This window comes from Caldicellulosiruptor kronotskyensis 2002, from assembly GCF_000166775.1.
GTDB classification, from domain to species: Bacteria; Bacillota; Thermoanaerobacteria; order Caldicellulosiruptorales; family Caldicellulosiruptoraceae; genus Caldicellulosiruptor; species Caldicellulosiruptor kronotskyensis.
This window is the reverse complement of record NC_014720.1, coordinates 1,633,874-1,691,544: the sequence shown is the minus strand read 5'-3', so window position 1 is coordinate 1,691,544 and position 57,671 is coordinate 1,633,874. Positions and strand designations below refer to the sequence as shown.

General features: G+C 34.8%; 61 protein-coding genes (1 of these 61 cut by a window edge). 59 read left to right on the top strand and 2 right to left on the bottom strand.

Annotated features, from left to right (window positions below):
• Positions 1 to 50 precede the first annotated feature (50 nt).
• The 50 genes from CALKRO_RS07695 (at position 51) to CALKRO_RS07450 (ending at position 46,379) form a co-directional block, all read left to right on the top strand.
• Entirely contained in the window at positions 51 to 476 is a 426-nt protein-coding gene (locus CALKRO_RS07695) for a hypothetical protein (RefSeq protein WP_013430476.1), read from the top strand.
• A 31-nt stretch (positions 477 to 507) separates the two neighbouring features.
• Positions 508 to 2,376, top strand: coding sequence for a DUF4914 family protein (locus tag CALKRO_RS07690; protein ID WP_013430475.1), 1,869 nt, complete (start codon positions 508 to 510; stop codon positions 2,374 to 2,376).
• A gap of 48 nt (positions 2,377 to 2,424) precedes the next feature.
• Entirely contained in the window at positions 2,425 to 3,636 is a 1,212-nt protein-coding gene (locus CALKRO_RS07685) for a 5-(carboxyamino)imidazole ribonucleotide synthase (RefSeq protein WP_013430474.1), read from the top strand.
• A 5-nt stretch (positions 3,637 to 3,641) separates the two neighbouring features.
• Complete coding sequence (gene purE / locus CALKRO_RS07680; protein ID WP_013430473.1) at positions 3,642 to 4,169, top strand: 5-(carboxyamino)imidazole ribonucleotide mutase; 528 nt, start codon at positions 3,642 to 3,644, stop codon at positions 4,167 to 4,169.
• A complete protein-coding gene (locus CALKRO_RS07675) occupies positions 4,166 to 5,392 on the top strand; it encodes an L-lactate MFS transporter (protein ID WP_013430472.1) in 1,227 nt (408 codons plus the stop codon). The genes purE and CALKRO_RS07675 overlap by 4 nt, the downstream gene beginning before the upstream one ends.
• Positions 5,393 to 5,808: 416 nt before the next feature.
• Complete coding sequence (locus CALKRO_RS07670; protein WP_013430471.1) at positions 5,809 to 6,837, top strand: aliphatic sulfonate ABC transporter substrate-binding protein; 1,029 nt, start codon at positions 5,809 to 5,811, stop codon at positions 6,835 to 6,837.
• 2 nt (positions 6,838 to 6,839) lie between these two features.
• Entirely contained in the window at positions 6,840 to 7,679 is an 840-nt protein-coding gene (locus CALKRO_RS07665) for an ABC transporter ATP-binding protein (protein ID WP_013430470.1), read from the top strand.
• The gene (locus CALKRO_RS07660) at positions 7,669 to 8,385 is read left to right on the top strand and encodes an ABC transporter permease (protein ID WP_041741647.1); all 717 of its coding nucleotides are present in this window, start codon (positions 7,669 to 7,671) and stop codon (positions 8,383 to 8,385) included. Before CALKRO_RS07665 ends, CALKRO_RS07660 begins: the two co-directional genes overlap by 11 nt.
• 26 nt (positions 8,386 to 8,411) lie before the next feature.
• The gene (thiS, locus tag CALKRO_RS07655; RefSeq protein WP_013430468.1) at positions 8,412 to 8,621 is read left to right on the top strand and encodes a sulfur carrier protein ThiS; all 210 of its coding nucleotides are present in this window, start codon (positions 8,412 to 8,414) and stop codon (positions 8,619 to 8,621) included.
• The gene (locus tag CALKRO_RS07650; RefSeq protein WP_013430467.1) at positions 8,618 to 9,430 is read left to right on the top strand and encodes a HesA/MoeB/ThiF family protein; all 813 of its coding nucleotides are present in this window, start codon (positions 8,618 to 8,620) and stop codon (positions 9,428 to 9,430) included. The genes thiS and CALKRO_RS07650 overlap by 4 nt, the downstream gene beginning before the upstream one ends.
• 50 nt (positions 9,431 to 9,480) lie before the next feature.
• On the top strand, positions 9,481 to 9,891 hold the full coding sequence (locus tag CALKRO_RS07645) for a M67 family metallopeptidase (protein WP_013430466.1): 411 nt from the start codon (positions 9,481 to 9,483) through the stop codon (positions 9,889 to 9,891).
• A 22-nt stretch (positions 9,892 to 9,913) separates the two neighbouring features.
• Entirely contained in the window at positions 9,914 to 10,804 is an 891-nt protein-coding gene (locus CALKRO_RS07640) for a 4Fe-4S binding protein (protein WP_013430465.1), read from the top strand.
• Positions 10,797 to 11,042, top strand: a complete 246-nt coding sequence (locus CALKRO_RS07635; protein ID WP_013430464.1) for a sulfurtransferase TusA family protein — start codon at positions 10,797 to 10,799, stop codon at positions 11,040 to 11,042. The genes CALKRO_RS07640 and CALKRO_RS07635 overlap by 8 nt, the downstream gene beginning before the upstream one ends.
• Positions 11,042 to 12,271 carry an O-acetylhomoserine aminocarboxypropyltransferase/cysteine synthase family protein gene (locus CALKRO_RS07630; protein ID WP_013430463.1) on the top strand — a complete coding sequence of 410 codons (1,230 nt, stop codon included), beginning with the start codon at positions 11,042 to 11,044 and terminating at the stop codon, positions 12,269 to 12,271. The genes CALKRO_RS07635 and CALKRO_RS07630 overlap by 1 nt, the downstream gene beginning before the upstream one ends.
• A gap of 42 nt (positions 12,272 to 12,313) precedes the next feature.
• Positions 12,314 to 14,005, top strand: a complete 1,692-nt coding sequence (locus tag CALKRO_RS07625) for an adenylyl-sulfate reductase subunit alpha (RefSeq protein ID WP_013430462.1) — start codon at positions 12,314 to 12,316, stop codon at positions 14,003 to 14,005.
• The gene (locus tag CALKRO_RS07620; protein ID WP_013430461.1) at positions 13,989 to 14,306 is read left to right on the top strand and encodes a 4Fe-4S dicluster domain-containing protein; all 318 of its coding nucleotides are present in this window, start codon (positions 13,989 to 13,991) and stop codon (positions 14,304 to 14,306) included. Before CALKRO_RS07625 ends, CALKRO_RS07620 begins: the two co-directional genes overlap by 17 nt.
• Positions 14,307 to 14,320: 14 nt before the next feature.
• Positions 14,321 to 15,121 carry a sulfate adenylyltransferase subunit CysD gene (gene cysD, locus CALKRO_RS07615; protein WP_013430460.1) on the top strand — a complete coding sequence of 267 codons (801 nt, stop codon included), beginning with the start codon at positions 14,321 to 14,323 and terminating at the stop codon, positions 15,119 to 15,121.
• Positions 15,122 to 15,149: 28 nt separating this feature from the next.
• The gene (locus CALKRO_RS07610) at positions 15,150 to 16,844 is read left to right on the top strand and encodes a sulfate adenylyltransferase subunit 1 (RefSeq protein WP_013430459.1); all 1,695 of its coding nucleotides are present in this window, start codon (positions 15,150 to 15,152) and stop codon (positions 16,842 to 16,844) included.
• 224 nt (positions 16,845 to 17,068) lie between these two features.
• Complete coding sequence (gene hemA, locus CALKRO_RS07605; RefSeq protein ID WP_013430458.1) at positions 17,069 to 18,253, top strand: glutamyl-tRNA reductase; 1,185 nt, start codon at positions 17,069 to 17,071, stop codon at positions 18,251 to 18,253.
• Complete coding sequence (locus CALKRO_RS07600) at positions 18,217 to 18,891, top strand: NAD(P)-dependent oxidoreductase (RefSeq protein ID WP_013430457.1); 675 nt, start codon at positions 18,217 to 18,219, stop codon at positions 18,889 to 18,891. The genes hemA and CALKRO_RS07600 overlap by 37 nt, the downstream gene beginning before the upstream one ends.
• Entirely contained in the window at positions 18,888 to 19,760 is an 873-nt protein-coding gene (gene hemC / locus CALKRO_RS07595; protein WP_013430456.1) for a hydroxymethylbilane synthase, read from the top strand. Before CALKRO_RS07600 ends, hemC begins: the two co-directional genes overlap by 4 nt.
• Positions 19,761 to 19,809: 49 nt before the next feature.
• Positions 19,810 to 21,285 (top strand): uroporphyrinogen-III C-methyltransferase, encoded by a 1,476-nt coding sequence (cobA, locus tag CALKRO_RS07590; protein WP_013430455.1) that lies wholly within the window; start codon positions 19,810 to 19,812, stop codon positions 21,283 to 21,285.
• Positions 21,275 to 22,252 (top strand): porphobilinogen synthase, encoded by a 978-nt coding sequence (gene hemB / locus CALKRO_RS07585; protein ID WP_013430454.1) that lies wholly within the window; start codon positions 21,275 to 21,277, stop codon positions 22,250 to 22,252. The genes cobA and hemB overlap by 11 nt, the downstream gene beginning before the upstream one ends.
• Before the next feature lie 2 nt (positions 22,253 to 22,254).
• Positions 22,255 to 23,535: a glutamate-1-semialdehyde 2,1-aminomutase gene (gene hemL / locus CALKRO_RS07580; RefSeq protein ID WP_013430453.1), complete on the top strand. Its 1,281-nt coding sequence runs from the start codon at positions 22,255 to 22,257 to the stop codon at positions 23,533 to 23,535.
• Positions 23,536 to 23,667: 132 nt separating this feature from the next.
• Positions 23,668 to 24,498, top strand: coding sequence for an ATP-dependent sacrificial sulfur transferase LarE (gene larE / locus CALKRO_RS07575; RefSeq protein ID WP_013430452.1), 831 nt, complete (start codon positions 23,668 to 23,670; stop codon positions 24,496 to 24,498).
• Between the two features lie 261 nt (positions 24,499 to 24,759).
• Complete coding sequence (infC, locus tag CALKRO_RS07570) at positions 24,760 to 25,260, top strand: translation initiation factor IF-3 (protein ID WP_013430451.1); 501 nt, start codon at positions 24,760 to 24,762, stop codon at positions 25,258 to 25,260.
• Between the two features lie 27 nt (positions 25,261 to 25,287).
• Positions 25,288 to 25,485 carry a 50S ribosomal protein L35 gene (rpmI, locus tag CALKRO_RS07565; RefSeq protein ID WP_013430450.1) on the top strand — a complete coding sequence of 66 codons (198 nt, stop codon included), beginning with the start codon at positions 25,288 to 25,290 and terminating at the stop codon, positions 25,483 to 25,485.
• 32 nt (positions 25,486 to 25,517) lie between these two features.
• On the top strand, positions 25,518 to 25,877 hold the full coding sequence (gene rplT / locus CALKRO_RS07560; protein WP_013430449.1) for a 50S ribosomal protein L20: 360 nt from the start codon (positions 25,518 to 25,520) through the stop codon (positions 25,875 to 25,877).
• A gap of 44 nt (positions 25,878 to 25,921) precedes the next feature.
• Complete coding sequence (locus tag CALKRO_RS07555) at positions 25,922 to 26,734, top strand: TrmH family RNA methyltransferase (protein WP_013430448.1); 813 nt, start codon at positions 25,922 to 25,924, stop codon at positions 26,732 to 26,734.
• A 71-nt stretch (positions 26,735 to 26,805) separates the two neighbouring features.
• Positions 26,806 to 27,060, top strand: a complete 255-nt coding sequence (locus CALKRO_RS07550; protein ID WP_013403403.1) for an IreB family regulatory phosphoprotein — start codon at positions 26,806 to 26,808, stop codon at positions 27,058 to 27,060.
• On the top strand, positions 27,008 to 28,516 hold the full coding sequence (locus CALKRO_RS07545; protein ID WP_013430447.1) for a hypothetical protein: 1,509 nt from the start codon (positions 27,008 to 27,010) through the stop codon (positions 28,514 to 28,516). The genes CALKRO_RS07550 and CALKRO_RS07545 overlap by 53 nt, the downstream gene beginning before the upstream one ends.
• Positions 28,503 to 29,450, top strand: a complete 948-nt coding sequence (locus CALKRO_RS07540; RefSeq protein WP_013430446.1) for an aldo/keto reductase — start codon at positions 28,503 to 28,505, stop codon at positions 29,448 to 29,450. The genes CALKRO_RS07545 and CALKRO_RS07540 overlap by 14 nt, the downstream gene beginning before the upstream one ends.
• Positions 29,451 to 29,483: 33 nt before the next feature.
• Entirely contained in the window at positions 29,484 to 29,900 is a 417-nt protein-coding gene (gene ruvX / locus CALKRO_RS07535; RefSeq protein WP_013430445.1) for a Holliday junction resolvase RuvX, read from the top strand.
• An 83-nt stretch (positions 29,901 to 29,983) separates the two neighbouring features.
• Positions 29,984 to 30,895, top strand: a complete 912-nt coding sequence (gene nadA / locus CALKRO_RS07530) for a quinolinate synthase NadA (protein ID WP_013430444.1) — start codon at positions 29,984 to 29,986, stop codon at positions 30,893 to 30,895.
• A 23-nt stretch (positions 30,896 to 30,918) separates the two neighbouring features.
• Positions 30,919 to 32,535, top strand: coding sequence for an L-aspartate oxidase (gene nadB, locus CALKRO_RS07525; protein WP_013430443.1), 1,617 nt, complete (start codon positions 30,919 to 30,921; stop codon positions 32,533 to 32,535).
• Positions 32,536 to 33,372 (top strand): carboxylating nicotinate-nucleotide diphosphorylase, encoded by an 837-nt coding sequence (gene nadC, locus CALKRO_RS07520; RefSeq protein ID WP_013430442.1) that lies wholly within the window; start codon positions 32,536 to 32,538, stop codon positions 33,370 to 33,372.
• A 21-nt stretch (positions 33,373 to 33,393) separates the two neighbouring features.
• Positions 33,394 to 35,325, top strand: a complete 1,932-nt coding sequence (locus CALKRO_RS07515) for a molybdopterin-dependent oxidoreductase (protein WP_013430441.1) — start codon at positions 33,394 to 33,396, stop codon at positions 35,323 to 35,325.
• Entirely contained in the window at positions 35,322 to 35,918 is a 597-nt protein-coding gene (locus CALKRO_RS07510; protein ID WP_013430440.1) for a molybdenum cofactor guanylyltransferase, read from the top strand. Before CALKRO_RS07515 ends, CALKRO_RS07510 begins: the two co-directional genes overlap by 4 nt.
• Positions 35,881 to 36,477: an NUDIX hydrolase gene (locus CALKRO_RS07505; protein ID WP_013430439.1), complete on the top strand. Its 597-nt coding sequence runs from the start codon at positions 35,881 to 35,883 to the stop codon at positions 36,475 to 36,477. The genes CALKRO_RS07510 and CALKRO_RS07505 overlap by 38 nt, the downstream gene beginning before the upstream one ends.
• A 21-nt stretch (positions 36,478 to 36,498) precedes the next feature.
• Positions 36,499 to 37,668, top strand: coding sequence for a class I SAM-dependent rRNA methyltransferase (locus CALKRO_RS07500; RefSeq protein WP_013430438.1), 1,170 nt, complete (start codon positions 36,499 to 36,501; stop codon positions 37,666 to 37,668).
• A gap of 25 nt (positions 37,669 to 37,693) precedes the next feature.
• On the top strand, positions 37,694 to 39,061 hold the full coding sequence (locus CALKRO_RS07495) for an RsmB/NOP family class I SAM-dependent RNA methyltransferase (RefSeq protein WP_013430437.1): 1,368 nt from the start codon (positions 37,694 to 37,696) through the stop codon (positions 39,059 to 39,061).
• Between the two features lie 2 nt (positions 39,062 to 39,063).
• Positions 39,064 to 39,765, top strand: coding sequence for a pseudouridine synthase (locus CALKRO_RS07490; RefSeq protein WP_013430436.1), 702 nt, complete (start codon positions 39,064 to 39,066; stop codon positions 39,763 to 39,765).
• A gap of 24 nt (positions 39,766 to 39,789) precedes the next feature.
• Positions 39,790 to 40,374, top strand: a complete 585-nt coding sequence (locus tag CALKRO_RS07485; RefSeq protein ID WP_013430435.1) for an ECF transporter S component — start codon at positions 39,790 to 39,792, stop codon at positions 40,372 to 40,374.
• Between the two features lie 12 nt (positions 40,375 to 40,386).
• Positions 40,387 to 40,737: an Asp23/Gls24 family envelope stress response protein gene (locus CALKRO_RS07480; protein ID WP_013430434.1), complete on the top strand. Its 351-nt coding sequence runs from the start codon at positions 40,387 to 40,389 to the stop codon at positions 40,735 to 40,737.
• 21 nt (positions 40,738 to 40,758) lie between these two features.
• Positions 40,759 to 42,399 (top strand): DAK2 domain-containing protein, encoded by a 1,641-nt coding sequence (locus CALKRO_RS07475; RefSeq protein WP_013430433.1) that lies wholly within the window; start codon positions 40,759 to 40,761, stop codon positions 42,397 to 42,399.
• A gap of 7 nt (positions 42,400 to 42,406) precedes the next feature.
• A complete protein-coding gene (recG, locus tag CALKRO_RS07470) occupies positions 42,407 to 44,446 on the top strand; it encodes an ATP-dependent DNA helicase RecG (protein ID WP_013430432.1) in 2,040 nt (679 codons plus the stop codon).
• Positions 44,447 to 44,542: 96 nt separating this feature from the next.
• Positions 44,543 to 44,740, top strand: a complete 198-nt coding sequence (locus CALKRO_RS07465) for an alpha/beta-type small acid-soluble spore protein (protein ID WP_013290621.1) — start codon at positions 44,543 to 44,545, stop codon at positions 44,738 to 44,740.
• 123 nt (positions 44,741 to 44,863) lie between these two features.
• On the top strand, positions 44,864 to 45,418 hold the full coding sequence (gene rsmD / locus CALKRO_RS07460; RefSeq protein WP_013430431.1) for a 16S rRNA (guanine(966)-N(2))-methyltransferase RsmD: 555 nt from the start codon (positions 44,864 to 44,866) through the stop codon (positions 45,416 to 45,418).
• Complete coding sequence (gene coaD / locus CALKRO_RS07455; protein WP_013430430.1) at positions 45,415 to 45,921, top strand: pantetheine-phosphate adenylyltransferase; 507 nt, start codon at positions 45,415 to 45,417, stop codon at positions 45,919 to 45,921. The genes rsmD and coaD overlap by 4 nt, the downstream gene beginning before the upstream one ends.
• Positions 45,921 to 46,379 (top strand): ATPase, encoded by a 459-nt coding sequence (locus CALKRO_RS07450; protein ID WP_013430429.1) that lies wholly within the window; start codon positions 45,921 to 45,923, stop codon positions 46,377 to 46,379. Before coaD ends, CALKRO_RS07450 begins: the two co-directional genes overlap by 1 nt.
• Here CALKRO_RS07450 and CALKRO_RS07445 read toward each other — a convergent pair.
• Positions 46,374 to 47,351, bottom strand: coding sequence for a nucleoside recognition protein (locus CALKRO_RS07445; RefSeq protein WP_013430428.1), 978 nt, complete (start codon positions 47,349 to 47,351; stop codon positions 46,374 to 46,376). The two genes, CALKRO_RS07450 and CALKRO_RS07445, sit on opposite strands and share 6 nt — an antisense overlap.
• A 67-nt stretch (positions 47,352 to 47,418) precedes the next feature.
• Here CALKRO_RS07445 and CALKRO_RS07440 point away from each other — a divergent pair, with 67 nt between their 5' ends.
• Positions 47,419 to 48,177 (top strand): patatin-like phospholipase family protein, encoded by a 759-nt coding sequence (locus CALKRO_RS07440; RefSeq protein ID WP_013430427.1) that lies wholly within the window; start codon positions 47,419 to 47,421, stop codon positions 48,175 to 48,177.
• Here the strand turns inward: CALKRO_RS07440 and CALKRO_RS07435 are convergent.
• Positions 48,166 to 49,368 carry a nucleotidyltransferase gene (locus tag CALKRO_RS07435; protein WP_013430426.1) on the bottom strand — a complete coding sequence of 401 codons (1,203 nt, stop codon included), beginning with the start codon at positions 49,366 to 49,368 and terminating at the stop codon, positions 48,166 to 48,168. The two genes, CALKRO_RS07440 and CALKRO_RS07435, sit on opposite strands and share 12 nt — an antisense overlap.
• Before the next feature lie 189 nt (positions 49,369 to 49,557).
• Between CALKRO_RS07435 and CALKRO_RS07430 the strand changes: the two genes are divergently transcribed.
• The 8 genes in view from CALKRO_RS07430 to CALKRO_RS07395 are tightly spaced (at most 43 nt apart) and all read left to right on the top strand, a layout consistent with a single transcriptional unit that may run on beyond the window.
• Positions 49,558 to 50,703 (top strand): acyl-CoA dehydrogenase family protein, encoded by a 1,146-nt coding sequence (locus CALKRO_RS07430; RefSeq protein ID WP_013430425.1) that lies wholly within the window; start codon positions 49,558 to 49,560, stop codon positions 50,701 to 50,703.
• A gap of 33 nt (positions 50,704 to 50,736) precedes the next feature.
• A complete protein-coding gene (locus CALKRO_RS07425) occupies positions 50,737 to 51,525 on the top strand; it encodes an electron transfer flavoprotein subunit beta/FixA family protein (protein ID WP_013430424.1) in 789 nt (262 codons plus the stop codon).
• Positions 51,526 to 51,561: 36 nt separating this feature from the next.
• The gene (locus CALKRO_RS07420; RefSeq protein ID WP_013430423.1) at positions 51,562 to 52,566 is read left to right on the top strand and encodes an electron transfer flavoprotein subunit alpha/FixB family protein; all 1,005 of its coding nucleotides are present in this window, start codon (positions 51,562 to 51,564) and stop codon (positions 52,564 to 52,566) included.
• Between the two features lie 32 nt (positions 52,567 to 52,598).
• On the top strand, positions 52,599 to 53,486 hold the full coding sequence (locus CALKRO_RS07415) for a ComEC/Rec2 family competence protein (RefSeq protein ID WP_013430422.1): 888 nt from the start codon (positions 52,599 to 52,601) through the stop codon (positions 53,484 to 53,486).
• A gap of 18 nt (positions 53,487 to 53,504) precedes the next feature.
• Positions 53,505 to 54,290 (top strand): LPS biosynthesis protein, encoded by a 786-nt coding sequence (locus tag CALKRO_RS07410; RefSeq protein ID WP_013430421.1) that lies wholly within the window; start codon positions 53,505 to 53,507, stop codon positions 54,288 to 54,290.
• 43 nt (positions 54,291 to 54,333) lie between these two features.
• Positions 54,334 to 55,443, top strand: a complete 1,110-nt coding sequence (locus CALKRO_RS07405; protein ID WP_013430420.1) for a DegT/DnrJ/EryC1/StrS family aminotransferase — start codon at positions 54,334 to 54,336, stop codon at positions 55,441 to 55,443.
• Positions 55,443 to 56,756: a nucleotide sugar dehydrogenase gene (locus CALKRO_RS07400; RefSeq protein ID WP_013430419.1), complete on the top strand. Its 1,314-nt coding sequence runs from the start codon at positions 55,443 to 55,445 to the stop codon at positions 56,754 to 56,756. The genes CALKRO_RS07405 and CALKRO_RS07400 overlap by 1 nt, the downstream gene beginning before the upstream one ends.
• 27 nt (positions 56,757 to 56,783) lie before the next feature.
• On the top strand, positions 56,784 to 57,671 hold the 5' portion of the coding sequence (locus CALKRO_RS07395; RefSeq protein WP_013430418.1) for a Gfo/Idh/MocA family protein. It continues 237 nt past the right edge of the window; 888 of the gene's 1,125 nt are visible here — the first part of the coding sequence; its start codon is at positions 56,784 to 56,786; its stop codon lies off the right edge, out of view.

Genomic DNA, 57,671 nt, shown 5'->3' with positions numbered 1-57,671 from the left:
TTTTTGATGCCCTGCAGAGGTGATAAATACAAATTAAGGAGGTATTTGTATTGTTTGCTGAAATTTATGAGGCAAACCTCCACAAGACTCAGGACTTAGCGTCAAAACTGTTTACAAGAAAAACATTTTTTATACTCATAGAGAAATTTTTTAAAGAATACTGTGAGACAAATCCATTTTTAACAGGCTTCTTTTATAAGTATTTTTGGGACGGAAGTTACATTGACCTGTGGGCCTTGCCACTTGTTTTGTTGGATGTATTTCGCCTAAACACCAAAACCCTTAACTTTTATATAAGGAAAGATAAAAATTTTCTCAAAGACTTAAAAATTGTGGTGCAATGTTTGGAGTATTATGTTGTGGAGTTTTTTAGAGAAAATGGAGAGTATTTCAGGCAAGACAAAGAGGTAATTGAAAACTACAGATATCTTTTAAAACTTTTGATTGAGAAGATTGAGTTTATTGAGAGTAACTGAAAAATTTTCTTGATAGGGGGTATATATTGCGATGATCAAGCTTCTAAACTTAAAGGTAAAAGATGAAGTGTATGAAATTTTAAGCAGCTGCAAGGGAATAATTATGCCAGAAAAGAGACTTGATTTTATAGATTTATCCCTTGGTGGAAAAGATAATATGGTGTTTGAGGTGAAATATGAGGTAGAAGGTAAGGGTGAAGTAGTTGAGGCCATAGTTACAAGATGCAAAAATGGCATTGTTGTAAATTATCCTGATGTGTACATGAGAAGAAGAGACCCAGATAGTTTAATTATTGGTGATGATGGGGAAACTGACAAACAACGATATAAAGACATTTATGGAGACAATTTTGAAACAGTGAGGAAAGAAACATTTGAATGGCTTAAAAAACAAGAATTAGTAGTATATGGATTTTATGCTGGAGGAAAGGAACATGGATATCCTGCTCTTGTAATAGCTCCGCTCAATGCTGCATTTTTTGGATTTGCGCTTGCTGATATCCAGGGATTTATTCCAAAAAGCGAATTTGAAAAGATCGATGTTTTTGAACCAAAAGCAGTGATATATGTAGCTCCACCATTTAGACACACACATTTTAACGGAAAACAAGTGGTTGTGCACAATAGGTTGAATGGCGTCCATGAAATATTTTCATATAACTTGTACCCAGGACCAAGTGCTAAAAAGGGAGTATATGGTGTGCTTTTGAACATCGGTGAAATGGAAGGCTGGGTTGCTGCACATGCTTCGACAGTCAGGATTGTTACGCCATATGACAACGTGATAACAATCATGCACGAGGGAGCAAGTGGTGGCGGAAAGAGTGAAATGTGCCAGCAGATGCATAGAGAAAAAGACAATAGAGTTTTGCTTGGAGAAAATATTATAACCAAAGAAAGAATTTACCTTGAGATAAAAGAATCTTGCGAGATACATCCCGTGACAGACGATATAGCACTTGTTCATCCCAGCCTTCAAAAGGGTTCAAAAATGGTTGTAAAAGACGCAGAACAAGGTTGGTTTGTAAGACTTGATAATATTCCACATTACGGTACAGACCCACAGCTTGAAAGGCTTTGCATTCATCCACCCGAGCCGTTAATATTCTTAAATTTAGAGGGTGTGCCTGGTTCAACCTGTCTTATATGGGAACACACAATGGATGAGCCAGGAAAACCTTGCCCTAATCCAAGGGTTATTTTGCCTCGCAGGTTTATTCCGAACATTGTGGATGAGCCTGTTGAGGTTGACATACGAAGCTTTGGAGTGAGAACACCACCTTGCACTAAACAAAAGCCGACTTACGGTATTATAGGGATGTTTCACCTTTTACCACCTGCATTGGCATGGCTGTGGAGGCTTGTTAGCCCCCGCGGCCATGCAAATCCAAGCATAACACAGGCAGAAGCATTGAGTTCTGAAGGAGTTGGTTCTTACTGGCCATTTGCGACAGGACTTATGGTAAAGCAAGCAAATCTTTTGCTTGAACAGATTTTACAGTTTACAAAAACTCAGTATATTCTCATTCCAAACCAGCACATAGGTGCATACAAGGTTGGTTTTATGCCACAATGGATAACAAGAGAGTATTTAGCTAAAAGAGGCAATGTAAAATTAAGACCTGACCAGCTAAAGCCTGCAAAGTTGCCGCTTTTGGGATGGGCACTTGAATACATGAAAGTTGAAGGAACTTATATACCAAAGTTTTTACTCCAGGTTGACCTTCAGCAAGAGGTTGGAGAAGAAGGTTATATGGAGGGTGCAAAGATTTTGACAGAGTTTTTCAAAAAAGAGATTATAAAATTCAAAACATTGGATTTACATCCCCTTGGAAGAAGAATTATAGAATGCTGCTTGGATGATGGAAGCCTGGATGACTATGTATCTTTGATAAAATAGACAAAACAATGCCTCCCTGCAAAAAATATTTTGTAGGGAGGTCATTTATTGTTTTTTGAAGAGTTTGTGGTAAACTATATTTGGAAAGGAGAGATGAAAAGAGAGATGCATCGTAGCACTTTTAGTTTTCCCATAAAGAAAATTGGAATTATTGGTGGCGGACAGCTGGGTAAGATGCTTGCGCAAAAGGCAAAACAGATGGGCTTTTATGTCATCTCTTTAGATCCCAGCCCTGAGTGTCCTGCAGCTTCGGTTTCTGATGAGCTGATTGTAAGTGATTTTTACAACCCTGAAAAGTTAAAAGAACTTGTTGAAAAAAGCGATATCACCACTTATGAGATAGAACATATCAACACAGCAGTGTTAAAAGATCTTTATGATAAGGGATACCACATTTACCCATCGCCTTATTGTTTGGAAGTCATTCAAGACAAATACAAACAAAAGCAAATGTTCAAAAGTGCAAACCTTCCCGTACCAAGGTTTGAAAAGGTAACTCATTTGGATGTATCTTTTTTTGAGAAGTTTGGTTTTCCGTGTGTCCAAAAGGCTTCAAAAGGCGGCTATGATGGAAGAGGAGTTGTTGTAATAAATGACAAAGAGGATTTAAATAAAGTACTTGAGACAGAATCTTTTGTAGAGGAGTTAGTTGACATAAAAAAGGAATTGGCAGTGATGGTTGCCAGGAACAAAAGAGGAGATGTGAAAAGCTATCCTGTAGTTGAGATGATTTTTGAACAGTCAGCAAACATTCTTGATTTTTTAGTTGCACCGGCAAGGATTGACGAAAAGATAGCGCAAAGAGCAAAAGAAGTAGCAATCAAAGTGGTTGAAGTGCTGGATGGTGTTGGTGTGTTTGGAGTTGAGTTGTTTTTGACAAAGGATGACGAAATTTTGATAAATGAAGTTGCTCCAAGACCACATAACTCTGGACATTATACAATAGAAGCATGCGTGACAAGTCAGTTTGAACAGCATATAAGAGCAATCTGTGACCTGCCGCTTGGGTCTACAAAGCAACTTTCACCGGCTGTCATGATAAACCTCTTGGGCGAAAAAGATTATAAAGGAAGACCAAAGATAGAGGGCTTGGCAGAAAGTTTGTCTATAGAAGGAGTTTCGTTTCATTTCTATGGTAAGAAGATGACAGCACCTTTTAGAAAAATGGGGCATGTGACAATACTTGATGACGACTTGGAAGTAGCAATTGAAAAAGCAAAGAGAGTTAAAGAAGTGCTCAAAATTAAAGCGGAGGTGTAATTTTAATGAAAAAACCACTTGTTGGAATTATTATGGGGAGCGATTCTGACCTTCCTGTGATGAAAGAGGCAGCAAAAGTTCTTGAAAATTTTGAAATAGAGTATGAGATAACAATTGTTTCTGCTCACAGAACTCCTGAGAGGATGTTCAAATATGCAAAAGAGGCAGAAGTACGGGGTATAGAAGTTATTATTGCTGGGGCTGGCGGCGCTGCACACCTACCTGGCATGGTTGCTTCAATTTCATCTTTGCCGGTTATTGGCGTTCCAGTAAAAACTTCTTCTTTAAATGGTCTGGATTCTCTTTTGTCGATTGTGCAGATGCCGGCAGGAGTGCCTGTTGCCACTGTTGCAATTAATAATGCTAAAAATGCCGGAATTTTAGCAGTTCAAATCCTGAGTATAAAGTATCCCCATATCAGACAAAAGGTAATTGAATATAAAGAAAAAATGAGATCAGAAGTAGAAGAAAAAGCTAAAAACTTAGAAGGCGTTGGGTATGAAGAATATCTTAAAAGGAGGCAGGAGGGATGATAAAAAATCATCCTGAAAATTATGTAGCCAACAAAAGACGTTATATTTACATATTGTTAGGACTCATTATTAATTTATGCCTTGGTTCTGTATACTCATGGAGTGTGTTTAGAAAACCGCTAGAGCAATTATTTAAACTAAGTGCAACTGAAAGTAGTTTGCCATACATGTTTTTTCTTGTATTCTATGCTATTTTGATGCCACTTGCTGGAAGGTTTTTAGATAAGTTTGGACCAAGGATGGTATCAATAGTTGGAGGAATTTTGGTTAGTATTGGTTGGATTTTGGCAGGTTTTTCTAATGGTTTGATAAATCTGATTCTGGGATATGGAATTATTGCTGGAACTGGCGTGGGAATTGTGTATGGAGTGCCAATTGCAGTTTCGGCGAAGTGGTTTGAAGACAAAAGGGGATTTGCAGTGGGATTGACTGTCTTAGGATTTGGAATGTCACCTCTTATTACAGCGCCTATTGCAAGAAAACTTATAGAAGTATATGGCCCTCAATTAACATTTAGAATTTTAGGAGTAGTTTTTTTGGTTGTAATTATTTTGTTATCAATACCCTTAAAGTTTCCAGCTAAAAAAGAAAAAAGTGAAGTAGAATTTAAGAACAAAAAAGATGAGATTTCTTACTCTACCTCTGAGATGGTAAAAACAAAAACCTTCTGGGCTCTTTGGTTCTGTTTTGTTATAGGGACACTGAGCGGACTGATGGCGATTGGAATATCAAGTCCTGTTGGGCAGGAGATAATAAAGTTATCAGCTGAAACTGCTGCTTTGTCAGTTTCTATATTTGCTATATTTAACGGGATTGGTCGGCCATTTTTTGGATGGCTTGTTGATAAAATTACACCGAGGTTTGCGGCAATATTTAATTTTTCTTTAATGTTTTTGGCCTCGATGGGTATGCTTTTTGCAAAAGAAAAAATGACTCTTTTATATATGATAACTTTTAGTTTGTTGTGGTTGAGCTTAGGTGGATGGCTCTCAATCGCACCAACTGCAACTGCAAAGTTTTTTGGAACAATTCACTATAGTAAAAATTATGGTATTCTATTTACAGGATACGGGGTAGGAGCTGTTTTAGGAAATTTAATGTCTGGAAAAATAAGAGATATTTTTGGGAGTTATATATTTAATTTCTATATAACAGCCATATTATCAATAATTGGAATCATAATTATTCTTTTTTACTTAAAACCAACCAGAAAATATGAATAAAAAATCCATCCTCATTGAGCTAAAATTTCAATCACAAGAAGAAAAGCACCGCAATGAGGATGGTAAACAACAAAATTGAAAAAGTTAGGCAATTTTTATTCTTGAAACAAGTTTAATACCTGCAACAGTCATAGCAGTTGCCAGCAACAAAATTATTGCTATAAGCATATTTTTTATTTTGTTGTAATTAAGTAGTTATGAATATTCTGTTCACCATTTAAAAAAAACATTAAAAAAAACTATTGACATAAAAATTACCATGTATTATAATTTTAATAACCAAGTATACAGATAGAAATTTATAAGTTTAAAGCTGAAAATTTACCTCTGCTCTTTAGCTTTTTGAGCAGAGGTAAAAAAATAACCCGAATTCATAGTATTTCGATATTAATAGTTAATATTAGGGAGGTACATAAATGGAAATAAAAAGATATTATAAAGTAATTGCCTTCTTTATATTGCCAATTGCTTTGTTATTTCTCCTTTCAGGATGCTATGCAAGAAAAAAAGACAAAAATCTAAAGGTAAGAATTGCATTTTTCCCGAACATAACTCATGCCCAAGCATTGGTAGGGAAAGAGCTTGGTATTTTCCAAAAGAGAATAGGCAAGGATGTAAAAGTTGAATATAAGGTTTTCAATGCAGGTCCGGCCGAGATAGAAGCGTTTTTAGCAGATGAGGTTGACATAGGCTATATTGGACCTATACCAGCGATAAATGGATTTGCAAAGACAAATGGAGAAATAAAGATTATTGCAGGAGCTACAAACGGAGGAATGATGCTGATTTCAGGGCAGGATTTGAATATAAAGAATTTAGATGACTTAAAAGGCAAGAAAATTGCAGTTCCTCAATATGGGAATACCCAAGATATTGTATTAAGGTTTTTGCTAAGCAAAGCTGGGCTAAAAGATACTACCAAAGGTGGAGATGTTGAGATTATTCAAGCTGAAAATCCAGACATTAAAACTTTGCTTGATAGAAACCAGATAGATGCTGCGTTGGTTCCTGAGCCTTGGGGAACAAGGTTGAAAAAAGAAGTAAATAGCAATGTTGTGCTTGACAGTAGCCAAATAAGGCAATACATAGATATTCCTACAACAGTAATTATTACTACCACAAAGTTTTTAAAAGATCATTCTGATATTGTAGAAAAATTTCTCATAGCGCATCTTGAGGTAACAGACTTTATTGAAAAAAATCCTGAAAAATCATATGAAATAATAAATAACCAAATTTCTGAGATAACTTCTAAGCCGCTGCCGGCAGACATCCTAAAAGATTCCTTCAAAAATATCAAACTTTCAAGCGAAATACAAAGAGAATCCTTAGAAAAAGCCATTGAGTCATATTTTGAGTTGGGATACTTAAGAGAAAAGCCAAATATAGAAGAGTTAGTAAACACAGAAATTTTAGATAGAATCAAAAACAAAGAGGTGTACTAAAAATGGCACTGGTAATTGAAAATGTAAGCAAGAGATTTCAATCAAAAAACAAAGAAATAACTGTTTTGGAAAAAATAAATTTAGAAGTACAAAAAAGGGAATTTATATGCATTCTTGGTCCCTCTGGGTGTGGCAAATCTACACTTTTGAATATAATAGCTGGGCTTGAAAAACCCACTGAGGGGAAGGTTTTTTTAAACGGCAGAGAAGTCTTGTCACCCGGGCCAGACAGAGTTGTAATGTTCCAAGAGTCAGCTTTATTTCCATGGCTAAAAGTAATTGACAATGTTGAATTTGGTATGAAAATACGAGGTGTGCCCAAAAAAGAGAGACATGAAAGGGCGCTTAAATACTTAAAGATGGTTCACCTGACTAAGTTTAAAGACGTTTATGTTCACCAATTATCAGGTGGAATGAAACAAAGAGTTGCCTTGGCAAGAGCTTTGACACTTGATTCTGAAGTTTTGCTCATGGATGAGCCTTTTGCGGCGCTTGATAGCCAAACTAAAAATATATTGTTACTTGAACTTCAGCGAATTTGGTGGGAAACAAAAAAGACAATTATATTTGTCACACATAACGTAGAAGAAGCAGTGCTTTTAGCAGACAAAGTGGTGGTTATGTCTTCAAACCCGGGAAAAATCAAAAAAGTTTTTGAAATAAAACTTGCAAGACCGCGACTTCTTGATAATCCTGACATAGTCTATATGATATCTGCTATTATGAAAGAGTTAAAAGATGAGGTGGAAAAGATTGCAAAAGCAGAATACGATAGCGATTGGAGTTTTGAAAAGGACACTGTTTTATATAGCTCTGATAGCAGCTTGGGAATTGGTCTATAGAATTTTTGTTGAGCTTTTTAAGATATGGAAACCTTATGTGTTTCCATCTCCTGTATCAGTAGCAGAAACTTTTATAAGACTTCTGGATAACAATGTTTTGTTCATAGCAATCTGGGCAACAACTAAAAGAATGGTTATAGGTTATTTGATTTCTCTTCTTGCGGGAATTATTCTTGGACTTTCAATAGTAAAGTTCGGATTTTTAGATAGAAATTTAAGACCACTTATTCTTGGTTTTCAAACATTGCCAAGCGTCTGCTGGCTACCATTTGCCATACTATGGTATGGCCTTTCAGAAAAAGCCATTATATTTGTAACTGCAATTGGTTCTCTATTTTCTATAACACTTGCAGTAGAGTCAGGCATTAAAAATGTCAATCCACTTTATATAAAAGCAGCAAAGACGATGGGTGCAAAAGGTATAACACTTTACTTAAATGTAATAATCCCCGCAAGCCTTCCATACGTTATCTCAGGCATGAAGCAAGGATGGTCATTTGCATTCAGAGCACTAATGGCAGGTGAGATGCTTTTTGCTACGAAAGGTTTGGGACAAGTACTCATGGTTGGAAGAGATCTTGCAGATATGAGTCAAGTCATTAGCGTGATGATAGTAACAATTGTATTTGGGCTTGTGATAGAAAAGGCAATTTTTGGTCCCTTAGAAAATCAAATAAGACTTAGATGGGGCCTTAAAAATACATGAAAAATTCCTGAGGGAGGTAGAAAAGAATGAAAATCAAAGCAAATGGAAATGAAGTACAAATTGAAAGAGAGATGACAATCTTTGAATTGTTAGATGTTTTGGATGTCTCAATGAAAGAATATGTAACAGTGCAAATTAACGGCCAAATTATCCCCAGAAGTGAATATGATAAGGTTACAGTAAAAGATGGCGATGAGGTTGAGTTTTTATATTTCATGGGAGGTGGACAATTATGAAGTTAACAGATACCCAACTTGAAAGATACTCAAGACATATCATCATGAACGAGGTTGGTGTAAAAGGACAGCAAAAACTTTTGGAATCTAAGGTTTTGATCATTGGGACTGGGGGACTTGGCTGTCCTGCTGCAATGTTTTTGGCAGCTGCCGGTGTTGGAACAATCGGGCTTGTCGATTTTGACGCAGTTGAGCTTTCCAATCTTCAAAGACAAATAATACACTTTACACCTGATATAGGCAAGCCAAAGGTGTTTTCTGCAAAGGAAAAGATAAACCAAATGAATCCTGATGTGGAGGTAGTAACTTATCGTGAAATGGTAAATTCAAGCAATATTATAGACATCATCAAAGATAGAGATTATGATTTTATAATCGACGGCACAGACAACTTTCCAGCTAAATTTTTGATAAACGATGCCTGTGTAATACTAAAAAAACCATTTTCACATGCAGGTATCATAAGATTTGATGGGCAAACCATGACTTATGTGCCAGAGAAAGGGCCGTGCTTTAGATGTATCTTTCAAAACCCACCACCACCTGATGCAGTTCCAACTTGCAGACAGGCAGGAGTTTTAGGTGTGATGGGTGGAATAATTGGGACAATCCAGGCAACAGAAGCAATTAAATATTTGCTTGGAATTGGTGACCTGCTAACAGGATATATCTTAATTTACAACGCTTTGAAGATGGAATTTAGAAAAATAAAGATAAACAAGAGAGAAAGCTGTGAGGTATGTGGTAAAAATCCAACAATAAAAGAATTAATCGACTATGAACAGCCTCAGTGTGATTTAAAAGGTTAAGGATAAGAGTACCAAAAGTGAATACCAAAAACAGGAGGGATAAATTAGAATTGATAATATTGCCAAAAACATTATATGAGGAGATGTTAAATCATTGTTTGAATTCCTTGCCTATGGAGGCGTGTGGACTTCTGGGTGGAGTTATTGAGGATGAAAAGAGAATTGTCAAGAAAGTTTACTTGCTTACCAATGTAGACCAAAGTCCAGAACATTTTTCAATGGATCCACTTGAACAGTTTGCAGCTGTAAAAGATATGAGAAAAAATGGCTGGGTATTACTTGGCAATTTTCATAGCCATCCAACCACACCCGCAAGGCCATCTGAAGAGGACAAAAGACTTGCTTTTGATAAGAGTTTGAGCTATCTCATATTATCACTCATGGACGAAAAAAATCCTGTTCTGAAATCATTTAGGATATATGAAAGTTATGTAGAAGAGGAAGAAATCCAAATCATTTAAAAAGATTAGGGGGTAATCTGAGGTGAAAGAAATAAATTACAGTGAGCTAAAAAAAGGGGGGTTTATGCGACAGGTCCAAAAAGGTTATTTTTCTATGAGGCTAAGAGTAGTTGGCGGAAGACTAAGTGCCGAACAATTAAAAAAAATATACGAGGTTGCAAACAAATATGGTAGAGGATATGTACACCTGACTGCACGACAGGGAGTAGAAATACCATTTATCAGACTGGAGGATATAGAGGCAGTTAAAAAGGAGTTATCAGAAGCGGGCATTGAGCCTGGTGCATGCGGACCAAGAGTAAGGACAATTACTGCTTGCCAAGGCAGTAGCATTTGCCCAAACGGAATTATAGACACAACAGAGCTTGCAAACGAGTGTGACAAGAGATATTATGCCCAGGAACTTCCACACAAATTTAAAATCGGAATAACAGGTTGTGGTAATAATTGCCTTAAAGCTGAAGAAAATGATTTAGGTATAAAAGGAGCAGTAAAACCTGAGTGGGAAAAGAGCAGCTGCACATTTTGTGGACTTTGCCAGGCTGTATGTCCGACTAAAGCAATACAAATAGATGAGAAAAACAAGAAGATTACAATAGATAGAGACAAGTGTACCTATTGCGGAAGGTGTGTAAAGTCGTGCCCCACAAATTCATGGAAAGGCAAGCCAGGCTATCTTCTCTATTTTGGTGGTATGTTTGGAAACAACATAGCGCTTGGAAAACAAATTTTGCCAATACTATTTTCAAAAGAGGATGTTCACAAGGTCATTCAAGCTACACTTGAATTTTACAAAAAATATGGCAAGCAAGGCGAAAGATTCAGAAATACCTTAGAGAGAGTGGGATGGGATATATTTAAAAAAGAGTTGGAAAAAGCAATAGAAAATGAAAGGAGTGATTTTGATGAGTGATATCAAGGCTGATGTTTTTCTGGACATTACTAATCTTGTGTGTCCTATGACATTTGTAAAAGCAAAAGCCACAATGGAGGATATGGAGGTAGGGCAAATCATAGAGATAAGAATGAACGAGGGTGAGCCCATTCAAAATGTCCCAAGAAGCTTAAAAGAAGAAGGACATGAGATTTTGAAGGTGATAAATAACAATGATGGGACATATACAATATTTGTAAAAAAGGGTGGGCAGTAATGAGGTTTAATACTTCTTTAATTCATGGAGGTATTGGTCAAAAAGAAAATAAGGGGGCAACTAACGTTCCGATATACCAATGTAATTCTTTCCAATATGAAACTGCACGTGAGTTGGAAGAGGTTTTTTCTGGCAAAAAGCCAGGCTTTATATATACAAGGATTAACAATCCCACAGTTGAAGCGTTTGAAAGAAGAATAGCATTTTTAGAAGAAGGCATTGCTACTGTTGCCACATCATCTGGCATGGCAGCCGTTGCCTTAGCAATATTGAATTTGGTAAAAAGTGGAGATGAAATTGTATCAGCAAGCGGGATTTTTGGTGGCACATATTCATTGTTCAGATCATTTGAAAACCTTGGTATTAAGACAAGATTTGCAGAAGATAGCAGCATTGAGAGCTTTGAAAAGCATATAACAGAGAAAACTAAAGTAATTTTTGTAGAAACAATAGGAAATCCAAAACTGGATGTGCCAAATATCAAACAAATAGCTGAGCTTGCACATGAGCATGGCATTGCACTTATTGTTGATAGCACTGTCACAACACCGTATCTTGTAAAACCCATAAAACTTGGTGCTGATGTAGTTGTTCACTCAACATCAAAGTTTATTAATGGAAGCGGCAGCTGTATTGGCGGAATTGTAGTTGCAAGTAGCAACATGAAAATTGATTATGATAGGTACCCGTTGCTAAGGGAATACAAAAAATATGGAGAATTTGCGTACATTGCACGACTTCGAAATAGCCTACTTAAAGATTTTGGCGCCTGTATATCGCCTTTTAATGCATTTTTAAATACAATCGGGCTTGAAACCCTCGGTGTTCGTATGCAAAAGATTTGCGAGAATGCTCTTTGCCTTGCCAAAGCCCTAAAAGAAAATAAGAAGGTTGTTTCAGTAAATTACCCTGGGCTTGAGGAAAGTAGTTACTTTAGAGTTGCAACAGAACAGTTTGGAGGCAAATATGGAGCAATTTTGACAATACGGGTTGGAACAAAGGAGAATGCCTTTAAAGTGATAGATTCATTGCGATATGTCATAAATTCAACCAATATAGGAGATGTAAGGACACTTGTTGTACATCCAGCTTCAACTATATATGCAAGCTTTTCTGTTGAAGAAAAAGAATCTATGGGTGTTTATGAAGATATGATAAGAATATGTGTTGGCCTTGAGGATGTAGAAGACATAATAGAAGATTTTTACCAGGCACTTGAAAAGATTTAAAATGGCATGTTTCCCAAAACTAAAGAAGGGTGATAAAGTAAGATGAACTTTGAAGTGAAGATGCTAAAAACTGACATACTCATAATTGGTGGTGGAACAGCTGGGTGTTTTGCTGCCATAGCAATTGCTGAAAAAGCGCCAAACGTGAGTGTTTTAATTGCAGAAAAGGCAAACATTAAGCGAAGCGGATGCCTTGCTGCAGGTGTCAATGCTCTGAATGCCTATATCACAGAAGGAGAAACTCCAGAGACGTACTTGCAGTATGTCAAGGAGGATTACGAAAATATCGTAAGAGAAGATTTGGTATACACTATGGCCTTAAGATTAAATGAGGTTACAAAGAAGATTGAAGATATGGGGCTTGTCATCTTAAAAGATTCAAATGGAAAATATTTAGCAAGAGGTAAAAGAAACATAAAAATAAATGGCGAAAATATAAAACCAATTTTAGCAAAAGCAGTTGAGAGTAAAAGTAATATCAAAGTGCTAAATCATGTAAATATCATTGATTACATCGTCAAAGACAGTAAAGTAATAGGGGCATATGGATTCTCTATAAATAGCAATGTTTTCTACATTATCATCGCCAAAGCAGTGATCTGTGCAACAGGTGGTGCTGCAGGGCTCTACAGGCCTAACAACCCTGGATTTTCAAGACACAAGATGTGGTATCCACCTTTTAATGTAGGTTCAGGATATGCAATGGGAATCAGAGCAGGTTGCGAGATGACAAGTTACGAAGTTAGATTTATAGCTCTTCGCTGTAAGGATACTTTAGCGCCAACAGGAACAATAGTTCAAGAGGTAAAAGCTGAGTTTATCAATTCAAAAGGTGAGTACTATGAAAAAAGATATGGAAGACCTACCACATACAACAGAGTATTTTCAACGGTTGAGGAAATGAAAGCAGGCCGAGGTCCGTGTTATTTAAAAACAGTAGGGATTTCAAAAGAGGACGAACAGAAGCTAATAAAAGCATATCTTCACATGGCACCATCACAGACACTTAAGTGGATCAACAGTGGCAAAGGGCCGTCGGTTGAGAATGTCGAAATTGAAGGCTCAGAACCATACATCGTTGGTGGTCATTCAGCAAGTGGTTATTGGGTAGATACAGAAAGACAAACAACTTTGAGAGGCTTATTTGCAGCAGGGGATGTTGTTGGAGGATGTCCTCACAAGTATGTCACAGGCTGCTTCGCAGAGGCTGAAATAGCTGCAAATTCTGCGCTAAAGTATATAAAAGACAAAGAGTTTGAAACCTTAGATATATCCTCAATAGAACAAACACTCTATGAGGTTCACAGATTTTTTACAAATACTTCTCCTTTGTACACCACAGAAGAATTAGAAGAAGCTATGCAAAAAGTAATGGATGTTTATGCTGGTGGGATTTCGGCAGGTTATGCGTACAATCTAAAAGGGTTACAAATTGCCAAAGAAAGAATAGAAGAACTTTTTACACTTGCCCAAAGATTAAGAGCCGAAGATACTTACCAGCTTATGAAAATTTATGAGCTTATTGATAGACTCTATGTTTGCAAAGTTTTGCTACATCATTTAGAAGCAAGGAAAGAAACAAGATGGAGAGCATTCCAAGAATTTGTTGATTATCCTTATAAGGACGATGAGAACTTTTTGAAGTATGTGAATTCCCGATTTGAAGATGGCCAAGTCAAGATAATCTTTAGAAGCTTAGTAAAAAAGGATGAGGTATATGAGCATAAGGATTGACAGACAAAGATGTATTGGATGTGGAAAATGTGCTGAAATTTGTCCAGGCAATTTAATTGTGATAGATGAAGATAAGAAAGCATTTATCAGAGACCCGCGTGATTGCTGGGGCTGTGCTGCGTGTGTAAAAGAGTGTAAATTTTCTGCAATCAGATATTTTTTAGGTGCAGAAATTGGGGGAAATGGAACAACTATGTATGTAGAAAAAGAAAATGATGAGATTATGTACTGGTACTTTGAAAAACCCAGCGGCGAAAAAGAAATGATTGTACAGAATCTCAAAGATAACACCACATATTAGGAGGGAAGAATAAAATGGATCACTTAGATAGATTGGAAGCAGAAAGCATATACATTTTGAGAGAGGCTTATAGCAAATTTAGCAAGATAGCAATGCTCTGGTCAATAGGAAAAGATTCGACAGTGCTTTTGTGGCTCACTAAAAAAGCGTTTTTCGGACATTGCCCATTCCCACTGATTCATATAGATACAACCTACAAAATTCCGGAAATGATAAAGTACAGAGATAAATTGGCTAAAGAATACAACCTTGATTTAATTGTCCACATAAATGAAGAAGCACTAAAACAAGGGATGGGTCCTGAAAAGGGAAGGCTTGTTTGCTGCAAAGCACTAAAGACAGATGCGCTTCAGCAGGTGATTAATAAATACAAGTTTGAAGCTTTGATACTTGGCATCAGAAGGGATGAAGAGGGTTCAAGGTCTAAAGAGAGGTTCTTCAGTCTTAGAAATGAGGATTCTGAATGGGACTATACAAATCAACCACCTGAGTTTTGGAACCAGTTTAATACAGATTTTCCTAAAGGAAGCCATGTAAGAGTTCATCCTTTGCTTAGCTGGACAGAAATTGATATTTGGATGTACATCAAACGTGAAAACATCCCAGTTATTGATTTGTACTTTGCCAAAAATGGGAAAAGATACAGAAGCCTTGGTTGTGCACCGTGCACATTCCCTGTTGAGTCAAATGCAACAACAATTGATGAGATAATTGAAGAGCTAAAAAACACCAAGGTAAACGAAAGAGCAGGACGAGCTCAAGACCAAGAAGATGCGTATGCAATGCAAAAACTGAGAAAAGAAGGATACATGTAATGCTATGTACAAGGAGGTATTTGAAGTTATGACAGCAAGAGAATTGCTCAAGATTGTAGTAGTAGGTCATGTTGACCATGGTAAATCAACAATAATTGGAAGACTTTTGTATGATACTAAATCTGTCCCAGAGACTGCAATAGAAAGAGTAAAGAGAATAAGCAAAGAAAAGGGCAGACCTTTTGAATATGCTTATCTTTTAGATGCGTTAGAAGAAGAACAAAAACAAGGAATTACAATTGATACAACCCAGATAAAATTTTCAACACCAAAAAGAGACTATTTAATTATAGATGCTCCGGGGCACAAGGAATTTCTCAAAAACATGGTTTCAGGTGCTGCAAATGCAGAGGCAGCACTTCTTGTTATTGACGCTGCTGAAGGTGTACAGGAACAGTCAAAAAGACATGCATATATTCTATCACTTTTGGGAATACAAAAAGTGTATGTTGTAGTCAATAAAATGGACATGATAGACTTTTCGGAAGAAAAGTTCAAAGAAATCAAATACGAAATCTCAACCTTTTTGAACAAGCTCAACGTATATCCTCAAAAGTACATTCCAGTATCAGGTTTTTTAGGAGATAACATAACAAGAAAGTCTGATAAAATGCCATGGTACAAGGGTGAGACTCTACTTCAGGCTTTGGACCTTTTTGAGAAAGACAAAGAATTGGAAGATAGACTCTTAAGATTTCCTATACAGGATGTGTATAAATTTGACCACAGGAGGATAATTGCTGGCAGACTTGAATCTGGAAGGCTAAAAGTGGGAGATGAAATAAAAATCCTGCCAGAAGGAAAGGTTAGTAAAGTCAAATCGATTGAATTTTGGCCAGAAAATAATAAAAAGGATGAAGTAGTAGCAGGAATGTCTATTGGAATTACTATTGAAGATGAGTTCTTTAACAAAAGAGGAGAAGTTATTGTTCGCAAAAACGATAATACTTTATATGTTTCAGATACATTCAGAGCAAATTTGTTTTGGCTTGGAAAAAGAAATCTTGAGAAGAATAAAACATATAAACTAAAGCTTGTTACACAAGAGACAGAATGTGAAATTGTTTCTATAGACAAAGTTATAGATGCGACAACTCTTGAGACAGTAGAAAATGCTCTTGAGGTTCGAACAAACGATGTTGCAGAAGTGACTATAAAAACTAAGGAAAAGATTTGCTTTGATGAATTTAAAGTAAATCCTACAACAGGTAGGTTTGTTTTAGTAGACGAGTATGATGTCTCTGGCGGTGGCATCATATCAGGCTTAGCTAACCTAAAAGAAGAGGCAACTAAATTTGTAAAAGATGACAAAGAGATGATAGTTCATTGCTTTGATGAATATTATTATTCATTGTCTGAAGGTCTTATTAGAAAACATCCTAAGTACAAAAGAACATTTAAAGTAGGAGATGCTGTTCCTATTGAGGGTGAAACTTATTCTTACCCTGAAAGTTTTGATGTCATTGATATAAATTGTAAACTTGTTGCAAAAATTAGAAAAGGCCAATTAAGCGACTTAGTAAATATTGATCAGTATATTTACAGTGAACTTCCAATAATAACAGCAGATGGATTTTACTTGAAAGTGAACTCAATTGATGAATTTGAGGATTTTAAGAATGAATTAGTTCAATTACAAAAGAACGATAACTTTCTTTTAGCCATGTTTGCTAACAAGTGGTACGATATATCTGCAAATAGAAGTTTCAAATTTACAGTCTGAAGTTATTATTTGCATTATTTTGAAACTTACAAAAATTAAATATTCAAAAAAATGAAACTTTGCAGAATTAAAAAATTATTCTGTCCAGCCCTCAAGAGAATTGTACAAAGATTTGCAAGCATGATAAAATTTCTCTTGAGGGCAATTTATCATAAAGAACAATATATATCAAATATTTCGTATGAGCATTTGTATAGTTCAAAAACCTTCGGAGATGATGTTTTGTGTTATGGGTCGTTGGAATCAATCACAAAGTAGAAGTTGATATCAGACAAAAATTCTCTTTGATAAAAACCAAGTTGCAAGAAAAGCTAATTAGCTTAAAAAAATTAGCAAATGAAGTCATAATTCTCAATACCTGCAACAGAACAGAAATCTACTTCTTTTCAGAAGAGTATGTCGACATAGAAAAAATATTCACTGAACTTGACTGGGATAAAAGATATGTGCATTTATTTTATATTTACAAAGACAAAGATTGCATAAAACACCTATTTGAGGTTGTATGTGGCTTTGATTCTCTTTTAATTGGTGAAGATCAAATCGTTGCTCAGGTAAAAGAAGCAAAAGAGATTTCAAAGCTGGTGGGCGGTAAAAATCCAGTCCTTGAAAGGCTTTTTGAAGTTGCCTTAAAATGTTCAAAGGAATTTCGAACAAAAGCAAGGTTAAACGAGCATCCCATCACCATCGCATCAGTTGTTGGAAAGGTTTTGAAAGAATCAAATATCAGAAAAATTGCTATCATTGGACTGGGAAATATTGGAATTTTATTTTGCAACTACTTTAAAAATTCAGATGTCGACAAAGTGTTTTTGATAGGACGAAAAAATGAAAAAATTGACCAATTCGTTAAGCTAAATCCTGAAAAGTTTAGGTATTATGATAAAAAGGAGGCAATCTTAGAAGCCCAATGTCTAATATGTTCAACATCTGCTCCACATTCAGTTGTCCACAAAGATGATATACCAGAGGGAAAAAATCTGCTCATATTTGACCTTGCTGTGCCAAGAGATGTGGATGTTGAGGTGTATGAACTTCCGAACGTTAAAGTGATTGATATTGACCAAGTCCATAAGATGGATACCATTAACAAAGAACTTAGAATTTCAAAGATGCAAGAGAATCACCATATAATTGACAAATATGTTGCTGAATTTATTGATTGGCTTGAGTTTAGGCAATATAAAAGCTTGATTGAGGATATGAAAAAACATGCAGAGCTGCTGTGTAAAATGCAAGTGAAGAAGCTAAAGGATTTTAACAACGAAGAGAGAGAAAAAATTGAAGAACTTTTGCTAAGGATTGCAAATTTATATATTGATAGGGCAGTTGAAGTTTTGAAAGAGGCACACAAAGAAGGAAGTGGTGAAATTTGTTCAAATCTGGTGAGGAGAATATTCTTGAAGTAGATTCAGGCTTTGAAAATCTTATGCATATTGGACTTGTAGCAAATAACATTAAGGTGGGGGTTATAGGTGCAGGAAAAGCTTCTTTTATAAAAACCAAAACATTTCTAAAAGCTGGCTGCGAGGTTGAAGTTTTGTCGCCAAGGTTTGATATAGGCTTCAGAGAGTTGAAAAGTGGATATCTAAAACTCAAAAGAGGGAAATTTCGCAAAAGTTTTTTAAAGGATAAGCACATAGTTGTAATTGGGGTGTCAAACAGAAAGCTTGAAAAAAGAATTATCTGGCACTGCAAAAGACTAAATAAACTATATCTGGTGTGTTCAGATTATAATCTTGGAAACTTGAGACTTGGTGCCCAAGAAAGAAGTGATGAATTTGTTTTTAGCTTGTCAATAAATAGGGGAAATCCGAAACTTTCGAAATATCTTACACAGAAAGTTCTCAATTTTCTTCAAAGTTTTACCATGTTCTGCAAATGGGCAACTGATTTGAGAGAAAAATTAAAGCATCATCCACAAAAAGACCAGATATTAGAATTTGTCTGTTCTGATGACTTTTATTATTTTTTCAAAAAAGGGTATGCAAATAAGATTATAGAATTGTTTTACGAAGATGTTTTAAATTTTGAGGTGACAAGATGAAAAAGTTAAGAATTGGCGCAAGGGACAGCAAGCTTAGCAGAATTCAAGTTGATATTGTAGCAAGAAAAATCAAGCAAACCTTAGGTATTGAATGTGAATTTGTTCCTATAAAGACAAAAGGAGATATTGATAAAACAAAAAGCTTAAAAGATTTTAAAAGCCCCGGTGTATTTGTAAAGGAGATTGAACTTGCACTTTTCTCAAGGGAAATAGACTTAGCTGTCCACAGCCTAAAGGACCTGCCTTGTGAAATGGATAGTAATTTTGATATTGTTGCAGTTGTCGAAAGAGAGGACTCCAGAGATGTGCTTGTGTCAAAAGATGGTGTGGGATTCTACCAGCTAAAACCAAACGCAAAAATTGGAACAAGTAGTTTAAGAAGAGAGGTACATTTAAAAAATTTAAGAGAAGATATACAGGTTGTTAATATAAGAGGAAATATAGAAACGCGACTTTCAAAGATTGAGTCAGAAGGGCTTGATGGAGTTGTGCTTGCTTATGCTGCATTAAAACGATTAAACTTAGATTCTCGTGTGAGTTATATTTTTGATGTAAATGAGATTACACCTTGCCCCGGTCAGGGAGCAATATGCATTGAATGCCTTAAGGATAGTCCTTATAAAAACATCTTGAATAAAATAAACGATACTGATGCATATATCCAAACCCAATTTGAAAGACTTGTTTTGAAGTTTTTGGGAGGAGGGTGTCATTCGTCGATTGGCGTTTTTTGTAAAACAGACCAGGACAAAATTTATGCATTTGCTTCCCTTTTAAGAGGTGATAAATTAGTAAAAGCAAGTATTGAGGGTGACAAAGCTGACTTTTTGTCTCTTGCAAATAAGCTAAGTAATATGCTCAAAAGTTAGCTTTTTGTTACCATATGAAATTAGATTGCCCAAGAAGGAGTTGTGTATATTGAAAGTTGGAAAAGTATATATTGTTGGTGCCGGTCCGTACATGGAGGACTTGATAACAGTAAAGGGTCTGAATGCTATAAAAACTGCTGATGTAATAATTTACGACAGGTTAATAAACAAAAATTTGTTGAAGCTTGCAAAAGATGATGCAATTTATATCTACTGTGGTAAAGAACCAAAAAAACATGTACTTTCTCAGGACAGAATTATAAACTTAATGATAGAATATGCAAAAAAAGGTTTTAATGTTGTTCGGCTAAAAGGTGGAGACCCATATATATTTGGAAGGGGAGCAGAAGAGGCAGAAAAACTATTTGAAAATAACATACCTTTTGAAATTATTCCTGGTGTTAGTTCATTTTACTCTGCTTTAACCTTTGCGGGTATTCCAATCACGTATAGAAAACTTGCACGTGAATTTCATGTGTTTACTGGGCACACGTGCAACGATGAAGAGCTGAATTGGAACATAATTTCTAAACTTGATGGCACTTTAATATTTCTCATGTCTGCCGAAAATGTTGAAAGTATCTCACAAAAACTGATTTTACACGGCAAACAACCTAAAACCCTTACTGCAGCAGTAATTAATGCAACAACTGGTCGGCAAAAAGTAATTAGCGGGCATTTAGAAGACTTTGCAACTGGAAAGTTTAAAAATCAAATTACATCGCCGATGGTATTTGTAATAGGTGAAGTCATAAAATTTAGGAATAAGCTTTCTTTTTATGAGAGTTTACCTTTATTTGGTAAAAGAATTTGTATCACACGTCCAAAAAGTGTCTCAAGGAATATAAAAAGTTTGCTATTCAGTCTTGGTGCGGACGTTGTTGATGGTTGCTGTTCAAAACTAGTTCTACATAGGGAGGAGATTGATAAAATTATAAACTCTTTGCCTGAATACAATATATTGGTATTTACAAGCGTAAATGGTGTTGATAGTTTTTTTGACTACTTGATTGAAAAAAATATAGATGTGAGAAATATAAAAGGTGACTTTGCTGCAATAGGCAAAAAAACTGCACTTTCACTCCAAAAGAGAGGATTTAAGGTAAAATATATTCCAGATGAACATTCATCAGATGGCTTGATCAAGATTTTCGAAAATGAAATTGATAAAAGCAAAAAGATATTGACTGTGCAGTCAAAAAATGCAGGAGATTACTTCAAAAATTCCCTTGAAAGCCTGGGATTTGAGGTTGATACCATCTTTGCATATTCAATGGAATTTACTAAAAACCCAAATGATGCAGTTTACGATTCAGACATATTTGTATTCACAAGCTCAGGAATGTTTAGACACTTTATAGAATGCTATGGGGTTGAAATGCTTTCTAATAAAATAGTTATTTCAATTGGTGAGCATACCCAAAAGACATTGGAAAGTTTCGGTATTAAAAGTATCATTAGTAATGAGGTAACTGATGAGGGAATAGTAAATAAGATTTTAGAGGTGGTCAAAAATGGAGTTTAAAAGATTAAGAAGGTTAAGACAGACAAAAGCTTTAAGAGAACTTTTTTATGAAACAAGACTTTACAGCAAAGAGTTTATTTTTCCACTATTTATTGATGATGGTAAAAACGTGTTTGAAAGAATGCCGCAATTAGATGGCATTGTGAAGGTATCTGTTGACAGACTATATGAAATTTTGGATGAAATCAAGAAAGCTGACATTGGCGGTGTAATTTTGTTTGGTGTGACTTCACAGAAAGATGAGATGGGCAGTTATGCTACCAAGGATGATGGGGCAGTCCAGCAGGCAATAAGGAAAATAAAAGAATATTCTGAAGATATATTAGTGTTTGCAGATGTGTGCCTTTGTGAGTACACATCTCATGGACATTGCGGTATTTTGCAAGGCAATAAAATAGACAATGATAAGACAATAGAAGTTTTAAGTGAAATAGCACTGTCCTATGCAAAAGCAGGGGCAGATATAATTTGTCCATCTGATATGATGGACGGAAGGGTTGCTGCTATCCGTGAGAAACTTGACAGTCACGGATTTGTTTATACTCCCATTATACCATACAGTGCAAAGTTTGCATCCTCACTTTATGCGCCATTTAGAGATGTAGCAAACTCACGGCCTGCTTTTGGCGACAGAAAAAGTTATCAAATGCCATACCAAAACAAAAGAGAAGCTCTGCGAGAGATAGAAGCTGATATTTTAGAAGGCGCCGATGCTGTAATTATAAAACCTGCCTTGACATCACTTGATGTAATTTTTGTGGCAAAAGAGAAATTCAATATTCCTATTATAGCTTATAATGTTAGCGGCGAGTATGCCATGGTAAAAAGTGCTGGCAAGCTTGGTTTTTTGAATGAAAAAGAGATAATGATTGAAATATTGACTGCAATAAAGAGAGCAGGTGCTGATGCGATTATAACGTACCATGCTTTAGAGGCTGCAAAGATATTAAATCGAAAGGAGCTGTAAGCATGAGACTTGATAAAAGTAAAGAGATATTTGACAAGACCAAAAGATATATTCCTGGTGGTGTTAACAGTCCAATTCGTGCATTTAAGAATTTGAGTATTATTCCGCCTATTATATCAAAAGGAAAAGGCTGCCATATATTTGATGTGGATGGGAATGAATACATTGATTTTGTGCTGTCCTGGGGGGCAATGATATTAGGGCATTGTGACCCTGATGTTGTAAATAGGATAAAAGAAGTGGTGGAAGAACAAATAGCATTTGGTGCTCCAACAGAAATTGAATATGAGATGGCAAAGCTTGTGTGTGAGACAGCTCAAATTGATATGGTTCGATTTGTTAATTCAGGAACAGAAGCTACAATGACTGCTGTAAGACTTGCGAAAGGCTATACTGGGAAGAAAAAAATAGTAAAGTTTGCAGGCTGTTATCATGGTCATCATGACATCTTTCTGAAAGAAGCAGGATCAGCAGTAGCTGAGCTAAGATTAAAAGGAATTGATGAAGACATTGTGCAAAATACAATTGTTGTTGAATACAACAATTTAGATTCAGTAGAAAAAGCTTTTAAAGAAAACAAAGATGAGATAGCAGCTGTTATAATTGAGCCTGTGGCAGGAAATATGGGAACTGTAGCATCAAAAAAAGAGTTTTTACAAACTTTAAGAGAAATTTGCAACTTCTATGGCAGTGTTCTGATTTTCGATGAAGTAATAACCGGCTTTAGGCTCTCATTAAAAGGGGCAAGAGCTTTATATAATGTTGAGCCGGACCTTATAACTCTTGGAAAGATAATTGGTGGAGGACTTCCTTGCGGTGCAGTTGGTGGCAAGAAAGAGATAATGCAGTGTTTAGCACCCCAAGGAAATGTCTTTCAGGCAGGTACTATGTCGGGCAATCCAATTGTGATGAGTGTAGGGTACGCTACTATCAAGAAGCTTAAAGAAAATCCTCATTTTTATAGTAATTTGGAGATGTTAGCAGGAAAATTCGAAAAAGAGTTGACACAAGTCTTTTCTAATTCCAATTTAACTTTTTGCATAAACAGGGTAGGTTCAATGCTAACAATCTTTTTTGGAGTTGAAAAGGTAGAAAATTTCGAGATGGCAAAGATGAGCGATTTAGACTTGTTCAGAAGTTTTGCAGAATATATGATAAAAAACCATATTTATGTTCCTTCTTCTCAATTTGAAGCGATGTTCTTATCTGTAGCACATAGCGAAAATGATGTAGAAAAATTCGTTGAAATTGCTGAGGAATTTTGCTCTTCAAAAAGGAAATGATAAGAACAACGTCTTGTAGTTAACTTAGTATGTTTAAAAATATGTTGATAGAATAAAAGGAGACGTGTAAAATAAATTTATACTAAATCTATCTAAATAATTTAATACAATAACATACAGGAGGGTAATTTTATGGATATCATAATAGATGAAACATTACAAGAAAAATATGAAAAATTAAAAAACTATATCAAAAGCTTAGGAAGCCTTGCAATTGCTTATTCAGGTGGAGTGGATAGTACATTTTTAGTCAAAGTTGCTTATGATGTTTTAGGAGATAGAGTTATTGCTGTGACTGCAACATCCTCAACCTATCCAAAAAGAGAACTCAATGATGCAATAACATTCATAAAACAAATAGGAGCAAAACACATAGTCATAGAATCAGAAGAGCTTGAAATTGAGGGATTTAATAAAAACCCTGTTGATAGATGCTATTACTGCAAAAAAGAGCTTTTTGAAAAGATATGGAAAGTAGCAAAGGCACATGGAATTGAGTATGTTGCGGATGGTTCAAACTTTGATGATTTGAATGATTTTAGACCTGGCATGAAGGCGGCATGTGAGCTGAATGTGGTAAGTCCACTTAAAGTTGCTGGGCTTACAAAAGAGGATATTAGGAAATTGTCAAAAGAGTTGGGACTTCCAACATGGGACAAACCTGCCTTTGCATGCCTTTCTTCACGCATACCTTACGGAGAAAGAATAACAAAAGAAAAATTAAGCATGATAGAAAAAGCTGAGGAATATTTAATTGGACTTGGGTTTAAGCAGGTGAGGGTAAGGTATCATCAAGACAAACTTGCACGAATAGAAATAGGTAAGGATGAGATGGAGAAGTTTTTAGATATTAAGTTAATAGAGAATGTTAGGAATAAGTTTAAAGAGTTAGGTTTTTTGTATATTACTTTAGATTTAGAGGGGTACAGAACAGGGAGTATGAATTTGAGTTTGAATTTATAGGTTTTTTAAAATTTTTATTTGATATTGACATTTTCAAAGTATATATGGTATCCTTATAAAGGTGAAAAAGAAGTAGAAGTCTATCGCTTCTCACCTTTCCGAGAAATGACTCGGAGGGTCAATAGTGCTTTTTGAGCCATATTAATATGGCTCAAAAAGAGGTAAGGGAGTGGATAGGCTATGCTTCTATCCACTTTTTGTTTAAATTAGGAATTAGGGTTATTTATTTTCAGGAGGTGTTTTAATATAAATAATAAAGATTTGCTCATTAATGAGCAGATAAGAGACAAGGAAGTAAGAGTAATTGATGAGAACGGTGTTCAACTTGGAATTATGAGCATAAAAGAGGCACTGAGGATTGCTGAGGAAAAAAAACTTGATTTAGTTAAGATTGCTCCTCATGCTAATCCACCTGTGTGCAAGATAATGGATTATGGCAAGTATAAGTTTGAACTTGCCAAAAAAGAGAAAGAGGCAAAGAAAAATCAAAAGGTTATTAACGTAAAAGAAATCAGGCTTACAACCACAATTGAAGAACATGACTTTAACGTAAAAGTAAAAAATGCAATTAGGTTTTTACAGGATGGAGACAAAGTAAAGGTGTCTATTCGATTTAGGGGTCGTGAAGTTTTGCATCCTGAAATAGGTGAAGAAATTATAAACAGGTTCATAGAAAAAATAAAAGATTACGGAGTTGTTGAGAAAAAGCCGAAATTGGATGGAAAGAACCTTACAGCGGTCATTGCGCCAAAACAGCAATAAAAATTTTTGATGGGGAGGAGTTTTTTGATGCCGAAACTTAAAACACATAGAGGTCTTGCAAAAAGAATTAAGATTAGTGGAAGTGGGAAATATTTAAGAAGAAAAGCAGGTAAAAGTCACCTTTTGAGCGGTAAGTCAAGAAAGAGAAAGAGAAATTTGAAAAAGACGGTGGTTGTTGATGCTACCAACGTTAAAGCAGTCAAAAAGCTTTTGCCGTACCTATAAACAACAATTTTGAGCAGGAGGTAGAGTTATAAATGAGAATAAAAAATGGTGTTTGGGCAAGAAAGAGACATAAAAAATGGCTAAAACTTGCAAAGGGTTATTTTGGTGCAAAGAGCAAGATTTTTAAACAAGCGCATGTAGCTGTAATGAGGTCTTTAAGATATGCATATATAGGTAGAAGGCTTAAAAAGAGAGATTTTAGAAGGCTGTGGATAACAAGAATTAATGCAGCAGCAAGACAAAATGGTCTTTCGTACAGCAAGTTTATGAATGGTCTTAAAAAAGCAGGAATTAATCTTAATAGAAAAGTCTTAGCAGATATGGCTGTTAATGATCAAAAAGCATTTGCTGAGCTGGTTGAAATTGCTAAAAAGCAAATAAATGCGCAGTAAAATGTTTCAAATTTTAATTTTTTTTAGCAAGGGTTATTGATAAGATGTCCACAAAAAAAGTTGAGTTTATTAGTAGTCGCGAGAACGAATGTATAAAGAGAGTAAAAAAACTGCATGATAAAAAGTACAGAGAAGAGTTTAGGTCTTTCATAATTGAAGGTTTAAAACTTGTCAAAGAAGCTATTGAGTATCAGATTGAATGTATAAACTTGGTTATATTTTCTCAACAGGCAAAAGAGAAGTATCAAGAATTTTTTGAGGAGTGCAAGTACCTTTTACAAGATGGGAAAATAAAAAGAGTTATTGAGGTTCCTGATAAGTTGTTTGAATACATTACTACAACTTCTACACCGCAAGGTATTTTAGCTGAGTGTATTTTTGTTGACAAAGATATAAATTTTATAAAAAATCTGAGAAGAGTAGTTATAGCTGACAACCTACAGGACCCTGGCAATTTGGGAACATTAATTAGATGTGCTGATGCATTTGGATTTGACGCTGTTGTAACAACAAAGGGAACAGTTGATATTTACAATCCTAAGACAACACGTGCCACAATGGGTTCACTTTTTCATCTTCAGATTATGAGAGAGGCTGAAGAGGGAAAATTAATCAAAATCCTAAAAGATAATAGCTTTGCAGTTTATGTGGCAACGCCGTATGGTGATATTGAAATTTCAAAAATTGTTCCTGACAAAAGATTTTGTATTGTTATTGGTAATGAATCTGAAGGAGTTAGCGATTCTTTTGCAAAGGTGGCAACAAGAAAGATAAAAATTCCCATGGTTGGCAAAACAGAGTCTTTAAATGCGGCGGTGGCAGCTTCAATTGTGTTGTATGAATTGAGAAAAAGATAGAATTTAAGCCTTCATCCAGAGTTAAAATTGTGGATGAGGGCTTAAAAATTAATTAAAAGGTGGTATAAGAAATGAACGATAAAACTCAACATTTCTCATTTGAAGAGAGTATGGAAAAAAAGGTTAAAGAGATATTGAGTGAAGTTTACAGTGCGCTGAAAGAAAAGGGTTACAATCCAATTGCTCAGCTTGTAGGATACTTAATATCAGGTGACCCAACTTATATTACTAATCATAAGAATGCCCGCTCTATAATAAGGAGAATTGAAAGAGATGAAATATTGGAAGAAATTGTTAAGTTTTATATTGATAATAACATTGAGTAGTTTAATTTTCAGCTTAAGTTTTGCATTCAGTTTCTACAAATTTGAAGGGAAAGAGTTTATTAATAAATATTTTTTTTCTGCTACAAAAGAAGTTATTTCAAGTAGCAAAAAAGGTTGGGCAGTGATTGTAGTTTTAAAAGATCAAAAAAGAAGTCAAAAGATTAAAGAATATCTTGAAAAAAAAGGGACAAATATTAGCGGTCTATCACAGATTAAAAAGAAAAAAGAGGGTCTGTTTTTTTTATACAGTGGTGATGGCAGATTAATCTTTGTCTTCGATAACCTTTCTGATGAAGGCTTTTTTACTTTCAAGTCAGTTCACACTAAAAGAGCTGGACTTGTGCTGGACAGCGAGTTTATGGATATATTAGAAGGCAAGTTTAATAATGATGCCAAAATATTAGTAGCAAAAGACTTTTTACAATACTTGTGGAAGTTTTTTTGGGCATTGAATTATCAGCTTATGTATCTTAATAAGTATTTGATAGTGCTTTTTGCTGTTATTATTATATTCTCAATTTTAGAAGCAATAATTTATTTTGGTGGTTTTAAAATAGGTTTACCAAGCGCTATGCGTATGTATATTTTAAAATTATTTCCTACCATAGTGTTACTTTCGTACCTTTTTATTATCTACTCACCGATAATAGTTCAGTATATTAACCATATTTTTATATTTTTATTACTATTTTTTGCAAATTCGTTAATATTATCATACTTCAGTTTAGAAAAAACTCAAGCTGGAGTTGCTTTGGGTGGAATCCTCTCTATTTTGATTCAAGCTATTTTTTATGATAACTATTTGCAAATTATTTCTACGGCGGGATATCATCCTTCATTTGCAAATAGGTTTTATGGCATAGGCAATGAATTTTTTGCTTATTTATTGGGCTTTGCATTTGTATTTTCAATTGTGACTAAGATTCCTTTGAAAAATCTTTATATATTCCTTGGGATCTTAGCTGTATTTTTATCTATTCCCTATTATGGTATAAATTTTGGCGGGCTTGTTTCCATGCTTTTAGGTTTTATTTTGTTTTCAGTTATAACTTCACGAAACAAAAAAAAGATGATTTTTTTATTGTTACCAGCTGCAATCTTGATAGTTTTTGCTATCTTCAAGAATAGCTATCTATTTAATGTTTTTTCAAACACTGAGGTTTTACTTGGTGCAATGAAAAGAAAAGTTCTCATGAATCTTTCTTATTTTGTATTATATCCATTGACAATTTTGCTTGTTAGTTGCTTTGTGATTTTAAGTATCTTAGCTTTGACCAAAAATGAAATTTTGGTTTTAAGACCACTTGAAAAAGAAAAAATAAAATTGTTTATTATAATTACTATGTTTGCATGGCTTTTAAACGATTCAGGCACGATAATTGTAGGTCTTTTATTGGGATTTTTAAACTTGAATATATACATTGCAAAGATGGTGAAAGAATATGGAAACAATTAAACTTGGAAGTACATCACTTTATGTGAGCAGAATATGTTTTGGTACCTTGACTTTAGGGCCGCTTCAAAAGAGATTATCTATTGAAGATGGAGCAAGGCTTTTGGCGTATGCGTATCAAAAAGGTATAAATTTTGTTGATACTGCTGAGCTGTATGAGACATATGAATACATAAGAAAGTCAATCCAGATAAGTGGGATACGACCAGTGATATCTACAAAATCATATGCTTATGATAAAAAAACAGCAGAATTTTCTTTAAATAAAGCATTGAAAGAACTGGATGTTGATTACATAGACCTATTTATGCTCCATGAACAGGAAGGTGAGAATACTTTCAAAGGACATTATGAAGCAGTTGAGTATTTTTTAAAAGCAAAAGAAAAAGGGTATATAAAACATTTTGGTATATCTACCCACTATGTAAAGGCGGTAAAAGATGCCCTCAAATATCCAGAAATTGAAGTAATCCATCCTATATTTAACTATAAGGGAATTGGAATTGTAGATGGTACAGTTGATGAGATGGCTGAGGCAATAAAAGAAGCTTACATACATGGCAAAGGAATTTTTGCTATGAAGATATTTGGTGGAGGCAACCTCCTTTCTAACTTTAAGAAAGCGCTTGAGTTTATATTTGATTTTCCTTATCTTCATTCTGTTGCAATTGGTATGCAAAGTATATTTGAAGTTGACTATAATATTAGATGCTTTGAGGAAAAGAAGGTTTACTTGGAAAAGGAATTATTAGAAAATATAAAGACAAAAAAGATTCATGTTGAAAGCTGGTGTGAAGGCTGTGGAGAGTGCGCTTTGCATTGCCACCAAGATGCTATTTCTGTGAAAGATGGAAAAGTGGTTGTTGACTATTCCAAATGTCTTTGCTGTGGATACTGCAGTAGCTATTGTAAGCTTTTTGCTTTAAAAGTAATCTGAAGCAAATCGGAAAAGTAGAAAGGTGGTTGCAAATTGAGGATTCTATGTCTTGACATAGGTAACAGCAGAGTTGGTGTTGCAATTTCAGACCCACTCAAAATTACTGCTCAGCCGGTTATGACAATTGAGTTACGAAATAAAGATTTGTTTGAAGAACTTGACAAGATATTTCAAGGATACAATATAGAAAAGGTTGTGATAGGCTATCCTCTTTCTAAGTTACATCCTGATCAGAAAGATGAAAAACTTAAAAAAATTGATGAGATTTCTGAAAAGATTGAAAGCAGATACAATGTAGAGATTGTAAAATGGGATGAGAGATTTTCAACAAAAGCTGTTGAAAGAGTGATAGATGAAGAACTGAACTGGAAAAGAAAGAAAAAGATAATTGACAAAGTTGCGGCAGTTTATATTCTTCAGGGGTATCTTGACTTTTATAATGGAAGCTAAGCATCTTTTGTGTATGTTGATTTTGGTCTTCTTAAATGGTATATTAATGATAAAAATCTTTCCAAGAAAAGCGAGTGATATTATTGAATATAGAAGTACTAAAAAATGAAATTTACAAGCTAAAAGAAGAAAAGAACGCTTTGATAGTTGCTCACAATTACCAAATTGATGAAGTGCAGGAGATTGCTGATTTTGTGGGCGACTCTTTTTATCTTAGCAAAGTGTGTGCTGAGCGTCCAGAAAAAGTTATAGTATTTTGTGGAGTTCACTTTATGGCTGAGAGTGCAAAGATACTTTCGCCAAATAAAAAGGTACTGTTGCCAGAGATAGATGCTGGATGTCCTCTTGCTGATATGGTGACTGCAGAAGATGTTGAGAATTTAAAAAAGAAATATCCTGATTATTCAATTGTGTGTTATATTAACTCTCCTGCTTCTGTCAAGGCAAAATCAGATGTTATCTGTACTTCATCAAATGCTGTGAAGATTGTAAGAGAATTTCCTAATGACAAAATAATTTTCTTGCCAGACAAAAACTTAGGAAGTTTTGTAAAGAAACAGGTACCGGAAAAAGACATCATCTTATGGGAAGGATTCTGTATTACCCATTACAAGATAAAAAAAGAGGATGTTGAAAAGGCAAAATCTTTACATCCAAATGCTTTGGTTTTGGTCCATCCTGAGTGTAGACCAGAAGTAGTTGAGCTTGCTGATTTTGTCGGAAGTACAAAACAGATAATAGATTTTGCTACTGCTTCAAAAGAAAAAGAGTTTATTATCGGCACAGAGATGGGAGTGCTGTATAGTTTAAAGAAGCTAAATCCCGACAAGAAGTTTTATATTCTTCATCCAGGGATGATTTGTCCTAATATGAAGAAGAATACTTTGCAATCGGTAAGAGATGCTCTTTTGTATGAGAGGTACCAGATAGAAGTTGAAGAAGAAATTATGGAAGGCGCAAAAAAAGCACTTTCTAAGATGCTTGAAATTGGCTAATTTGTAAATTGGGGATGGTTAGTTTGACAGAGTTTAAAAGGTTTTGTATTGAATTTGACTCTGGTAGTGATGAAGTATTAAATTTTGATGTAGTGATTATTGGAACAGGCGTTGCAGGGCTATACACTGCAGTCAATCTTGACAAAAGACTAAAAACTGCTCTTGTAACAAAAGAAACCATGCAGGTTAGCAATACCATTTTGGCCCAAGGTGGGATTGCAGCGCCACTTAGCCATGATGACAGTCCTGACATACACTATATGGATACAATAAGAGCGGGCAGTGGTCTTTGTGATTCGCACATGGTAAGAATTTTGGTTGATGAGGCTATTGAAAATATAAATGTTCTGCTTAAGATGAATATTCCGTTTGATTTAGATGACGAAGGTGAGATTGTTTTAGGTCAGGAAGGAGCACACAGCCGACGAAGGATTATCCATGCAAGTGGTGATGCAACGGGAAGAATTGTGTCTGAACATTTAGGACATGTAGTTAAGTCATATGAAAACGTTACAATATTTGAAAATGCTTTTCTGGTTGATATACTCACCGATGAACAGAACACTGCCATAGGAGTTTTGCTAAAGATAAATAATAAGAATGTCATTTTATTTGCAAAAAACATTGTTCTGGCATCTGGTGGCTATGGATATTTGTACAAATACACAACCAACCCTGAGGTGACAACAGGCGATGGCTGTGCTGCAGCTGTAAGGTGTGGAGCAAAGGTTGTGGATATGGAACTTGTGCAGTTTCATCCTACAGTGCTTTATCATGAAAAAAACAAGAGCTTTTTAATATCAGAGGCAGTAAGAGGAGAAGGTGCTCTTCTTTTTAATAGTTTTGGTGAAAGGTTTATGCCTAAGTACCATCCTCTTGCAGAGCTTGCACCAAGAGATATTGTTTCTCGTAGTATATACTTTGAGCTGCAGAGGACAGGTTCTGAAAACGTATTTCTTGATATTACTCATCTTGATGCTAACTTTATAAGAAAAAGATTTCCTAATATATATCAAAAATGTTTGGAACTTGGTATCGATATTACAAAACAGAGAATTCCTGTTGCACCTGCGCAGCATTATAGTATGGGTGGGGTGCTTTCTGACGAGTTTGGCAGAACCACTGTAGAAAACCTTTTTGTATGTGGTGAGGCAGCAGGGACACGTGTTCATGGAGCAAATAGGCTTGCATCAAATTCACTTTTAGAAGGTCTTGTTTTTGGAAGAAGAATAGCTCAATATATCAATGGCAGGTTACAAAAAAATGTAAAACACATAGCAATCTATCATAGAAGCTTGAGTAAAAAGGATTTTGATTTGAACGTAGCTACCGAGATTGAAGGTTTGAGAAGTAAAATGAGTGAGCATGCAGGGATTGTGCGAACAAGAGAAGGACTTGAAAAATTGATAGATTACATTGTCTCAAGGTTAGAAATATTGAATATAATGAGACTCAGCACTCAAAAAGAGATAGAATATTATAACATGCTTATGATAGGATACATCCTGGCAAATGCTGCGCTTATGAGAAAAGAAAGTAGAGGCTCTCATTACAGAAAAGATTTTCCGTATCAGGACGATATTAACTGGAAAAAGCATTTGGTATACTCAAACATTTATGGATGGGAGGAAATCTTTTAAATGCTGAATTTTTTGGTGATTGATAAAATTATTAGAGATGCACTTATAGAAGATATGCCATATGGAGATATTACAACAGACTTATTAATTCCACAAGAGAGTACGTCGAGTGCCGTTTTATTGGCTAAAGAGAGCGGAATTTTATGTGGAATAGATGTGGCAAAGAGGGTATTTGAGATATTAGACTCAAACATAAAATTTGAAAAGTTAAAAACTGATGGAGACAATATTCAAAAAGGTGATGTTTTGGCCAAAATACAAGGGAAAACGCGGACAATCTTGATGGGTGAAAGGCTTGCTTTAAACATTCTTCAAAGGATGAGCGGTATTGCAACGTTTACAAATATGCTTGTCCAAAAGGTGAAAGGATACAGGGCAGCTGTCTCTGATACTCGAAAGACCATTCCTCTTTTGAGAATGCTTGATAAATACGCTGTTTTTGTCGGTGGTGGAAAAAATCATAGGTATTCTTTATCTGATGCAGTGCTAATTAAGGATAATCACATAAAGGCTGTTGGGAGTATAACAGAGGCTGTAAAAAGGGCAAAAGAGAATGTCCCACATACAATGAAAGTTGAAGTAGAAGTGCGTAATATGCAAGAGTTTGAAGAGGCATTGGCTGCTGGTGCAGATATAATTATGCTTGACCATTTCACAGTTGATGAGATGAAAAGGGCTGTTGAGAAAGCTGAAGGAAGAGTTTTAATAGAAGCATCGGGGAATATAAATATTGATAACATTGAAGAGATTGCAAAAACAGGTGTTGATATTATTTCTGTTGGTTCTATTACCCATTCAGTAAAAAGCCTTGATATTAGCCTTGACTTTGTAGACTAAAGTTTTTGGAGGCAAACTCTTATGAAAAAAATGACATTTTGTCCACTTGACTGTTTTGACAGTTGTGCGATTGTTGTTCAGGTTGAAGATGGGAAAGCAGTAAAAGTGTACGGTAGTAAAGACCACCCTATCACTAATGGTTTTTTATGCCCGAAAGGTTATAGATTGCTTGAGAAGGTTTATTCAAAAGAAAGGATAACCACTCCTCTTTTGAGGGTCAAAAATGAATTTCACCAAATTTCCTGGAACCAAGCTCTTGACATGATTGCAGAGCAAATAAAAGAGATTTTAAAAAAGTACAACTCAAGTGCCATTTTATACTATAGTGGAGATGGGTATGAAGGATATTTAAGAAATATTGAAAGGTTATTTTTTGATTATTTAGGTGGTGCAACATACTCTGAAGGGAGTTTGTGCTGGGGAGCAGGTCTTCTTGCCCAAAAAATGGATTTTGGAAATTCGCTTTGTCATTCACCGTTTGATATTTTTAATTCTAACTGGATTGTTCTTTGGGGAAGAAATGCTATATGGACAAATCTTCATCTTTTTTATTTTGTCCATATGGCAAAAAAACAGGGTAAAAAAGTAGCAGTGATTGACATTTACCCTACCGAAGCGTTTAAGATAGCTGATATTGGGCTGATTATAAATCCTGGGTCTGATTCTTACCTTGCCTATGGAGCAATAAAATATATATTAGAAAATGGGAAGGAAGACAGAGAATTCATCGAAAAGTATACCATTGGATTTGAAAAGGTAAAGGAGATTGCAAGTAGAATAACATATGATGAGATAGAGAAAAAGTGCGGTGTGAACAAAAAAGATATAGATAACATTGCAAATATTTACATTCAAAAGCCTGTATCAACTTTTATTGGATATGGTCCGCAAAGATATACAAATGGAGTAAATACAATTAGAACAATTGACTATCTTGTTGCAATCTCAGGTAATGTGGGAATAAAGGGCGGAGGTTCAAACTTTGCTAACAGGTTCACTCAAAATTTAGCTTCAGTTTTCAAAGACGATAACAGGGCTGTGAATAAGCGTTTTTATAACAGAGCAAAACTTGGTGAATATCTAAAAGACCAGCAAAACCCGCCGATTGAGATGATTTATATATCTGCTGGAAATCCTGTTTCGCAGTGTCCTGACTCAGATTTGGTATTTAGGGAACTTCAAAAAAGATTTGTGGTTGTTGTTGATATGTTTCTGACAGCAACAGCCCAGGCAGCAAATATTATACTTCCTGCTGCAAGTTTTCTTGAGAAAGAAGATGTGTTTGTGCCGAATATGTGGCATGATTATATTGGGGTTTCTGAAAAGGTTATTGAAAACATTGGTGAGTCAAAATCAGAGGTTGAGATAATAAACCAGCTTGCCAAAAGGCTTGACTTGGATTTTCCTATAAAATCAGAAAAAGAGTGGGTAGAATATGTAAAAGCTCATTTTGAGAAAGCTTTAAATATTAAATTTGACAAATATTTTGTGCGTGCAACCAAAATGGAAGTTCCATGGGAAGATAAACTATTTGCAACAAAGAGCAAAAAATTTGAATTTGAAAATGAAAAGATGGGTGTAGCTGTGCCAACTATAGATGAAAATAAGATATTAAAAAACCAGCTCAGACTTGTGACTGTTCATTCTCAAAAAACATTGCATTCTCAGGAGTTTTTTGAAAGAAGACCAATTGCTATTTTTAATATTGAGGATGCAAAGAGACTTGGAATTGGAAATGGCGATAAAGTGCTTATTTACAATGGCTGTGGAAGTTTTGTTGTTGAAGCAATTTTGAAAAAGGATATAAAAAGAGGTTATATAATTGTTGAAGAAGGTTATCAAAACCAAAATATTGAGACAATAAACTCTTGCATTTTTCCCAAGACAGCAGAGATGGACAGTCAAGCAGCATTTAATTCAAATTTTGTATTTGTGAAAAAGGTGGCAACATGAAAAATTTATTTATTTTGGCGGGTGGAAAGTCAAAAAGGCTTGGATTTGACAAATTATATCTTAAGATTAGTAATCAAAGTGTTATACAATTAATAGACAAGAGTATAGGTGGACTTTTTGACAAAAAGTTTATTGTGGTAAAAAACGGGTATATAGAGTTTGAAGGGTTTGAGGTGATAAAAGATAAAATTAATATAGATGCACCTGTTGCAGGTGTCTTGACAAGTTTGATGGTTACAAGAACAAATAAGAATTTTATAATAGCATGTGATATGCCGTTTGTGAAAAAAGAACTTGTAGAATATATGCTAAGTTTTGATGGTTACGATGCAGTTGTTCCTTATTATAATGGCTATTTTGAGCCTCTTTTTTGTGTATATACTAAAACATTTTTAGAAAAAGCATTGGATTTTATAAACAAGGATATATTTTCTCTTTCTGCTATCTTACAGAACTCAAATGTAAAGAAAATTGAACTTGACGAAATTTTGAGATTCGACTCTTTTTTAGAAAGTTTTAGAAATATAAATACTCAATCTGATTTGGAGGAGGCAAATGAAAGGTTTAGAAGATCTCTTTCAAACCAAGTTTGATTTAGGAAGAGTACCAGTTGCTTCAGATTTGATTGTAAAAGAGGTTACTGTAACAATAGAAGATAGAGAATTCTTTGAATATGTTAAAAGCAAAATAAATGTTGATAGAATAGGTGAAGTGGTGTTTGCGATAAAAGATGGCGAAGAAGTGCTTGTTGTAAGACAAAAAGAGTATCCTGATAAGGTTTACAGGATACCTTCTGGTGGCATCGGTCTTAACGAGGATGTAGATGAGGCTTTGAAAAGAGAAGTAAAAGAAGAGCTTGCACTGAATATTAAAGATTTTTTGTTGATTGGAGCGATAAAGTATAATCTTCTCTATTTGCAAGAACATTTCGATTTTTATTCGTTTGTATTTTTAATTGAAAAGTATGAAAATGATAATCTTGCAAAAACTGATGGTGAAATTTCTGAAGCAATAAAAATTTCTTTTGGTAAATTAAAAAATCTTTGTGATATCTTGAAAGAACAAAGAGGTTTTTGGGGTGACTGGGGCAAGTTTAGGTTCTATTCTACTTATCTTGTATATGAGTACCTTGTACGAAAGAAAATAAACTAAAAAAGAGGTGTTGTTTGGAGTATGGCAAAAGTATTTTTGGCAAAAGGGAAAGGACTGAGAGTAGAGAGCGGTCATCCATGGGTTTTCAGGCATGAAGTACAGAAGATAGATGGGAAGTTCGAGGATGGGGATATTGTTGATGTGTTAAATTTTAAAGGGAAGTTTGTGGGAAAGGGATTTATAAATTCCAAGTCTCAAATACTTGTAAGACTTTTTACACGCAAAAATGAGGAGATTAATATTGACTTTTTTAGAAAAAGAGTTCAAGATGCCTGGGAATACAGAAAAAGTATAGGTTATACACAAAATTGCCGGCTTATATTTGCTGAGGCTGATTTTTTACCAGGACTTATTGTTGACAAGTTTGGTGATGTTCTTGTAATGCAGACATTATCAAAAGGTGTTGACAAATTTAAAGATAAGCTGGTAGAAATATTAGTTGAGGTTGTCAATCCAAAAGCTATATATGAAAGAAATGATGCAAGGGTAAGAGAGATTGAAGGACTTGATTTGAGAAAGGGGTTTTTATATGGCAGCTCACCTGTGGAAGTTGAGATAGAGGAAAATGGTATTAAGATGATAGTGGATATAGAAAATGGACAAAAGACAGGATATTTTTTGGACCAAAAAGAGAACAGGGTTGCAATAAGAAACTTTGTAAAGGATAAAGTGATTTTGGACTGTTTCTGTCACACAGGAGGATTTACAATAAACGCTGCCAAGTTCGGTGCATCAAAGGTCATAGGTGTTGATATCTCAGATACAGCAATTGAACAAGCAGTAAAAAATGCTAAGTTAAATGAGGTTGAATCAAAATGTGAATTTGTGGTTGCAAATGTTTTTGATTATCTGAATGAGCTTGACGACAAGAAAGAAAAATACGATATGATAATACTTGACCCTCCTGCATTTGCAAAAAGCATACACACTTTGGAAAATGCAAAAAGAGGTTATAAAGAGATAAACTTGCGAGCTATGAAGATACTCAAAAAGGGTGGAATTCTTGTGACCTGTTCATGTTCACATTATATGAAGCCAGACATATTTTTTGAGGTTATTAAAGATGCTGCAATAGATGCAAAAAAGACATTAAGACTTATTGAGTACAGAACACAGGCGAAAGACCATCCATATCTTGTTAGCTATGAAGAGTCTCTGTACCTCAAATGTTTTATTTTTCAGGTTTTATAAGATTTACAAGGAGGCTAACTGTAAATTGAATTTGCCAGAAGAATTTTTGTCAAAAATGAAAGAGATTTTAAATGATGAATTTGACCAGTTTATAAAAATATATGACTTTGACAGTTATAAAGGTTTTAGGGTCAACACTGCCAAAGTTTCAGTCGAAGAGTTTATAGATAAAATAGGAATTGAATTTGAAAGAATTCCATGGTGTAAAGATGGTTTTTACTACACTGAAGAGTTAAGACTGAGCAAACACCCATACTATTTTGCTGGGCTTGTATATATTCAAGAACCATCAGCCATGTTTCCGGTTGAGGCTTTGGATGTAAAGGAAGGCGAAAAAGTTTTGGACTTGTGTGCTGCACCTGGGGGAAAGAGCATTCAGATAGCAGCAAGACTTGGTCAAAATGGATTGCTTGTATCCAATGATGTAAAACCATCAAGAATCAAGGCGCTTGTAAAGAATGTTGAAAATCTTGGGCTTACAAATGTTGTCATTCTAAACAACAAACCAAAAGAGATAGCGGAAAGCTATGGTGCATATTTTGACAAGATTTTAGTTGACGCACCTTGTTCTGGTGAGGGAATGTTTCGCAAAGACCCAACGGCAGCCAAAAAGTGGACTTCCAATCATCCTGAAAAGTATGTCAATCTGCAGAGAAGTATAATGACAGAGGTGGATGAACTTTTGAAAGTGGGTGGTGAGATAGTATATTCCACCTGTACGTTTGAAGTAGAAGAGAATGAAGGAATTATTGACTGGTTCTTAAAAAAACATAAAAACTATGAGGTTGTTGAGATAAAAAAATATGAGGGTTTTTCGGATGGAATTGAGATAAATGGCAATGAAAATTTGAAAAAAGCGGTGAGAATTTACCCGCATAGGGTCAGAGGCGAGGGACATTTTATTTGCAAGTTAAGAAAGGCGAGAGAAAGTGGATTTGAGTGGACTTTTCAGCCACAAAGATTAGAGGTGGACAGTGAGGATTTAAAAATTTTCGAAAAGTTTTGTAATAAATACTTGAACATAGACTTAAGTAACTTTAAAGATAGGGTGTTTTATAAAAAAGCAAACAAACTGTATTTGGGTTTTGACGGACCTTTTGATAAAATAACACCGATTCGAAATGGTCTTTTGCTTGGAGAAGTTTACAAAGGAAGATTTTATCCTTCTGCTCATTTGATTGCGAGTTTAAAGTGCGAAAATCTCAAGGTTGCTATTAACTTTTCTCAAGAAGATGAAAGGCTGTGGAGGTATTTAAAAGGCGAGACGATAGAGAACAAAGAAAATCTAAATGGATTTGTAGGGATATGTGTAGATGGCTTTACTCTTGGATGGGGTAAAGCAGAGGGACATATAATAAAAAATTATTTCCCAAAAGGATGGAGATTAGAATAAAAATGAGGCTTGACAAGTTTCTGACTCACTGTGGTTTTGGTTCACGAAGTCAGGTTAAAAAGTTAATAAGAGAAGGAATTGTGACTGTAAATGGGAAACAAATAGTTGAAGTTGATTTTAAGATTAATCCTGAAGAAGATATAGTCGAAGTTGATGGCAGAGTTGTAAAGTTCAGTAAACAGATTTATATCATGATGAACAAACCGAAAGGTTATGTGTGCTCAAATGAAGAGCTGGCATCACTTACAGTGTTTTCACTTATTTCTGATGATTTAAAGTATCGAGATTTGCATACAGTTGGAAGACTTGACAAAGACGCAGAAGGTCTTTTGATAATTACAGATGATGGTGAATATACGCACAGAGTTATCTCACCCAAAAAAAGAATTGAAAAAGAGTATTTAGTAAGGCTTGAAAAAGAGGTGGATGAGGAAAAGCTGAAAGAGTTTGAAAATGGTATTATCTTAGATGATGGTTATAAGACACTTCCTGCAAAATATACTATTATTGATAGTACCACAGTCAAATTGTGTATATATGAAGGTAAATATCATCAAGTTAAAAGGATGTTCGAAGCAATTGGAAATAAGGTGGTGGACCTAAAACGTCTGAGAATAGGAGGTCTTAATTTAGACCAAAGTTTAAAACCGGGTGAATACAGGGTGATGAAAGAAGAAGAGGCTTATTTGGTGTTTGGTAAGTAAAAAGAGAGGAGAGGTAATTGAAAGATGAAACAGGTTGAGTTAAAAAATCTTGTTAAGGTTTCAATCTTTGGTGCTTTAGCATTTGTTGTAATGCTAATAGAATTTCCTTTAGGGATATTTCCGGAGTTTTTAAAGCTTGATTTTAGTGACTGTATAGCATTGATAATTTCATTTGCTCTTGGACCTGCTTGGGGTGTGGGTGTTGAATTTTTGAAAAATGTACTTCATCTGTTTGTTACCAAAACGGTCGGAATAGGCGAATTTGCTAACTTTATGATTGGCGGCTTTTTTGTGTACATTGCAGGATACATATATGCCAAGAATAGAACTAAAAGAGGTGCTGCAGTAGCTCTTATTATTTCTACCATTGCATTTTCTGTCTGGGCCGGTTTGCTAAACTACTTTGTGCTTCTCCCTCTTTACGAAAATGCTTTGAAATTTCCAATCTCAGAGATAGTAAAAATTGCTTCAAAGGTAAATGGTCTTGTGACAGATAAGTTTACATTGATTTTATTTTCAATAATTCCATTTAATTTGGTAAAAGGTACAATAATTTCAGTGGTTACTTTTGTTATTTATAAAAGGTTGTCGAAGATTGTAAAAAGATAGGAGATGAAAATTATGGGTGTTTATTTTGAAAATGAATTTGGAAAGATAGAGATTACCAATGATTGCATTGCTACAATAATAGGGCTTTCGTGTATGGAAAGCTATGGTGTTGTTGGTATGGCATCAAAAAGTGTAGCAGACGGGATAGTTACACTTCTTGGCAGGGAAAACTTGCAAAAAGGTATAAAGGTTATGGCAGAAAATGGTATTGTCAACGTTGATATTCACATAATTGTGGAGTACGGCACCAGAATTCCTGTTGTTGCTGAAAATATCAGAGAAAGAGTTTCATATGCTATTGGAAAATACACAGGTCTAAAGCCGGGAACTATAAATATCTTTGTAGATGGTATTCGTTTGTAACTTGCTGAGGAGGATTGGACTATGAAATTTTTAACTGCAGATGTGTTAAAAGATATGTTAAAAGCTGCAAATAATTATTTAAAATTGCACATAGATAAGATAAACTCATTAAACGTTTTTCCAGTACCAGATGGTGACACAGGCACCAATATGTCTGCCACTCTTGACAGCAGCATAAAAGAAATAAATGGAAAGACTTTCGAAAATGTGGACAAACTTATGAATGCAGTTGCGTTTGGCAGCTTAAAAGGTGCACGCGGTAATTCTGGTGTTATTCTTTCTCAGCTTTTACGCGGATTTGCCAAAGAGCTAAAAGGCAAAGATGTTATAGATACACCAACATTTGTTGCTTGTTTAAAATCTGCGTCTGCAAGTGCTTACAAAGCAGTGATGAAGCCTACAGAAGGCACTATGCTCACAGTTGCACGCGGGATTGCAGAGGATGTTGAAAAAGAAGTGGCAGAAGGCATTGTGAGTGAAATAGAGGATTTGCTGGAAGTGTGCGTTTCAAGCGGGAAGAAGTGGCTTGCAAAGACACCAGAGATGCTTTCTATTTTAAAAGAGGCAAATGTAGTTGACAGTGGCGGTATGGGTCTTGTAATAATTTTTGAAGGGATGTATAAATTCTTAAAAGAAGGAATGGTATTTGAAGAGCCATCACAGCAGGAAGTTTATACAGCCCTCACTTTTAAACCTGAAGATATTAAGTTTACTTACTGTACAGAGTTTTTTATTACCGGTTTGAAAAAGAATATTGAAAAAGAATTTAAGGAATATCTTGAGACAATTGGTGATTCAATTATTGTAATCCAAGATGGCGACATTCTCAAAACACACGTTCATACAAATTCACCTGGCAAGGTAATAGAAAAGGCTTTGAAATATGGTGAGCTTATAAATATAAAGATTGATAATATGAAATATCAGCACCAGGAGTTTATAAGTAAAAGAGAAAACCATGAGACAGAACTTCAAACACAAGCTGAAGTTATTATAAAGGAATATGGTTTTGTAGCTGTATCACAAGGAGAAGGATTCAATGAAATATTAAAAGGCTTGGGTGTTGATTTTGTAATTGAAGGCGGACAGACTATGAATCCAAGCGCTGAGGACTTTGTAAATGCTATAAAGAATGTACCAGCCAAAAATGTATTTATTTTCCCGAACAATAAAAACGTGATTATGTCAGCAGAGCTTTCTTTACAGCTTATTAATACAAATAAAAATATAGTGATTATGAAGACAACCAATATTCCTGAGTGCATTACTGCAATGATAAAGTTTGATTTGAACAAGAGTATTGAAGAAAATATAAAGCTCATGCAGCAAGCTATAAACTCAGTAAAGGTTGTAGAAATAACTAAGGCAGTGAGAAATACAAAAATAAACGGGTTTGAGATTGAAGAAGGCGATTTTATAGGGATTTCCAAAAAGGAAATAATTGCATGTGACAAAGATATGTTAAAAGTAGCTTTGGCTTGTGTCGAAAAGATTGTTGATTCTACAACCCAGATTTTGAGTATCTACTATGGCAAAGGTGTAGCCTTAGAAGATATAGAGGTGCTTGTTAAAAACATACAAGAAATATACCCGAAAATTGACATTGAGAGCTATGAAAGTGGAAATGAAATTTATCAATTAATTATTGTAGCTGAGATGTGATGGTAAAATGAATGTTCTTGAAAAAGACATAAGATTCTTAAAAGGTGTTGGAGAAAACAGAGAAAAGCTATTTAAAAAGCTGGGTATAAAAAAAGCCGAGGATTTGCTCTGGCACATACCACGAAAATATCTTGATTATAGTAGACTAAAGAAAATAAGAGAGCTTTGTGATGGTGAGATAGAGTCATTTGTTGCAAAGGTTGCAGGCAAACCTTTGGAGATAGAAACAAGGTCAGTAAAGATAATAAAAATTCCTGTTGAGGATAGTACTGGGGTTGTTACAACTGTATGGTTTAACCAGGACTATATAAAAAACGTTTTGAAAGAAGGAGAGGTTTTTTGCTTTTCTGGGAAGATTGAGAGAAAAGGCTTTTATATTGAAGTGAAAAATCCTGAATTTGAGAAATATGACCAACATCTTATTCATACAGGTAGGATTGTTCCTGTATATAATTCTACTGAAGGTCTTTCACAAAAGGTGATTAGAAATATTGTAAACAATCTTTTGCAGCAAGTTGATGGAATGCTTATAGATATAATTCCGCCTTATATAAGGCAAAAATATAATTTGAGTGAAATCAATTTTGCAATAAAAAATATTCATTTTCCAGAAAACAAATTGAGTTTAGAACTTGCAAGGAAACGACTTGTGTTTGAAGAGTTTTATCTTCTTCAGCTTTCCCTTTTGCTTCTAAAAGAAAACATAGAAAAAAACGAAGGAATAAAAATTGAAAATGTGCAAAGTAGCTTAAAAGAGTTTGAAAAGCTTCTTCCGTTTGAGTTAACTGATGCACAAAAAAGAGTATTGGCAGAGATTGCACAGGATTTAGAAAGTACAAAACAGATGAACAGGCTTATCCAAGGCGATGTGGGTTGCGGAAAGACGGTTGTAGCTTTGGCAAGCGCGTATGCAACAATTAAAGCGGGATATCAGGTTGCACTAATGGCACCAACAGAGGTTTTAGCTTTGCAGCATTATAACGAATGTAAAAAATACTTTGATAATAAATTCAATGTAAGACTTCTAATTGGATCAACTCCAAAAAAAGAAAAGGAAATAATCTTAAAAGAGCTTGAACATGGACTTTGCAAAATGGTCATTGGAACCCATGCACTTATCCAAGATGATGTAAAATTTAAAAACCTTGGCTTGGCAATTACTGATGAACAGCACAGATTTGGAGTTATCCAAAGGGTAGAGCTTACAAAAAAAGGAAGTTCACCGAACATTCTTGTTATGACAGCAACTCCAATACCCAGAACTTTGAGTTTGGTTTTGCATGGAGACCTTGATATTTCTATTATTGACCAGCTACCTCCCGGCAGAAAAAAAATTTTGACATACGCTGTTGATGAGAGTTTTCGCCAGCGTGTGTACAATTTCATAAAGAAACAGTTAGACGAAGGAAGGCAGGTTTACTGGATATGTCCTCTGATTGAAGAGTCAGAAACTTTGAATGCAAAATCGGCGGTTGAATTTGCAAAATCTTTGAAAGAAGGATTTTTTAAAGACTACAATGTAGCTTGCTTACACGGAAAACTTTCTGCAAAAGAGAGAGACAAAATCTTAAATGATTTTAAAGATGGACACATTCATATATTAGTTTCAACTACAGTTGTTGAGGTTGGAATAAACGTTCCAAATGCCACAGTTATGGTGATTGAGAATGCTGAAAGATTTGGACTTGCTCAGCTGCATCAGCTTAGGGGGCGAGTTGGCAGAGGCGAGTACCAGTCGTACTGTATCTTGTTTAATCAAAGCGATTCAGAGATTGCCAAAAAAAGGATGATAGCTATAACAAGAAGTCAGAACGGATTTGAAATTGCTGAAATGGACCTAAAACTTCGAGGACCTGGTGATTTATTTGGAACAAAACAACATGGTATCATGAACTTTAAAGTAGCCGATATCATAAATGATATGGATATTTTAAAGCAAGCAAGAATTGCTGCAGAAGAAACCATTAGACTTAATCTTGTTGATAATAAACTTTTAGAGAAAATCAATAAACAATTTTACAATAATATAGAAAATATTGGCCTTTAACCCTTTTCAAATATTTCTTGTTATAATTTTTTTAAAAGTGAGCATATTAAATAGTGAAAAAAGAAAAGTCTCAAACAAAAAAGGGGGTTGAAGGCCATGGCAAGAAATAGAAAGCTTGTTCCGGAAGCCACAAAGGCTCTTGACCAGTTAAAGGCGGAGGTAGCAAGTTCAATTGGAGTACCTCTCAAACCAGGTTACAACGGTGATTTGACAGCAAAACAGGCAGGTTCAATTGGTGGTTATATGGTAAAGAGAATGATTCAGGATTATGAAAATAGAGCAGCAGGCAAATAACCCCGCGAGGTGTTTAAAATTTACCAACAACGAAGGGACTTTTTGAGTCTCTTCGTTGTTGTTTTTTTAGAGGGATTTTTATATAATCAATATATAAACAAATTGTAAGAAGTTGCTTAAAAAATGAGGGTTATAAGTGGCCAGCAAAAAGGTAGAAAATTAAAAAGTGCAAATATTGAAGGGTTAAGACCCACATCAGATAGAGTAAAAGAAGCTATTTTTAATATGATAGCACCTTTTTTGAATGAAAACCTTATTGTAGCTGATTTTTTTGCAGGGACGGGAAATGTAGGGATTGAGTTTTTGTCAAGAGGTGTCAGAGAAGTTACATTTGTTGAAAAAGATGTGAGGTGCATTAATCTAATAAAGGAAAACCTTAAAAATTTGGATTTGTTGAAAAGGGCAAGGATAATAAAAGGTGATGTAATAAGATTTTTAAAGTCTACAAACTGTCCAGTATTTGATATTATCTTTTTAGACCCGCCGTACAAGTCTGGTTATGCAAAAGAGTGTATTTCTGAAATAATAGAAAATAGCAGAATAAGTGAAAATGGTCTTATAATTATTGAATCTAATTTAGAGTTTCGATATGAAGATGAAAACCTTTCTATTTTGAGAGAGAGAGAATATGGTGATACTAAAATTACAATTTTCTGTTTTGGGGGTAAAAGAAGTTGAAAATAGGAGTATATCCAGGAAGTTTTGACCCTGTTACAAATGGTCATCTTGATATAATTGAAAGGGCTTCGAAAATTTTTGATAAATTAATTGTGGCTGTTCTGGTCAATCCAAATAAAACACCTGTGTTTGACATTGAAGAGAGGGTTGAACTTTTAAAAGAGACAACAGAACATTTGCCGAACGTTGAGGTAAAAGCTTTTAAAGGTCTTTTAATTGATTTCATGAAACAAGAAAATGCTAAGGTTATAGTAAAGGGATTGAGGGCAGTATCCGATTTTGAATATGAATTTCAGATGGCACTTTTGAACAAAAAACTTGAACCTTCGATTGAAACAATTTTTATGATGACAAACAGCAAGTATTCATACCTCAGTTCAAGTATGGTTAAAGAAGTTGCAAGATTTGGAGGGTGCATAGAAGACTTAGTTCCTGAAAAGATCGCTAAAAAGGTAATGAAAAAGTTGAATAAGAAATATGCGGAAATGGAGGAAAATAAGTGATGAGTGAACTGAGTATATTGGAGCTTTTAGAGAGAATGGAGGAAATAATAGAAAATAGCAAATCAATACCGTTTACATCAAAGGTTATGGTAGAAAAGGATGAGCTATTAGAGATAATAAAAGAAATAAGGCTTTTGCTGCCGCAGGAACTTTCTCAAGTCAAGTGGGCAAAGGAAGAGAGGAAGAAAATTTTAGAGAGAGCTCAGAAGGAAGCAGAAGCAATCATAAATGATGCAGAGAGCAAGGTAAAAGGGCTTGTAGATGAGACAGAGATTGTCAAATTAGCAGAGAAGAGAGCAGAGGAGATTATCCAAAAAGCAAAAGAACATGCAAAAGAGTATAGACTCATGGCCCAGAGTTATACCATTGAGCTTTTGGAACAGACAAAGAAAACAATTGAAAATATTGTAAAAGAACTAAATGACAATATTGACCAAATTAGGCAGAAAAATTCATAGCGATAAAATTATAAAAATTAAAGTAATGAGAGCTGTAGATAAAGCAGACTGAATTAATTTTCCAATAATATAGTGGAAAGATTGCAAACCTGCTGCGCTCAAAAAGGATATTGTTTGAAAGTGTACCGAAAGTCCGCCCCAGGAAATAATAAGTTCAGATGCTATCAATTTTTGCCAGACAGGAAGAGGGTTTGTATTAATCTGTACACAGCCGTTTGTTATTTCAAAAAATCCGTATAAAAGTCCTTTTACTAAAGTAGCATCTGCACCTACAAATTTCAAGAGATTACATATTAAATGATAAATTTTAAAATAGTCGAGGATGTTATTTAAATTGAAAAAGAGAGTTATAAAACCCCCTATAATAAGTATGGACTCAATTGAATCTTTTACGGATTTTGATAGAACCTTGCCAATATCAAAATTTAAAGGTTTGTAAAGTTCTGAAGCTGACAGTATTTCACTTTGTGCAAATCGAGAAGTACAAAAAGCTATTATCAAACTTGCGAGTATATGGGCAAAAAATAGGATATATCCATACTTTTTAGAACTGAGCAGATTGATTCCAACCGTTCCAATGATAAAAAGAGGTCCAGAGTTGTTAACAAAATAAAGGAGTCTTATAGCTTCGTTTTTACTGATTAATTTTTGGCTATATAAGTTACATACCATCTTGCTACCGACAGGATATCCGGTCAGCATTCCTATTAACATTGTTAATAAGCCATTTGGTGAAAGTTTGAATAACTTTTTGGATGGCAAAAAGAATATATTTGAAATATGGCTTATTAGTTTTGATTCTATAAGTACATTTATAACCAAAAAATATGGAAAAAGAGAAGGCAGGACTTTTTCCCACCATATGATTACTGATTTTGTTGTTGATTGTATGATAAGTTGAGGATTTAAGAACATGGATAAAAAATAAAGTATACATAATATTATTACGGTAAAATTAAATATCTTTCTCAAGTCTTTTGCTCCAATACATAGCTAAATAGTGTTCTACTTAAAATAATATTGCTGTATGGAGGGTAAAATGAAAAAAGTTTCGCTTGCACTTGGTTCTGGTGCAATGAGAGGATTTGCACATATAGGAGTTATAAAAGTTTTGGGAAAGGAGTTCAAATTTGAAGCTTTTTCAGGTTCAAGCATTGGTGCTGTTATAGGTGCATTTTACTGTCTTGGATATGATCTTGACCTTATATATAAAGTTGCAAAGCAAATAAGAAACGATATACTTTTAGATTTTAAAGTAAGAAGAAATGCTCTTATTTCAGGTAAAAATATTGAAGAGATTTTAAAGCTTTTTTTGAGAGATAAAAGATTTTCAGATTTGAAATATCCGTTTTATGTTGTTGCAACAGACCTTTTAAAAGGTGAGCAGGTGGTCTTCAGCGAGGGAAGTTTATATGATGCTGTAAGAAGCAGCATATCCATTCCGGGGGTTCTTCCACCGTATAAAATAGGGGATACTGTGCTGGTTGATGGAGCGGTAGTAGACAAAGTGCCGGGAAAGGTTTTAAAAGAAAATGGTTGCGAGTTCGTAGTTGGTGTGGATGTTTCAGGTAAAAGTTCGCTCAAAGAACCTAAAAATATCTTTGAAATGATAATGACTACCATTGATATTATGGGTGAAGAGATACTCAGACTTAAGCAGGGGTACTTTGATTACCTCATAAAAATTAATCTTGAAGATATAAATCCATATACCCTTGCTGATGTAGAAAAGGCGTATCAAAGAGGAAAGAAAAGGGCAGAAGAGGAGTTAGAAAACTTAAAGAATTTAGCTTCTTGAACTGATATAGATAGGAGATGATTTAAATTCTATCAGCAGATATTTGTGAAAATCTTTATATTGCAGTGCATGTAGCCTTGAAGACCTTATTTCAAGTTCAAGAAGCTCTTTGTATTGAGGGTTTTTTAACCACTGCTGATTAAGTTTTGTGATGTACTCAATTTTGTCTTTTATTTTATTTAAATATTCTTTTCCTTTATGGTTGAATCCCAAAATTCTTACATAAGGTGTAATGGAAAGAAGAGTTTTTTGATCAAGATTGTTTCTCACAATAGCGTGTATGAATATTCTCTGAAGTCTTGTAAGGGTATACCTTTTAGTTTTTACATTTTCAAGAAGATTTTTAGCTGATGGAGAATTGAAAATGTACTTTTCAAATCTATTTTCAATCCCTTCTTTGACATCAATTTTGTCCTTCAGAAAATCTGGTACAACGATAGCGTTGTAGATAAAAAGCTTAAAGTAATCCTCAAGAATTACAGGTCCTCTTCCGCTTTCAAATTCTTCTACAAGTATTTCATAAGAAACAGATGGCATTTTATTTTTGATTGCCTGGAGGTTATTTATGTTTCTTCTTATAGCAGTAGCTGAAGCGTACATGTCTTGTGTGAGGTTGGGGTCATTATAAGAGGCACCTATCCTTCTTATAGTAAATGGTTCAATCTTTGAATTTAGCCTATAAATCCATTTGATATATTCAATTCCAAGTATGTTGTTAGAGGAAAATTCAATATTGGTTTTGCATGTTTTTATAAGAGCAAGTTCACGAGCTTTTGGGAAGGAATACCCTTCTTTCAAATAACTTTTCAAACTTGACTTAAAATCATCTTCTTCAAATGCTAAATGTTTAGCAGTTTCTTTAAGCTTGTCTATATCACCACATTCTGAGCCAAAAACAATAAAGTCAACGCCAAGCTGGTTTAAAATGGATATTGCACCATATGCGAATATTTCAGCACTGTTGCAGGCATATGCGAATGGAAGCTCAAAGATGACATCTACCCCGTTTAAAATAGCCATCTTTGTCCTTGCCCATTTATTTACAATTGCAGGTTCTCCTCTTTGAATAAAGTTACCGCTCATTACGCCCACAACTATGTCTGCATTTGTTATTTCTCTTGTCTTTTGCAAATGGTATAAGTGTCCATTGTGAAAAGGGTTATATTCTACTATAATACCAGCAACTCTCATTTTGTAACCCTTCCTCAGGACAGTTTTTTTATATGAAGTATGATATCAAAAAATAGTCACAAAATACAATAATTATTGTTACTAAATAAACTCAATAATGCAAAAATTGTATGAATGTTTGACAATAAAGAATTTCATCTGATAAACTATGAAGAAGAATACTGCAAAAGTAGGGGGCGAATTTTTAAGGTGGAATATTTTTTAAGTGAAGAACAAAAGATTATAAAGAGTCTTGCAAAAAGGATTTCAGATGAATACGTGTCAAAGGTTGCAATAAAATATGACAAAGAAGGCATATTTCCAAGAGATATATTGGACCTTTTAGCATACACAGAGCTCACTGGTGTATACATTCCTAAAGAGTACGGTGGGTTTGGTGGCGGTGTTATGGAAATGTGCCTTGTTGTAGAAGAGCTTTCAAGAAATTGTGCAGGTGTTGCGGTATCATACGCTGCAACAGCTCTGGGTGCATATCCCATAATTCTTTATGGTAAAGAAGAACAAAAGAAAAAGTATTTACCTAAGATAGCAAAAGGAGAGTTGATAGCCGCGTTTGCATTGACAGAAGCTGATGCTGGAAGCGATGTAAGCAGTATAAAGACAACTGCAGAGAAAAAAGGAGATTATTATATTTTAAATGGTAGCAAGCACTGGATAACAAACGGCGGTGAAGCTGACGTGTATGTGGTATTTGCAGTAACCGACAAATCAAAAGGACCGCGCGGAATTTCAGCTTTCATTGTAGAAAAGGGATATGAAGGGTTTTATTGTGGTAAAAAAGAGGACAAGATGGGAATAAGATCATCTTCTACCACAGAGCTTATATTTGAAGATTGTAAAGTTCCCAAGGAAAATCTTTTAGGTCGTGAGGGGACAGGGTTTATTATTGCAATGAAGACGTTTGACAGGACACGTCCTGGAGTGGCTGCAATGGCTGTTGGGATTGCTCAAGGTGCTTATGAGCATGCAATCAGATATGCAAAAGAAAGAGTCCAGTTCGGACAACCTCTTTCATCCTTTCAGGCAATTCAGCATATGCTTGCTGACATGTACATAAACATCGAAGCTGCAAGATCTCTGCTTTATTCAACATGCCGAATGATTGATAGTGGTGCAAAGGATTTTTCAAAGGAATCTTCAGCGTGCAAAGTTTTTGCATCTGATGTTGCTATGAAGGTCACTACTGATGCCGTTCAAATTATGGGTGGAAATGGATATGTTAAAGACTATCCGGTTGAAAAGATGATGAGGGATGCTAAAGTGACTCAGATATTTGAAGGAGCAAATCAAATTCAGAGAAATATTATTGCCTCTGAAATCATAAAAGAGTATTAAAATCCTAAAGACTTGAGGAGGAGTTTTTGAAAGATGAAAATTCTTGTATGTATAAAACAAGTAGTAGACCCGGAAAAAGTGGAGTATAATGTTCAGACTAAAACAATAAAGAGAAATGCTCAGCATTTGATGAACAATCCTGCTGACCTTAGCGCTTTAGAATTTGCTCTTAGAATAAAAGATGTTAATAAAGATGTTCATATCACAACCCTTTCAATGGGTCCTGTTGAGTGTGAAAGCAAAATAAAAGAACTTATAGAGGTTGGTTGTGACAGCTGTGTGCTTTTGAGTGATAAAAGACTTGCTGGTTCTGATGCGTATTCTACTGCGTATGCGCTGGCAAAGGCTATTGAAAATCTTGGTAATTATGACTTGATACTGTGTGGAGAGTCTTCCTTAGATGGTGAGACCTCTATTGTTCCACCTCAGATAGCAGAGTATCTTAATATTCCTCACATATCATTTGCGACTAATATAAAAGTTTTTGATTTGCAACACGTTGAAATTGAAAGAAAATTTAAAAATCAACTATTTAAGCTTAAGGTTGAACTACCAGCACTGGTTTCTGTTAAGAAAGATAGTGTATTTCTTAGACTTCCAAAACTGAGCTTAATGATAAAAGCTCTTTCTTATACTCCTCAAATTATTAGTTTAGATGATTTAGAAAACTTTGATTTTAGCAAAGTAGGAGCAGAAGGTTCAAAAACCTCGGTAAATAGGTTTGTTGAACAAAGCTTTGAGGATGTTAAATGTGAAATCTATGAAGATATTGAAGATGCTCAAATAGAGTGTATAGCTAACCTTGTTATGAGATTCTTATAAAAAACTTCAGTTTCATAAGGGGGATAAAAAAGAAAAATGGAACATGTGATATTTGTACCGGCAATTTATCATGTTGATGAAATCTCACAACTTGCTTCTTTTCTTTCTTTCATTGAGAGCAGAATTACAGTTAAAGATAAAAAAATTATTTTATACCTATATTCGAATAGACAAGTGGAAGATAAGGATATCAATTTCCTAAAGACTCTTCCATTAAGTCAAATTGTTATCTGTAAAAATGAACTTTTTTCAGACTGGGAATGGCCTTACATCGAAGCTATAACACAGCATATAAATACAATAAAACCTCATGCCGTCATTTCAACATCAAGCGAATTTACAAAGTCAATTTTAGCAAGAGTTGCTGCACGTTTTTCATGTGGGTTTGCTGTTGATTGTACAGACCTTATTTTTGATGAGAGTACTTACAAATATAGTTTTTTGAAGCCTGCATATGCAGGAAATATAGACGCTGAGATTTTAGTCAAAAATTCATCTATTGTATTTGCTACTTTAAAAATAAAAAATGTAACTGAATGTTCTTTTGAGACCATTGATAATAAGGTGGAGATAATTAATACTCTCTTTGAAAATGTTGAACCTTTTTCTGGTAAAATTAAAGTTATTGAAAAAAATTTAGCTCATAATATTGATAACAAACTTGAAAGTGCTAAAATAGTTATTGGTGTAGGAAGAGGAATTAAAGATAAGGAAAATTTAAAGTACGCTTTTGAACTTGCAAATATATTAAACGGTGCAGTGGGTGTTACACGGCCGCTTGTTGACATGGGCTGGGTTGACAAAGAATATCAAATTGGTCAAAGTGGAAAGATTGTATCACCACAGATATATTTTGCTTTTGGTGTTTCGGGTGCAGCCCATCATATTTGTGGGATTGGCAATCCAAAACTCATAATAGCAGTTAACAAAAACAAAGATGCGCAAATTTTTAAAATTGCTCATTACGGGATTGTAGCAGACGCTACCTCTGTTATGAAAAGTTTTATAAAAGCTTTTAAAAGTAGGCTCAAAGGATGCTGATTTTTTGATGTGCACTGGAGGAAGTTTAAGTAATGCAAAGAAAATTTTCAGTATATGTTCTTTTAATAACAATTGCTTTCTTTCTTTTATTAAGTGGATGTTCGTATCTATTTCAAACTTCTGACTTTTGGGGAACAAATTCAGCCCAGTTTTTAGATAAGCAAGTATGTAGTGTATTTTTTTTGGATGTGGGTCAGGGAGATAGTATACTGATAAAAACACCCGAAAATAAGTTTGTATTGATTGACTCAGGACCGAATTCTGCTGAACAGGATATTTTACAAATCTTAGATAAATTAAATGTCAAAAAATTGGATGTAGTGATTGCAACTCATCCGCATGAGGACCATATTGGCAATATGGACAAGATTATTTCTAAATATGACATAGAAAGATTTTTTACAACAAATAAAACAACAAATACTCAGACATTTGAGGATATGCTAAACGCACTGAAGAAAAAGAACCTAAAGATTTCAATTGCAAGACCATTTGATAGACTGAAATTAAATGGTGTTACGTTGACTTTTTTGTCACCTCTTAAAGATTATGATGATTTGAATGATTCAAGTGTGGTTGTCATGCTTGAATTTGCGGGAAAAAGGGTGTTATTTACTGGCGATATTTCACAGAATGTGGAATATGACATAGTAAGGAATGTTCATGATATAAAGGCAGATGTTTTGAAGGTTTCTCATCATGGAAGCTATGCTGCAACTTCAAGTTTGTTTTTGGAAAAGGTAAATCCCAAAATTGCTATCATAAGTGTGGGGGAAGACAATCCTTACGGTCATCCGCACTCATCCACAATAAAGAGGTTAGAGAAGTTTAAGGTTAAAATATTTACAACAGAACAAAATGGCAACATTGCTGCACTGATATTCCCAGATGGCTCATTAAAACTCATTACTCAGAGATAGAAAGGAGAAAAGCCAAAAATGATTTATATATTCAAGAAGAGAGTTAAGGATATAGTAGTAATAGTTATATTATTTTTGATACTATCAGCTGTGGTTGTACAATTTTTTACAAAAACCTTGTGGACGGCTGAGACAAATCTAAGACTTGATAATAATCTTTTAAATCCGTTCAACTTCAATACTTCATCACCTAATGTTTCAAATATGGTACAGGGTTTGTATTCTAATATAACTTCATTGGATTTAAATAAAGAATATTTAGAGATGGTGGCACTAAACCCTCCTTTTATTGACTATGTCACAAGCAGATATGGTGAAGATGAGAGATTTGGGGTTTTTATTGAACCTAAAGCTTCGAAGAGTGGGATAAATTATGTTGTTGTTAAAGCTGTTGCAGATTCACAGACTGCTGCTCAGAATATGCTAAATGAATATCTCAAAAGTTTGGATAACCAGGTAATCTCAGATTTAAAAGGTAAGTCGGAAGCTGCTCAAAAACTTTTGGATGAGCTTTTGCTTGAAAGAAGTAAATATGAAAAAACCAGTTTAACTTCAAGTGAACAAGAACAGCTAAGTCAAATTTCAGCTGCTATAAATCTTATAAAATGGGTAAATAGTCATTTTAACAGAGTGATTGATTTAAAAAGTGCTATTTATCAATATGGGAAAGTAAAGGTATATGAGTCTGCTGGTAGCAAGTTTGAAAAGGCTTTAAGAGTTGTTGCAGGAATGATGGCAGGTGTGATTTTAGCAATTTTGTATGTAATATATAGAGAGAGAAAATATATTATCCAGAATTTATAGATTTTTCAAATATAAAAATTAGAATGGAGATGAGGGCTTAAAAATGATTTCGCTTATTGATTTGAAAAGACAGTACAAAAGCATTTCACAGGAAATAATAGAAAGTGTGAAAGAAGTCTTTGAAAGCGGACAGTATATTTTAGGACCAAAAGTTGCAGAGTTTGAAAAAAAGTGTGCTGAATATCTGAATGTAAAACATGCAATAGGTGTTGGAAATGGAACAGACGCCCTTGTCATAGCACTTGAAAGTCTTGGTATAGGAAAAGGTGATGAGGTCATAACAACTCCTTTTACCTTTTTTGCAACAGCTGAGGCAATAGTGAGAGTGGGCGCAAAGCCGATTTTTGTTGATATTGACCCTCTGTCGTACAACATAGACCCTGAAAAGATAGAAGAAAAGATTACTGAGCGCACAAAAGCTATTATTCCTGTTCATATATTTGGTCAAGTGTGTGACATGAAGAAAATATTACAAATTGCCAAAAAGTATAACTTGTATATTATCGAAGATGCCTGCCAGGCATTTGGTGCCGAATTTGAAGGGAAAAAAGCAGGCACAATTGGAGATGTGGGATGTTTTTCGTTCTTTCCTACAAAGAACTTAGGCGGATTTGGCGACGGTGGTCTGATTGTAACAGATTCTGACGAGATTGCCTCAAAAGCAAGGATGCTCAGACAGCATGGTTCTAAAAAGAAGTATTTCAATGAGATGATAGGATTTAACAGCAGGCTTGACGAAGTGCAGGCAGCAATACTTCTTGTTAAACTCAAATATATTGACAGTTGGAATAGCAGAAGAATAGAAATAGCTCAAAAGTTTTCTCAAGAGCTAAAGCTCGATGGGCTTGTTACCCCAAAAAAGTGCAATAATTTTGAGTTTGGACACATATATCATCTATATATTCTCCAACATGAAAACAGAGATCTTATAATGGAATATTTAGCTCAGAAAGGAATTGCAACAGGCATATATTATCCTGTGCCATTACATCTTACCAAAGCTTTGAGCTTTTTGGGATATAAAGAAGGTGATTTTGAGGTTGCCGAAAGGCTGTGCAGACGGTCATTTGCAATTCCAATGTTTCCTGAACTGACTGATGAAGAAATAGAGTATATAACAACTTCAATAAATCAATTTGGAGGGAGTTTATAATGAATGAAATTGCACAAAAACTTCTTGAGAAGATTGAGAACAAAACAGCAGTAATTGGAGTTGTAGGACTTGGGTATGTGGGACTTCCACTTGCTGTCGAGAAAGCAAAAGCAGGATACAAGGTTATTGGATTTGATATACAGCAGAAAAGAGTTGACATGGTAAATCGAGGTCAGAACTACATAGGCGATGTTGTGGACAAAGAACTTGCTGATCTTGTAAAAGAAGGTAGAATCCTTGCTACAACTGACTACAGCAAGATTGGTGATATTGATGCTGTTGCTATATGTGTTCCCACTCCACTTGATAAATACAAACAACCAGATATCTCCTACGTTGTAAATTCTACAAGGGAGATTGCAAAATACCTTCACAGAGGGATGTTGGTTGTTTTAGAGAGTACTACATATCCAGGGACAACTGAAGAAGTAGTAAAACCTATTTTAGAAGAAAGTGGATTAAAATGTGGTGAGGATTTCTTTTTAGCTTTTTCACCTGAAAGAGTTGATCCGGGCAACAAGGTGTATAACACAAAGAATACACCAAAGGTTGTTGGTGGTGTGACAAAAACATGTACTGAAATAGCTGCAAGGCTTTATGAGAATGTGTTAGAAGGAGAGGTATTCAAGGTTAGCTCTCCACGAGTTGCAGAAATGGAAAAGATTTTGGAAAACACCTTCAGAAATATAAACATTGCCCTTGTAAACGAAATGGCTATTTTATGTGAAAGGATGAACATTGATATTTGGGAGGTAATTGAAGCAGCAAAAACAAAGCCTTACGGATTTATGGCATTTTATCCCGGACCGGGGCTTGGTGGCCATTGCATACCGATTGACCCATTTTATCTTACTTGGAAAGCACGCGAATATGATTATCATACAAGACTTATTGAAATAGCTGGCGAGATAAACAACTATATGCCAGAGTACGTGGTTGAAAGAGTTATGAAAATTCTCAACAAATTCAAAAAACCTTTGAACGGTTCAAAAATTTTAATTTTAGGTGTGGCATACAAAAAAGATATTGATGATATAAGAGAGTCACCTGCATTGAAAATTATTGAGATTTTTGAAAAAGAGAATGCAGAGGTAGAATACAATGACCCATATGTACCGAGTTTTACTTATAATGGCAAACAATATTTCTCGGTAGATTTTACAGCAGAGTCGCTCAAAAAATATGATATAGTTGTTATCACAACAGACCACTCAAAATATGATTATAAGATTATCGTAGAGAATGCTAATCTCATTTTTGATACAAGAAACGCTACAAAAGGTATAAAATCTGACAAGGTTTATAAACTATAAAAATTCAACGTAATGGAGGATTTGTTGATGGAGAAGTTAAAAATTTGTCTTGTTGGGTGTGGGAGAATATCATTCAAACATGCTGAGGCTTATGCTAACAACTATGACCAGCTTGAGGTTGTGGGTTTTTGTGACTTAGATAGCCAAAAAGCTTTGAGGACAAGACAAAAGTATTATGAACTACTTGCAACCAAAGGAATTGAAATAAAAAAGGATATACCCATATATACAGATTATATAAAGATGTTAAAAGAACAAGAATGTGACATAGTTGATATAGCGACATACAGTGGCTGCCATGCTGAGCAAACACTTGTTGCTTTAGATTTTAACAAGCATGTGATTGTAGAAAAGCCTATGGCACTTTCGTTAGAAGATGCAGATTTGATGATTAAAAAAGCAAGAGAAAAGAAGAAGGTACTTAGTGTATGTTTGCAAAACAGGTTTAACAAAAGTGTGCAAAAACTTAAAAGTGCTATTGACAGTGGCAAGTTCGGTAAGATACTGTACGCCGTTGCAAGCATTAGATGGAATAGGAATGATGAATATTACAGGCAAGATAGCTGGAGAGGAACATGGGAACAAGATGGCGGTGCGCTTATGAACCAATGCACCCACAACATTGACCTTTTGCAATGGATAATAAGTTCTGAGGTTGACGAGATTTATGGTGACATAGAAACATTTTTAAGACCTATTGAAGCAGAGGATACAGGTTTTGCCATCTTGAAATTCAAAAGTGGGGCAAGAGGTATTGTTGAAGGGACTACATGTGTTTGGCCTTCAAATTTGGAAGAGACGCTCAGTGTATTTGGTCAAACAGGAACAGCAGTGCTTGGTGGTACATCGGTTAACAGAATTGTTGTGTGGCGTGTGCCTGATGAGGATGAAAAAGAGGCTTTAGAAAAGTTTACC

Excerpts from the sequence above, each read along its gene's own strand:
- CALKRO_RS07465 (WP_013290621.1), top strand. The coding sequence starts at position 44,543 with ATGGCAAGAAATAGAAAGCTTGTTCCGGAAGCCACAAAGGCTCTTGAC.
- larE (WP_013430452.1), top strand. The coding sequence starts at position 23,668 with ATGGATATCATAATAGATGAAACATTACAAGAAAAATATGAAAAATTA.
- CALKRO_RS07515 (WP_013430441.1), top strand. The coding sequence starts at position 33,394 with ATGAAAAAAATGACATTTTGTCCACTTGACTGTTTTGACAGTTGTGCG.
- CALKRO_RS07450 (WP_013430429.1), top strand. The coding sequence starts at position 45,921 with ATGAGTGAACTGAGTATATTGGAGCTTTTAGAGAGAATGGAGGAAATA.
- cysD (WP_013430460.1), top strand. The coding sequence starts at position 14,321 with ATGGATCACTTAGATAGATTGGAAGCAGAAAGCATATACATTTTGAGA.
- hemB (WP_013430454.1), top strand. The coding sequence starts at position 21,275 with ATGGAGTTTAAAAGATTAAGAAGGTTAAGACAGACAAAAGCTTTAAGA.
- CALKRO_RS07410 (WP_013430421.1), top strand. The coding sequence starts at position 53,505 with ATGATTTATATATTCAAGAAGAGAGTTAAGGATATAGTAGTAATAGTT.
- CALKRO_RS07635 (WP_013430464.1), top strand. The coding sequence starts at position 10,797 with ATGAGTGATATCAAGGCTGATGTTTTTCTGGACATTACTAATCTTGTG.
- hemL (WP_013430453.1), top strand. The coding sequence starts at position 22,255 with ATGAGACTTGATAAAAGTAAAGAGATATTTGACAAGACCAAAAGATAT.
- CALKRO_RS07630 (WP_013430463.1), top strand. The coding sequence starts at position 11,042 with ATGAGGTTTAATACTTCTTTAATTCATGGAGGTATTGGTCAAAAAGAA.
- purE (WP_013430473.1), top strand. The coding sequence starts at position 3,642 with ATGAAAAAACCACTTGTTGGAATTATTATGGGGAGCGATTCTGACCTT.
- CALKRO_RS07540 (WP_013430446.1), top strand. The coding sequence starts at position 28,503 with ATGGAAACAATTAAACTTGGAAGTACATCACTTTATGTGAGCAGAATA.
- CALKRO_RS07435 (WP_013430426.1), bottom strand. The coding sequence starts at position 49,368 with ATGAGAGTTGCTGGTATTATAGTAGAATATAACCCTTTTCACAATGGA.
- recG (WP_013430432.1), top strand. The coding sequence starts at position 42,407 with ATGAATGTTCTTGAAAAAGACATAAGATTCTTAAAAGGTGTTGGAGAA.
- CALKRO_RS07610 (WP_013430459.1), top strand. The coding sequence starts at position 15,150 with ATGACAGCAAGAGAATTGCTCAAGATTGTAGTAGTAGGTCATGTTGAC.
- CALKRO_RS07400 (WP_013430419.1), top strand. The coding sequence starts at position 55,443 with ATGAATGAAATTGCACAAAAACTTCTTGAGAAGATTGAGAACAAAACA.
- CALKRO_RS07690 (WP_013430475.1), top strand. The coding sequence starts at position 508 with ATGATCAAGCTTCTAAACTTAAAGGTAAAAGATGAAGTGTATGAAATT.
- CALKRO_RS07555 (WP_013430448.1), top strand. The coding sequence starts at position 25,922 with ATGTCCACAAAAAAAGTTGAGTTTATTAGTAGTCGCGAGAACGAATGT.
- CALKRO_RS07475 (WP_013430433.1), top strand. The coding sequence starts at position 40,759 with ATGAAATTTTTAACTGCAGATGTGTTAAAAGATATGTTAAAAGCTGCA.
- rsmD (WP_013430431.1), top strand. The coding sequence starts at position 44,864 with ATGAGGGTTATAAGTGGCCAGCAAAAAGGTAGAAAATTAAAAAGTGCA.
- hemC (WP_013430456.1), top strand. The coding sequence starts at position 18,888 with ATGAAAAAGTTAAGAATTGGCGCAAGGGACAGCAAGCTTAGCAGAATT.
- CALKRO_RS07420 (WP_013430423.1), top strand. The coding sequence starts at position 51,562 with ATGGAACATGTGATATTTGTACCGGCAATTTATCATGTTGATGAAATC.
- nadC (WP_013430442.1), top strand. The coding sequence starts at position 32,536 with ATGCTGAATTTTTTGGTGATTGATAAAATTATTAGAGATGCACTTATA.
- CALKRO_RS07480 (WP_013430434.1), top strand. The coding sequence starts at position 40,387 with ATGGGTGTTTATTTTGAAAATGAATTTGGAAAGATAGAGATTACCAAT.
- CALKRO_RS07405 (WP_013430420.1), top strand. The coding sequence starts at position 54,334 with ATGATTTCGCTTATTGATTTGAAAAGACAGTACAAAAGCATTTCACAG.
- CALKRO_RS07505 (WP_013430439.1), top strand. The coding sequence starts at position 35,881 with ATGAAAGGTTTAGAAGATCTCTTTCAAACCAAGTTTGATTTAGGAAGA.
- CALKRO_RS07440 (WP_013430427.1), top strand. The coding sequence starts at position 47,419 with ATGAAAAAAGTTTCGCTTGCACTTGGTTCTGGTGCAATGAGAGGATTT.
- CALKRO_RS07675 (WP_013430472.1), top strand. The coding sequence starts at position 4,166 with ATGATAAAAAATCATCCTGAAAATTATGTAGCCAACAAAAGACGTTAT.
- rplT (WP_013430449.1), top strand. The coding sequence starts at position 25,518 with ATGAGAATAAAAAATGGTGTTTGGGCAAGAAAGAGACATAAAAAATGG.
- CALKRO_RS07620 (WP_013430461.1), top strand. The coding sequence starts at position 13,989 with ATGAGCATAAGGATTGACAGACAAAGATGTATTGGATGTGGAAAATGT.
- CALKRO_RS07670 (WP_013430471.1), top strand. The coding sequence starts at position 5,809 with ATGGAAATAAAAAGATATTATAAAGTAATTGCCTTCTTTATATTGCCA.
- CALKRO_RS07545 (WP_013430447.1), top strand. The coding sequence starts at position 27,008 with ATGAAATATTGGAAGAAATTGTTAAGTTTTATATTGATAATAACATTG.
- rpmI (WP_013430450.1), top strand. The coding sequence starts at position 25,288 with ATGCCGAAACTTAAAACACATAGAGGTCTTGCAAAAAGAATTAAGATT.
- CALKRO_RS07625 (WP_013430462.1), top strand. The coding sequence starts at position 12,314 with ATGAACTTTGAAGTGAAGATGCTAAAAACTGACATACTCATAATTGGT.
- CALKRO_RS07425 (WP_013430424.1), top strand. The coding sequence starts at position 50,737 with ATGAAAATTCTTGTATGTATAAAACAAGTAGTAGACCCGGAAAAAGTG.
- CALKRO_RS07665 (WP_013430470.1), top strand. The coding sequence starts at position 6,840 with ATGGCACTGGTAATTGAAAATGTAAGCAAGAGATTTCAATCAAAAAAC.
- CALKRO_RS07500 (WP_013430438.1), top strand. The coding sequence starts at position 36,499 with ATGGCAAAAGTATTTTTGGCAAAAGGGAAAGGACTGAGAGTAGAGAGC.
- CALKRO_RS07485 (WP_013430435.1), top strand. The coding sequence starts at position 39,790 with ATGAAACAGGTTGAGTTAAAAAATCTTGTTAAGGTTTCAATCTTTGGT.
- CALKRO_RS07490 (WP_013430436.1), top strand. The coding sequence starts at position 39,064 with ATGAGGCTTGACAAGTTTCTGACTCACTGTGGTTTTGGTTCACGAAGT.
- CALKRO_RS07550 (WP_013403403.1), top strand. The coding sequence starts at position 26,806 with ATGAACGATAAAACTCAACATTTCTCATTTGAAGAGAGTATGGAAAAA.
- CALKRO_RS07650 (WP_013430467.1), top strand. The coding sequence starts at position 8,618 with ATGAAGTTAACAGATACCCAACTTGAAAGATACTCAAGACATATCATC.
- thiS (WP_013430468.1), top strand. The coding sequence starts at position 8,412 with ATGAAAATCAAAGCAAATGGAAATGAAGTACAAATTGAAAGAGAGATG.
- CALKRO_RS07510 (WP_013430440.1), top strand. The coding sequence starts at position 35,322 with ATGAAAAATTTATTTATTTTGGCGGGTGGAAAGTCAAAAAGGCTTGGA.
- CALKRO_RS07415 (WP_013430422.1), top strand. The coding sequence starts at position 52,599 with ATGCAAAGAAAATTTTCAGTATATGTTCTTTTAATAACAATTGCTTTC.